We start from the raw sequence: 57,671 nt of genomic DNA on the forward strand, positions 1-57,671 counted from the left end.
GTATGCGTGTTTGTGTGGACTCACAATTGGCCGTGATTATAATGCAGCGATCAATATCAAAAAGGAAGCCATCCGCTTATTAGTGTTGGCATAAATAGTAATAAAATAACCTTTGGAACAAGGGAGTTAGCTCGGCTGTCCTAGGACAAATTCGTTAGCTATCAAAAGTAGCGATGAACCGAGAAGCCCTACTTGGGGTAAGCTCGTAAGAGGTACTAAGTGGTGGGTAGTTCACTTTCATGAATTTGTTTATTTGTTTGGAAAGTAGGTAGTTCAACTCCATCTGTTACATATGACCTCATTAATTTTTCATCATTTTTGAGTAAAGCATGTTTGAATTCACTTATTACATCTGTTTGAGATTTCGCCATTATAATTGTGGTGGATTGAAAATATAGTAAGAAAAATACGCAAAAAATCTTTATGAATGTATTGGTCAATTTTATCACCTTGTAACTATGTTTCCTTAACATTGAAATATATATGTATAGGAGGGGAGAAGATGAGTTTACTGCTTGATGTAATAATGGCTATAATTACATTCTATCCTCGAAATGATATGAAATTAAAACATCATATTGCAAAGTTAAGTGAATTCGAGTGGTTTCGAAGGCTACACGAAGATACAAAGTATACAAGTTTAATTTGGAGTAATAGAAAAATTAAAAAGTTAATTTTGTCTACGACTAATATGGAAGCATTAATAAATTCCGAGAAAAAACAAATAGAATTTGTCCAACTAGTGCACGATGAATATAAAAAAAGAAGATAAGAATTTTTTTATTTTTCATATTTGGCGAAACAAATGGTACAATGAAAGCTAATGTGAAAAATAAGGAAAAGAAGTGGTCTATTTGAAAAACTTTTTAGAATTAGGAATTAGTGAAACTTTTAATCATACATTACGTGAAAATGGAATTACAGAAGCAACACCAATTCAAGAGCAGGCAATTCCTGTTATTATGTCAGGTAAAGATATTATTGGGCAGGCGAAAACAGGAACGGGTAAAACGTTAGCATTCGTGTTACCGATTTTAGAAAAAATCGATCCAGCGTCTAGTGATGTTCAGGCTTTAATTGTTGCACCAACAAGGGAACTAGCACTGCAAATTACAACTGAAATTAAAAAAATGCTTGTTCAAAGAGAAGATATCAATGTACTAGCGATTTATGGCGGGCAAGATGTAGCACAACAATTGAGAAAATTAAAAGGCAATACACATATTGTTGTTGCGACACCAGGACGATTATTAGATCATATACGTCGTGAAACGATTGATTTAAGTAATCTTTCAACGATTGTACTAGATGAAGCGGATCAAATGCTTTATTTCGGTTTCTTATACGATATTGAAGATATTTTAGATGAGACACCAGGTAGTAAACAAACGATGTTATTCTCAGCAACGATGCCAAAAGATATTAAAAAATTGGCGAAACGTTATATGGATGAGCCGCAAATGATTCGAGTAGAAAGTGAAGAAGTAACGGTAAATACAATTGAGCAGCGTGTCATTGAGACGACAGATCGTGCAAAGCCAGATGCACTTCGTTTTGTTATGGATCGTGATCAGCCATTTTTAGCAGTTATTTTCTGTCGTACAAAGGTTAGAGCAAGTAAGCTTTATGATAATTTAAAAGGACTAGGTTATAATTGTGCTGAACTTCATGGTGATATACCTCAAGCGAAACGTGAAAGAGTCATGAAGAGTTTCCGCGAAGCTAAAATTCAGTACTTAATTGCGACTGATGTAGCAGCTCGTGGACTTGATGTAGATGGTGTAACGCATGTATTTAACTTTGATATTCCTGAAGATGTAGAAAGTTATATTCACCGCATTGGCCGAACAGGACGTGCAGGTGGATCAGGTATAGCAATTACGTTCGTTGCAGCGAAAGATGAAAAACATTTAGAAGAAATTGAAAAAACGCTCGGTGCACCATTGCAAAGAGAAATAATCGAACAACCGAAGATAAGACGTGTAGATGAAAATGGAAAACCGGTACCAAAGCCGGCTCCAAAGAAATCAGATCAATATCGTCAAAGAGATAGCCGCGAAGGTTCGAGAAGTGGTTCAAAAGGTGGCTCAAGAAATAGTTCGAGAAATGATAACAACCGATCATTTAACAAGCCAAGTAATAAAAAAGGTAGTACAAAACAAGGTCAGCAAAGACGTGGCCGTTAAATAGTTATTATTCAAAAAGAGTCGCAAATCGTTGCGGCTCTTTTTTGTTTTTATACAACGATGTCGATATAAGTACAAAGGTGATGAAAAGGTGCAATTCTTAAAATTTCATTTACCGTATTAAAAAAATAGAAAATTTATAAAGGAAATAGAAAGTAGGGTGTTGTATATGTACGATAATAGGAAACTTTTTACTAACTAAACATATAATTTAAATAGACCGACAGTCGGTCTGGATGGGAAGGAGAACATGAATGCGAGTTGTAAAGGAGTATGAGGAGCGTAGAAAGGAAATTTTAGAAACTGCTGAACGTTTATTTATTACGAAAGGTTATACGAAAACAACAGTAAATGACATTTTAAAAGAGATAGGAATAGCGAAGGGGACGTTTTATCACTATTTTAAGTCGAAAGAAGAAGTAATGGATGAAATCATTATGAGGATCATTAAAGAAGATGTTGCTAAAGCGAAAGTAATCGTTTCTAATCCAAATATCCCCGTTTTAGAAAAGTTATTTCGAGTCTTGATGGAGCAATCACCAAAATCAGGAGATGTCAAAGATAAAATGATTGAACAATTTCATCAGCCGAATAATGCGGAAATGCATCAAAAAAGTATAGTGCAATCCATTATTCATTTATCTCCTGTTTTAGCAGAGATTTTAGAACAAGGAATCGATGAAGGCGTATTTTCTACACCATACCCACAAGAAACGATTGAATTATTACTCTCTTCAGCACAAGTTATATTTGATGAGGGGTTATTCGAGTGGAAACCAGAAGAAATGATGAGGAGAGTGAAAGCTTATATTAAAATGATGGAAGTATCTGTTGGGGCGAAAGAAGGATCCTTTGATTATATGGTTGAGGTTTTAATTAAACAGAAATAATCATTTTCTGTTTGATTACTACAGACCGACAGTCGGTCTAAATTAAAAGAAGGGTGTGATGAGGATGCCAGCAAGTATAAGATCTTCTATGAAAGATTTTCACTTAATGGTGAGTGGGCAAATTATTACTATTTTAGGATCAACACTTTTACGTTTTGCTCTGTCGTTATATGTGCTAGATATAACAGGGCGTGCAGATATATTCGCAGGATTATATGCGGTTACGAGTATTCCATTTTTGTTCGCTCCACTTGGCGGAGCGATAGCTGATCGTTTCAATCGCCGTAATTTAATGGTCATTTTTGATTTTATAAACACTGCGATTGTATTAAGCTTTATAGTTTTATTATTTACTGGATCGGTATCTATTATATTGATTGGGACAATTATGTTTTTACTAGCAGTCATTAGTGCAATGTACTCACCAGTTGTAATGGCGAGTATTCCGCAATTAGTTCCAGAGAAAAAGTTAGAACAAGCGAACGGTATCGTAAATGGTGTGCAAGCATTATCTAACATAGTTGCTCCTGTATTAGGAGGAATATTGTACGGCATAATTGGTTTGAAAATGCTCGTAATAATAAGCTGTCTTGCTTTCTTTTTATCTGCGATTTTAGAAATGTTTATTACAATACCTTTTATAAAAAGAGCACAAGAAAGCCATATCATACCGACAATTGTAAAGGATATGAAAGAGGGCTTTATATACGTTTTAAAACAACCATTTATTTTGAAATCTATGCTTTTAGCTGCATTACTAAATTTAATACTGACACCGCTATTTGTTGTTGGTGCTCCAATTATTATACGAGTAACAATGAAAAGTAGCGACATGTTATACGGAATTGGAATGGGATTGATCGATTTTGCTACTATTTTAGGTGCATTATCAATAGGTTTTTTTGCGAAAAAGATACAGATGAAAACATTGTATTACTGGATGCTTTTAATAGCTTTATTAGTAATACCAATGTCACTATCAGTTACGCCATTTATTCTTAATTTAGGATACTATCCACCATTTATCCTCTTTATACTTTCTTCTATTCTAATTGCAATGATCATGACAATTGTATCCATCTATGTAATTACTGTAGTCCAAAAGAAAACACCAAATGAAAATTTAGGAAAAGTAATGGCAATTATAACAGCGGTATCTCAATGTATGGCGCCAATTGGGCAAGTTATTTATGGTTTTATGTTTGAAGAATTCAATATGAAAATTTATTTACCTATTTTAGCAATTAGTTTCATAATGATAATAATGGCAATCGTGACGAAGAAAATATTATGGAATGAAGGGAACTAGCTTCATATGATTAGGAGAATGTTAAAAAGAGATTTCTCTCAAAATAAAATGATAATTACCATTTTATTTATGTTTATCTTGTTATCAAGTCTATTAATGGCTAGTGCTTCAAGTAACGTTATAAATTTATTGAACTCGATTGATCAATTGTTTAAAGTATCAAACGCACCACACTTCGTACAAATGCATGCCGGAGAAATAAATCAAAAGTCAATCGATTCATTTGTAGCGAAAACTCCTTTTGTAAAAGAACAGCAAACGGCTGAGATGATTCAAATTGGCGGGTCTAACATTTTTATAAAAAAGAAAAATGAAGCGGAACTTAATAGTGTAATGGACATTAGTTTCGTTAAACAAAATAGTAATTTTGACTTTTTATTAGATTTAAATAATGAAGTGATCAATGTAAAGAAAGGGGAAATAGGTGTACCAATTTATTATATGCAAAAATATAAATTGCGTATTGGAGATAAAATATGGGTTGTTAAAAATAATAATGAACTAGAATTGACTATTTCGTCATTTGTTCGTGATGTTCAAATGAACCCATCAATCGTTAGTTCAAAACGATTTGTAATAAGCGATGAAGACTTTGAAAGAATAAAGGAGCATTTTGGAGAAAGCGAATATCTTATTGAATTCCAGCTAACAGATGTAAATAAAATAAATGAATTTGAAACACTATACCAATCATCAAACTTACCTCAAAAAGGTCCCTCTATTACGTATTCACTCTTTAAAACTCTCAATTCATTAACAGATGGAATAATAGCTGCAGTGCTTATTATAATAAGTGCATTATTAATGTTAATCGCAAGTTTATGTATTAGATTTACGATTATGACTTCTATGGAAGAAGATTATCGGGAAATAGGTGTAGTGAAGGCTATCGGCATAACAAGTAAAGAGATTCAAAAGCTATATGTAACAAAATATGTTGTTATTGCTGCTAGCGGATGTATATGTGGATATATTCTTTCGTTATTTGTTACAAAAATTTTCACCGCTAATATATCACTTTATATGGGAATAGCAAGTACAAGTATTTTACATTTTGTTGTACCATTAATAGTCATAATTGTGTTATTTCTAACTATTATCCTGTTTTGTCGTATCATTTTGCGGAATTTCAGGAGAATTACAGCAATAGATGCTTTAAGATCAAGAGATAATCTAGGGAAGAAGAAGGGAAAAAGGACTTTTTCTCTCTCTCAAACTAGAATTACAAATGTAAATATATTTATTGGTATGCAAGATGTAGTAAAACGATTTAAGTTATATCGCGTGTTAAGTATCGTTTTAATCATTGCTGTGTTCATGATTGTTGTACCTGTTAACTTTTTGTATACGATTCAGTCACCGAAGTTTGTAAATTATATGGGAACAGGAAAAAGTGATATTCGAATAGATTTACAGCAATCTGAAAATATAGAGAAACGATTTAAGGAAGTAATTTCATATATACGAAACGATGAAGAAGTTGAAAAGTATGCAGCATTTGTAACGAGTACATTTAAAGTGGTGAATACTGATGGGACACATGAAAACTTACATGTAGAAGTAGGAGACTTCTCTAAATTCCCATTAGACTATATTCAAGGTATGGCACCAAAAAATGAAGATGAAATTGCTCTTTCTTATATGAACGCAAATGAATTAAAAAAGAATGTAGGGGATGAAATCGTTTTATTTGTAGAAGGAAAAGAAAGAGTACAAACTATTAGTGGGATATATCAAGATGTAACAAATGGCGGGAAAACAGCTAAAGCGAGCTTCTCTTATAATAGTGAAAATATATTATGGTATGTAGTAAATGTAGATATAAAGCCTACTATGAATTTACAAGAAAAAGTGAAGGAGTATAAACATAATTTTAGTTCTGCAAAAATAACAGATACAGATGATTATTTAACGCAAACTTTAGGAGAGACAATTAAACAATTAAGATTCGTGACTCAAGTGGCAATGTTAATTGCCATATTGATATCAGTTTTAATTTCTGCTATGTTTTTTAAAATGTTATTAGCTAAAGATTCTTCGCAAATATTAATTATGAAAAATATCGGCTTTTCTTACAAAGATATTCGAATACAGTATATAACCCGTTCTATTGTCATTGTATTAATAGGTATTGTAACAGGGACATTACTAGCTGCTACGTTTGGGGAAATGTTAGTAAGTTGGTTAGGCTCATTTATGGGAGCAGCTCATATAATGTTTGTTGTAAATCCTATCGTTTCTTATGTAATATGTCCAGCTATTTTATTTATATCTGTTACTGCCACAACACTTTTCAGTAGTTTTACTATGAAACAAACAGACGATTTAAAACGAAATCGGGAGTAGGGTGTAATGTGAAGAAAATTTTAGAAGTAAAGCAATTAAACAAGACATATTCATTAGATGGAAATGCAAATTATCATGTGCTAAAAAATATAGATTTAGAGATTTATGAAGGTGAATTTGTATCGGTCATGGGCCCTTCTGGTTCTGGGAAATCAACGTTACTATATAATATTAGTGGAATGGATCAAATGTCATCAGGAAGTGTGAAAATTGATAGTAAAGAAATATCATGTATGAAAGAAGAAGAGCTAGCCAAATTGCGCCTTACTGAAATAGGATTTATTTTTCAACAGAGCAACCTTCTTAGAAACTTGAATCTATTTGATAATATCATCTTGTCAGCATATGTAGCGAAATGTGAGAGTAAGGAAACAGTAAATCAACGTGCTCTGGAGCTAATGAGGAAAATGGGGATAAGGGATATAGCGTCTCATTATATAACCGAAGCATCTGGAGGGCAATTACAAAGGGTTTCTATTTGTAGAGCGCTTATCAATAAACCAAATGTTATTTTTGCTGATGAGCCAACTGGTGCTCTAAATTTAAAATCAACAGAAGAGGTAATGCAAATATTATTAAACATTAACCGTGATGAAACGACCATTATGTTAGTGACTCATGATGTAAAAGTAGCAGCGAAAACAGAAAGAGTTCTTTTTATGACGGACGGAGAAATTGTTAGTGAAATACAGTTAGGTAAGCTTAGGAACGATGATTTAAAAGTACGAGAAGAGAAGTTGTTAAAATGGTTAGCTATACTTGGATTTTAAAGAAAAAAACTCCTATTGAATGTAGGAGTTTTTTTCTTTGTCTGAAAGTTCTAAAAGATATATAATGATTTTCTGACTATTAAAATTTGGAGGGGTACAAATGAAAAGTGAAACGTTGCACACGCAAGAAGATATTATTAAAATGCTTGATTCATTATTAAGACCAGCAGAACCATTTTGGAATGAATTTTATGAGAATAGAGAAAAGGATGTTCCGTTTTTTGAAAATGTTCCAGATGAAAATCTAGTTTCATATATAGAAACAGGATGGATTTCCAAAGGGAAAGTACTGGAGCTTGGATGTGGTCCAGGGAGAAATGCAATTTATCCCGCTTTAATGGGCAGTAAGACCCCCATCTCAAAATTCAGCGAAAGCAAAGAATTTAGGTGGGGGATCAACTGCCCATAAAAGTCCGATTGGTTCAACTAATAATCAGTGGGGGATGAAGAAAACCCCCACTGATTAAAGTTTCACTTTATTTGGCGAATGAAGGATTTGAAGTAACGGCAGTGGATTTATCTATAGAAGGCATTAATTGGGCGAAAGAGAGAACATTAGCAAAAGGAGTAGAAATTGATTTTATTTGCGATTCGATTTTTAATTTAGAGGTTCAAAATGATTTTGATTTTGTGTACGATTCGGGTTGTTTACATCATATTCCACCACATAAAAGAATAAGTTATGTGAATTTAATTAAAAACTCATTGAAACCGGGTGGGTATTTTGGATTAACATGTTTTGCAGCAGGCGATTTAGATGAGCGAAATGGATCAGAAATAACAGATTGGGACGTATATAGAGGGTGGAGTTTACAAGGTGGTCTTGCATATTCAGAAGAAAAACTTAGAGAGGTATTTAAAGAATTTGAAGTAATTGAAATTCGAAAGATGAGGCAAATCAAACAACCAAATACTATGTTTGGAGAATCATTTCTTTGGACAGCGTTATTTAAGAAGGAATAAGAAAGTAGATAATTGACAAACGTATCGTTTTTATAGACAATATATTCATAAGAATATACGTTCGGTTGTGTTGGCCGATGTATGTTTTGTATAAATACATAACAAGGGGCGGTCTCTATATGAATAATACAAATCAAAAAATCACTACATTTTTAATGTTCGAGGGTAAAGCTGAGGAAGCGATGAATTTTTACACGTCGCTATTCGATCAATCAGAAATTGTAAATATCTCTCGCTACGATGAAAATGGACCTGGTAAAGAGGGAACAGTAATTCATGCAACTTTTACGCTAAATGGCCAAGAGTTTATGTGTATTGATAGTTATGTAAATCATAATTTTACGTTCACTCCAGCTATGTCTCTTTATGTAACTTGTGAGACAGAAGAAGAAATTGAAACGGTCTTTCATAAACTAGCGCAGGATGGAGCTATTCTTATGCCTTTAGGTTCTTATCCATTTAGTAAAAAATTTGGTTGGTTAAATGATAAGTATGGTGTGTCTTGGCAGTTAACGCTTGCGGAATAAATTGTAATTTATTTGTTTAATGGGTGTAGTTCAGAGGTTGAAAATTTAAATTACAAATAAAAAGGTGTTCCAACCGTCAACAGGTTTGGAATGCCTTTTTATTTGTAATGGATTAATTTAAACGGATTTATATTTTTTCTATTTAGAATATTTTATTTTTCTTACTACTTTTTATCTGTTAATATAAATATAGAAAAGTATATATAAATTATTGGTTAGGTTAATAGAAAAAGGGAAGCACAAATAGTAAATGATCTTACACTTAAAATGTAACAAGATAGCTAGGGGGAAAAGTTATAATGGATACAACTCAACAAAACAGTAATGCATGGGATAAAAAAGTTGAAGAAGGTTCTAGATATACGCAACCAGTGAGTAGCGAGGTTATTGAAAAAAGCAAATTAGGTGAATGGGAAATCACAGTTACCACAGAAAAATCTGTTCCTAGAGATTGGTTTCCAAAGTCATTAGAGGGATTAAAAATACTGTGCTTAGCATCAGGTGGAGGGCAACAAGCACCAGTACTAGCTGCTGCTGGAGCAGATGTAACAGTTACGGATATATCAAAAAAGCAGTTGGAACAAGATAAAAAGGTAGCGGAACGGGATGGTTTAACTTTAAATACAGTGCAAGGAGATATGTCAGACCTTAGTGATTTTGAAGATGAATATTTTGATATTGTCGTAAATCCTGTTTCTAATTTGTTTGTAAAAGATGTTCATCTAGTATGGAATGAGGTATCAAGGGTACTAAAGGATAGAGGTATTCTTATTTCAGGATTTACAAATCCATTACTATGGATTTTTGATGACAATCAAGAGCAACAAGGTATACTTGATGTTAAACATTCAATACCATCATCAACACTAGATTATTTACCAGAGGATGAAGTTCAAGATTATGTAAATTCTAATCAAACAATAGAATATGCACATACTCTTGAAGACCAAATTCAAGGTCAAATTGAAGCTGGTTTAGTTATAACTGGTTTTTATGAGGATGATTTTGGTGGAACTAGAATATTAGATAATCATATTAAAACTTTTATCGCTACAAAAGCTATAAAGATAAAGATGGATTAAAAACTTTTTCCAGTTAAACTGGGGTTAATTGAAGAATGGCCTTAAAAATAGGGGAAGTTTAATGTATGTCAAAAAGGATGGCACTTGCCATCCTTTTTCTTGTGTATTTTGAGTATATAAACAAGTTTGATATCTTTTAGTTGAACTTGTTATTATTTATGGTTACTCTTTTCTTTTTAAGAATTTTGCTTGCCGAATCTTTCACCGAGTTTAGCTAACAATTCAGGCTGATCTCCTTGACTCATTATAACTTCAATAAAGATAAGTTGATTCTTATTTAAAGTTATATTCGTTAAGACTTCTGCTAACTCTATTTCATTTTCCACTTTACAAGGTAGACTTTTTTCTTCTGATCCGAATACGTTTGCGAGTTTTGTGTAATCCCACATTTGTATGTCATTATACGGTTCCTTTTGGCCGTGAATTGCACGTTCAACGGTGTATCCATTGTTATTAATTAAAAATATAATCGGTTTTAAATTTTGACGAAGTATAGTCGATAACTCTTGAACAGTTACTTGGAAAGAACCATCACCAATAATTAAAATGTTACGCCGCGATAAATCAGCGAGCTGTGTACCGAGTAGAGCAGGTAATGTATAACCAATTGATCCCCATAATGGTTGAGTTACATATGTAGTGTTATTTGGTAAAGGGATAGTGGCACTACCGAAGAAAGGGGTTCCCTGCTCTGCAATTAAAACATCGTTTTCTTGTAAGAAATGGTATATTTGTTGCCAAAAACGTTTTTGTGTAACCATTTGTGCTTTTGGATTAAACTCTTCAGTAATCGATAGTGATTCGGAAATAAAGGACTTAATTTCAAGTGTTTCCTCTATGCGATGTTCGATTAAATCAGTTAATTGTTCTAAAACATCTTTCATTACAACTGGTCCATATGTTTTATCTATAATTTTTACAGTATAGGGATGGATTTCTATTACTTGCTCTTTCGTAAAGCCTTGTGTAAAGCCGCCAGTAATAGTATCAGTTAATTTCACGCCAATACTAATAATACAGTCAGATTCATCAATTCTTTTTCGTAAGTATGGAGAACTAACATCACCAGTATAAACGCCTATAAATTGAGGGTGTTTTTCAGGGAAGACTCCTTTCCCCATACTTAACGTTGCGATAGGAAATCCAGTTTTTTCTACGAATTGATGCAAATATTCTTCCGCATGAAAACGAGCCACTTCAAAATCAGCTAAAATAACAGGTTTTTTGGCACTGCTTATTTTTGAAGTTGCATGTAGAAGCATTTTATCTAGCGCATCTTTATTACTTACAACTGGTTTATGTAAAATTGGTTCCGTAGGTTTATTGATTGGTTTATTATACACATCAATCGGTAATTGAATATGAACAGGCCGTTTCTCAATCCAACATGCACGTAACACACGGTCAATTTCTTCAACAGCATGCTCAGGTGTTAATTTTGCTTGTGCCACCGTGATTTCTCGATACATATTGGAAAAATGATCGAACTTTCCATCACCTAACGTATGATGAACGAGTGCTCCATTTTCCATTAATTTAGTTGTTGGCGTACCAGTTATTTTTATAACTGGTACGTTTTCTGCGTATGACCCAGCAACGCCGTTAAGTGCGCTTAATTCTCCAACACCGAAAGTGGTAATAAGGGCGGCGATTCCTTTTATACGGGCGTATCCATCTGCAGCATATGCCGCATTCAATTCATTACAATTACCAATCCACTTTAGCTTTTCATGTGCTAGTACATCATCTAAAAAAGCCAAATTATAATCACCAGGGACACCAAAAATATGTTCAATTCCTAATTCGCTTAGTCGATCTAATAAATATGTACTTACAGTATATTGCGTTTTCAAGTGAATCATCTCCTAATTTTGCAATGAATATTTCAATAGAGTAAGTTCCAATGCGTTCATTAAAATATTGATTACCGGATTGTGGTATAATTTACATACAGGGGGAAAGTAGATGACACAACATAAAGAAGAACAGATGAATGAAGCATTAGCATTATTTTACTTTGCATATAAAACATTTACTGAAAAGCCAGATGAAATTATAAAAGAGTATGGCATACAACGAGTACATCACCGAATTTTATTTTTTATCGCACGATTTCCAGGGATAAGTGTAAATGAGTTATTATCAATGCTAGAAATAAGTAAACAAGCTCTTCACGGACCATTACGACAACTTGTGGAAAAGGGTTTAATTGAGAGTAATGAAGCTATACATGATCGCCGTGTGAAACAGTTATCTTTAACAGAAATAGGTGTAGATTTAGAGAAAAAACTGAGCGATGTTCAAAGAGAACAAATGAGTGCTATTTTTTCAAAATTTGGTGAATCGTGTGAAGAAAATTGGCATCAAGTTATGAATGAAATGGCAAATAGTCGATCAGGTTTTGATGCTTGGATATCAAAACGAGAAGTTGTAATCGATCAAAAATAATAAGAAATATATCTGTTTTTATAGTTTGAAAAAGAACAAATTTTATCCATACATTTGGCAACTATGGTTTGATCATAGAGTGAATGGATAAAAAGATACATTACTAGATACTTTATACGTGTACGCAATGGAACAATAAAATTCACATTTCCGAGAGGGGAATTATTATGATAAAACTTGTACTTATTCGTCACGGACAAAGTTTATGGAATCTTGAAAATCGATTTACAGGATGGACAGATGTAGATTTATCAGAAAATGGGTTAAGTGAAGCGAGAGAAGCAGGAGCAATATTAAAGAAAAATGGATATACTTTTGACGTTGCTTATACATCGGTATTAAAACGAGCAATTCGGACGCTGTGGATAGTTCTACATGAGATGGATCTTACTTGGGTGCCTATACATAAATCGTGGAAATTAAACGAAAGACATTACGGAGCACTACAAGGATTGAATAAAGATGAAACTGCGAAAAAATATGGTGAGGAGCAAGTTCATATTTGGAGAAGAAGTATTGATGTAAGACCACCTGCTCTTACTGAGGATGATCCTAGATATGAAATGAATGATCCAAGATATAAAGCACTTAAAAAAGGTGAGTTTCCATTAACAGAATGTTTAGTGGATACGGAGAAAAGAGTACTTGATTATTGGCATTCAGAAATTGCGCCGTCATTAACAAATGGAGAGAAGGTAATTATTTCATCGCACGGTAATACGATTCGTTCGCTAGTGAAATTCTTAGATAACCTTTCAAGTGATGGTGTTGTTTCATTAAATATTCCAACGAGCATTCCGCTTGTGTATGAATTAGACGAAGATTTACGTCCAATTCGTCATTATTACTTAAGTATGGATGGAGAAGTACCTGAAGGTGGAATTCCGAAACATATTTCTTTTTAACATGAAAATTTGAAACGCATGCTTGTCTACATATACAATGTAGATTCATGATAAAAGACGTGGTACCTTCTAATGTATATGCGATATTGCTAAATTTAGAAGCTTGTCCACGTCTTTTGTCATAAAGAGAGCTGCTTGTGCATGTAATGATATCGTGAGTAGTTTTTGAATGGAGGGTGATGTCATTGGTGATCTCTAACATTCGAATCGGCTTATTTATTTTAGCAATCGTTTTTCTCGTTCTTGTTTTCTTTTACTGGAGAAATGAAGAGTTGTATGAGGAGAAAAAGCAACGTATTAGAAAGACTTGGTATGGGTTGTTTATAATATCAGTCACCGTGTATTTCATGATAAAAGGAATTGATTTAACCCTCTGGAAAAATCTTTTAATGTTCACTGCAATGGTTATTTTCGTTGATATTGCATTTATTTTAACACCTAATATTTCAGAAATATGGGGAGCGAAATTTAGCGATATCGGCAAAACTGTTCAATCGATAAAACGGTCATTAATTGCTTCTAAAGCAAGAGGAGAAATATATACAACAATAATTCAAAATGTCAATCCAACAGTGTTCGGTACGATGGAATGGCATACGGAAGAAGAATATACAAAAAGCTTAAACGTATTTTTAGATTCGTATGGAGAAAAGATTGGGGCGAAAATTGTTGTATTTGAAGCGGCAAAGGAATTAAATACAAACTTTCGCGGTATCCGCTCTCAATTTAGTATTATCGTTCCGTTAGAACACATTGAGCAATTGAATGAGCAAAAAGCGTTACAAGTAGAAAATGTAGGAATTATACCAGCAAAAATTGTAAGTGATGTTTTCATCGTTATTGATGGGAAGAAAAATAATCTGCAAGATCGAGATTTTGAAAATGTATATAATTTAACAATACATCATAGTTATTTTAGTAAATAAGGACAGGATTTTTTTCTGTCCTTTTCACTTATACATAAAGGTAAAGCAAATTTAGACAAACTTGTATAAAATCGGACAATCATTCCTACACTAGCACGTAGAGGTGATTGTAGTGATAAAAGATTATGACAATGATTTTTTTAAAGAAGATAATGAAGATACAACAGATTTCTCGTTAATAAAAGGAGATACATTACAGCAAGTAGAAGAATTAGAAGAAGAATTAAAAAGAAAATGATACGTGTACACGCTGTCTACATTTGCGATATAATATAAATAGAAGATTGTATCTTTTTGAATAGGGGGAGAAGAGATGGCTGAAATAAATGTACAAAAGTCTTCATTTTTTAAAGAAAAAAAAGAAGAACCAAATACAGATTTCTCTCTTGTGAAAGGTGCATTAACGGAAAATATAAATCGTTTAGAGAACTTAATGAATAATAGTACTTCAAAATATATGAGGGCAAAAAAAAAGAAAGAAAATGCATAGTGCATTTTCTTTCTTTTTTATATGATTAAATATTTCACGAGTGGATTTTAAAGTATGAAATAGAAAAGGAAACTAATGAATCATGGTATAATGATAAAAGACTTACATATTATTTTGTCATTTTGAGAGGAGCTTAAAAATGTATTCTACTTTAGAACAATTAACAAAGCACCCTGTATTTTATCATTTTGCAGAAATTTCAAAGATTCCTAGAGGATCGGGTAATGAAAAGGAAATTAGTGATTATTTAGTTGGTTTTGCAAAAGAGCGTAACTTAAAAGTGATTCAAGATGAAGCGTTAAATGTCATTATTAAAAAAGAAGCAACTGTTGGTTATGAAAATGTACCAGCAATAATCATTCAAGGCCATATGGATATGGTATGTGAAAAAAATCAAGCAACTGTACATGATTTTGAAAAAGATCCAATTGAATTACGAATCATTGGAGACATGTTATATGCAAATCAAACGACTTTAGGTGCTGATAATGGTATTGCAGTTGCGTATGCAATGGCTTTATTAGATTCAAAAGACATTCCGCATCCAGCACTTGAAGTAGTTATTACTACTGAAGAAGAAACAACAATGGGTGGGGCTTTTGCTGTTGATGCAAATCACTTTGAGGGTAAGGTTTTTATTAATATTGATTCTGAAGAAGATCATAAATTACTTGTAAGTAGCGCAGGTGGTGCGAAAGCTGTTGAAACAATTCCAGTAATTTGGGAAGAGGCGTCAGCGAATACAGATGCATACCGTCTATATGTTGGTGGTTTAAAAGGCGGACATTCTGGTATGGAAATTGATAAACAGCGTGGTAACGCGAACAAAGTATTAGGACGAGTATTACGAGATTTATCAGCACATGTTCAATTTGAGATTAGTGAAGTTCACGGCGGATTAAAAACGAACGCAATTCCGCGTGAAAGTGTAGCTACAATTGTATTACGTACAGAAGATGTCGAGAAAGTAGAAGAAAAACTAGTATCTTGGACTAGAGTATTACAAGAAGAAATGCGTGCTGTTGATCCAGATGTTCACGTTACACTTACAAAAGTGGATGAGAAAGTAGAAAAAGTATTTGCTAAAGAGACACAAAAGCAACTTATTTCATCATTATTCTTAATTCCAAACGGCATTCAAAGTATGAGCTTGGATATTAAAGGTCTAGTAGAAAGTTCAACAAATTTAGGTGTTATTGAAACGTTGCAAGATGAAATTAAATTACGTAACGAAGTGAGAAGTTCTGTGAGTAGTTTAAAACAACATGTTGCAGATGAAATTAAATGTATTGCCGAGTTACTTGGTGCAACATTTGAAATAGAGTCAGAGTATCCAGAATGGCCATACAATCCGAATTCACAAATTCGTAATTTGTTTGAAAAAGTGCATCAAGAAAAATACAATAAAGAGATTGAAATCTTTGCAGTGCATGCAGGTATTGAATGTAGTGCATTCGTTCAAAAAATGCCTGAATTAGATGCAATATCATTCGGTCCAGATATATTTAATGTTCACACTCCAGATGAGCATATTAGTATTTCTTCTGTTGTGAATAACTGGGGATTCTTCGTTGATGTAATGAAGGGTACGAAAGAATTAGCTAAATAATATTCATAAAATGAAGAGTAGCCTATAAAATTTTATAGGCTACTTTTTTGTATAGCGTTGTATTAGAAATTCATTTTTACGTTAGTATTTAATTTTCACTTTTATTTCTAGAGGAGATTGTACCAAAGGCTGCTCCAGAAATTGCTCCGATTAAAGTCATAAAGATTGCACCCCATGCTGCAAATGACATTATTACACCTCCAAATAATAAATTATTGTTTCTTAGCCTTTTGAATAGAAATGATAATTGCAACAACTATTAAGAAAATAAGAGGAGACCAAGAATAGAAAGACATGTAATATTCTCCTTTCAATATTATTTTTAAATATTTTTATAAATAAATTATCGCATTTTTAAAGAGTGAACATATAAAATATGCAATATTGCATATTGAATTGTGGTACTAAAAGAGGTGGAAACAATTATTGAATAAAAATTATAATTTATAAAGAAAGTAAGGATTTTTTAAATCTTAAAAAGGGAGAAAAATCAAAAAAACTTCTCTATCTTATATAAGATAGAGAAGTTTTTTGATTTTGTTTGCTGGTGAGATAAATATATATTATTTTGAGATTTTAAAGCTGCCCCCATAATAATAATTTTCTCCAAGCTTCATAACAGCTACATATGTTCCAGGATTATAAGCCTTAGTAATAGGGGTTACAAATCTACCATAATCATGTTTTAAACCTGAGTCATAAATGGTTTTATATCTATGCAAGTTTATGTCATCATTTTCATTTCCGCTCAATTGATATATTTTTACAATACCAGTATCTTTACCACCAGTATATATAGTAACATCGAATGTATCTCCATGCTTTAAGTCACCAACTGCTAACTCTTCTAAAAAATCTGCATTATGATGTAATAAAAAATAGTTTTGCCAACGCCAATTATCTAAAAATAGTGATTCTTTTTGTGTAAGTTGTGATTCAGCAGACACGGGTGGGAGTGTACCAATTGTATTCGAAAATAAAAATCCTCCAACAGTTAATGCACCAATAATTGTTGATTGCTTTAAAAGTTTCATGTTCTAAACCTCCTATTTACTTAAAGACTCAGAAATCGCTTTTGTGAAAAACTAGCTGTGAAATCTAATGGATGATAATATATTCTATAATCATATTAACATTTATTGATTTATCAGACAAATCAATAAATAATAAAACGATATCGAGGGAGTTAAGGCTAATATAAGAAAAAAGTTAGCTGTATAGCTAAGAAATCTGGATTATATATAATTGGGATTTGTTATTTGAAAACTCGATTGTTTTAATGTTGAAATTTCAATTCATACTTTAAGTTTCAGAACATAATTTTACAATTTGACTTATGTAATTTATCACGTTATGATTTTTTTATTATAAAAGAAAGGCTTGAATATAATGATTCGTCGTTTGAGAAAGCTAAAAAATGTAGCAGTTGTATTAAGCTTCTAAGTGAATTACAAAGATCTACAATACTTAGAAGCGAGGAATAAAGTAATGAAACATCCATTATATAATCATTGGTCAGAAACGAAGTATTTAAAAGATATAGTAACAAATCCACTCATTGAGGTAGGAGAGTACTCCTATTATTCAGGTTACTATGGTCATCAAAATTTTGAAGATGGCTGTGTAAGGTATTTGTGGGGGGATGCTAAGTCCCGAGCGCTTTTCAACCCAATTGAACAGATGGGATGGCATCTTGATAAACTCATTATTGGGAATTATGTTTGTATTGCCAGTGGAGTAGTCATTTTAATGGGTGGTAATCATAATCATCACTCAGAATGGATTACAGTCTATCCATTCGCTGAGCAAATTGAACATTCATATGAACCGAAGGGTGATACAGTCATTAAAAGTGATGCGTGGATTGGAATGAATGCTATAATAATGCCTGGCGTTACAATCGGTGAAGGTGCAATCGTTGCAGCAGGATCTGTCGTAAGTAGAGATGTTCCGCCGTATACAATAGTTGGTGGAAATCCTGCTAAGGAAATAAAGAAGCGGTTCACTGATTCAGAAATGAATATGCTAATGGAGATGCGTTGGTTTGATTGGGATAGAGAATTAGTTGAGAAGGCAATGCCTATATTATCTAGCTCATCTATTAGACTATTATATGATTTTTATAAAAAGAAAGTAAAAAATAGATAAGTCTGTGAAAAAACTACATTCTATATAGGATGTAGTTTTTTATTATAAAAAATTAATAGTCTAGACTAAGGAAAATTCATCTTAGGTATGAGTATAGCAAATAGCTGAATTAAATAATTAAAATCCTTGATAGCTAATAAACGAATGTTTGGCTACCAGTGTGTCTCGATATTTAATCGGGATACACTGGTTTTATTTTTGTAAATGTGGAACAAATGTATTATTTAGGTTGTCTGTTAATTGTAATCCTAAAAAATATAAAAGTATGAATCATTGAAAAAAATACAAAGGTATTAAAAATAGGGGCGTGTGTGGGGATACAAAGTATCAGTGTCCTAATAGTGTGGGATAAGAGGGTTTATATGACAGCGATACTAACGTCTTATATGTAATTTGATAAAACTGTCTATTTTTTATAGGGATTATGCAGTAATAACGTTTTTTTGAGTACAAAGATATTGGAGGTAACAGAAGTGAAAGATATGTTGTGCAAGAGATTTATTGCAATAGTAACAGTGCTTACACTATTTTGTAGCATAGTTGTTACATCTGGAAGAGCAACAGCGGAAACAGTTTCTGCTATAGACGTAGAAGCAGGATCGGCAATTTTAGTAGAAGCAAATTCCGGGAAAATTTTATATGAAAAAAACGCAGATGAATCATTAGCAATTGCTAGTATGACAAAAATGATGAGTGAATATTTAGTTCATGAATCGGTGGAGAAAGGAAAACTTAAATGGGATCAAAAAGTTAAAATCTCTGAATATGCATATAAGATTTCGCAAGATCGCTCATTATCAAACGTTCCATTAGAAAATGGTGGCTCTTATACAGTAAAAGAGTTATATGAGGCAATGGCAATTTACTCTGCAAACGGTGCAACAATTGCTTTAGCTGAAGAGATTGCTGGAAAAGAAGTTAATTTCGTAAAAATGATGAACGATAAGTCAGAAGAGTTTGGAATGAAAAATTATAAATTGGTAAACTCAACAGGTTTAACAAACTATGATTTAAAAGGACATCATCCAGAAGGGACAACTCCAGATGAGAAAAATAAAATGTCTGCAAGAGATTGTGCGATTTTAGCACAACGTCTTATTCAAGATTTTCCGAAAATATTAGATACAGCAAAAATCCCTAAAAAAACATTCCAACAAGGTGGTAAATATCCAATTGATATGACGAACTTTAACTGGATGTTAAAAGGTTTAAGTAAGCAATACGAAGGTGTAGATGGGTTAAAAACAGGAACTACCCCAGAAGCTGGTGATTGTTTCACTGGTACAGTAGAAAGAAACGGCATGCGTTTAATCTCTGTAGTGATAAAAGCAAACTCCCATGCAGCACGTTTTGATGAAACGAAGAAATTATATGATTATGGATTTGCGAATTTTGAAATGAAGAAAGTTTATGGAAAAGATTCAGTAGTAAACGGGCATGAAACAGTGCGAGTAGCAAATGCAAAAGACAAAGATGTAGTCGTTCAAACGAAGCAAGCTGTTTCACTTCCAATACCAAAGAGCAACAAAGATGTATATAAAAAAGAATTTAAAGTATTGAATGAAGTACAAGAAGCACCTATTAAAAAAGGTGTAACAATTAGTAAAATGATTATCTCGCCTAAAGATAGTAAAGATCCTGGGTTCTTATTAGGTAAATCATTACAAGTAGACCTTGTAACAAAATCTGATATAGAACAAGCAAATTGGTTTACACGTTTTATGCGTAACATCGGATCTTTTTTTAGTGGTATGTGGGATAGTGCGGTTGATATAGTAAAAAGCTAATTTTATAGTTTGAAACAAAAGGTTTCAAACTATTATAGATTTTTATGTGGATGGCTTGGAATTGAAGCGGGCATTAACTTTCAAATTTGGTCCTTCGGAACTATTTGAATTGCTATCAAGCTAAAATAAATTTGTATCCATATAATCAAAAGGCGCTATTCTTTTTGTAGAAATGTACAAAAAGGATGGCGTTTATTTTGATTTTTTGATTCAAAGCACTTAGGTACAAGGATAATTTAATTTACATAGGATAAAAGAAGATTTATTATTCAATTAAATTGCAATGAAAATAGATATACGCTGTGAACTATTATATAGTGTAGATAGGAATAACAAAAAGGGGGATTACATATGTGGAAGCGATTTGTAGCGATTGGTGATAGTTTTACCGAGGGCATAGGGGATGAAGTTGAGGGAATAGCATTAAAAAGCTGGGTAGATCATTTTGTTCAACTTTGTGTAAACGATATGGAATATGCTAATTTTGCAAAGCGTGGGTTAGTAACTAAAGAAATTCGCTCACAGCAATTGGAAAAGGCATTAACGTTTAATCCAGATTTAGTTAGTCTAATTGCAGGTGCAAACGATGTTTTAAAAGGACGTTGGAATCATCAAGAATATAAGAACGATATGGAATTTATGATAGATACATTAAGTAAAACAGATGCTGATATTATTATAGCAAACCTTCCAGATTTTACAGTTCGGCTTCCATTTTCTTCTGAAAAAAAACAAATGTTAAAAGAACAATTATTAGAGGTTAACGAAGTTATACTTTCACTGAGTAGAGAGTATAAGCTTCATCATGTTGACTGTTGGAATCATCCATTAGTTAATGATAATTCGCTTTGGTCTACGGATTTAATTCATCCAAACTCAAAAGGATATGTAAAAGTTGCTGAATTAATTCATAGTAGTTTACCTGTACATGACTCTTCTAAATAAGATTTAGAGTGAATGAATCCCCAGTCGCATACAGCACAGGGGTTTTGATCCAAAATAGAAGGATATACAGCGTCTATAAATTAAACTTTAATTAATTCTTTTATATTGTATACACTTTGTTATTTTTTGTTGAAGGACCCTTAGAATAAGGGTCCTTTTTTGTATTAAATATCTACAAAAAGGATAAGAGCGAGGAACCTAAACAAAAAGATATTTTAAATAATAGTGTTAAATAGATCCGCTACTTTTGTTTGTAAGAATCTTAAAATCTTCTCCTTCGAATGTAACTTGATCATAAATCAATTTTTTTTGTAAATGTGGAACAATTTCATTACTTACACTGTCTATTAAGCGTTACAACATTTTTTATTTAATAGATCAAGAAAGGAATAAACATTTTTAACTAAGGGAGAAGATTGAATTGAAAAAATTATGGATGCTGCTTTTCTTTTGTTTTGCAGTTATATTGGTAGGATGTAATAAAAACGAATCGCCAAAACAAGCATTTGAAGAATATGTAAATTTATGGAATGATAGAAAATTTGCAAATATGTATGATCATTTATCAGAACATGCCCAAAAAGCAATTTCTAAAAAGGAATTCACAGAGAAATATCAAAAAATTTATGAAGGTATTGGCGTTAAGAATTTAAAAGTTAATACGAAAGCAGAAAATGCTAAAGATAAAGAAGTTTTTCTTTTTGAAGTTAAGATGGATACGGATGGAGGAAAAGCTTCATTTATCCATGAAGCAAAACTTGTGAAAGAAAAAGAATCTTGGAAAATAGATTGGACACCAGACTTCATTTTTCCAGCTATGAAAAAAGATTACAAAGTACGTATGCAAATAGAACAAGGAAAACGTGGAGAAATATATGATCGAAATGGGAAAGCTCTTGCAACGAATGGTAAAGCGACTGAGGTTGGAATTATTCCAGAGAAACTAGGCGAAACGGCAGTGCAAACAAAAGAAATAGTAGCACAATTACTTGATATGTCTATAGAAGAGGTCGATCAGAAGCTTACAGCGAAATGGATAAAACCAGACTCCTTTGTACCAATTGGTATTTTAAAAGAAGGAACTAGACAGAATGATTATATTGAATTAGAAGGAGTATCATCTCGCCCAGTAAATATTCGGACGTATCCATTAGGAGAAGCGGCCGCACACTTAACTGGTTATATAGGAAAGGTGAATGCAGAGGAGTTAAAATCGCTTCAAAAAAAAGGGTATCAAGCAGATGATTTAGTAGGTAAGGCAGGTTTAGAGAAAGTATTAGAGAATAAATTGCGTGGTGAAAAAGGTGGACGCGTATTTATAGAAGATGAGAATGGAAAAGAGATTAAAAATGTAGCGAAAAAAGAAGCAAAAGAAGGGGAAAACGTTACGTTAACAATTGATGCTGCAATTCAAGAAAAAATCTTTAATGAGATGAAAAATGAGGCAGGATCTAGTGCAGCTGTCAATCCTAAAACGGGTGAAACTATTGCACTTGTAAGTAGCCCTGCTTATAATCCAAATACATTAGTTAGAGGCGCGTCAAAAGCCCAACGAGAAGCATGGAATAACGACTCGAAACTACCAATGATGAATCGTTTCACACAAGCATTTGTACCAGGTTCCGTATTTAAAACGATTACTGGTGCAATTGGTTTGGAAACAAACACTATAAACCCTAAGGAAGAATTTAAAATTCAAGGATTAAAGTGGGCAAAAGATTCATCTTGGGGAAATTATTATGTAACACGTGTGAAGGAAGCTAGTCCAATTGATTTTGATAAGGCAATGAAGTACTCTGATAATATTTATTTTGCTCAACAAGCTTTGAAAATGGGAAAAGATCAGTATGTAAATGAATTTAAGAAATACGGATTTCATGAAAAATTACCAATCGAATATGAATTTCCTATTTCAATCATTGCAAGAGATGGGATAAAAAATGATATTCAACTAGCAGACACGGGATATGGACAAGGACAAGTATTAATGACACCACTTCATTTAGCATTAACGTATGCACCGATTGTGAATGAAGGGAATATTCCGTCGCCTCATCTTTTAAAAGAAGCAAAAGTAGCGGGGAATTGGAAAGAAAATGTGGTTTCTAAAAAGAATCAAGAGATATTAAAGAGCGCATTAATAAAAGTCATTAATGACCCTGATGGCGCGGGGAGAATTGCTAAGGTTGATGGTATAACTCTTGCTGGTAAAACTGGTACAGCAGAACTGAAGGAGTCGAAAGAAGCAGACGGAAAAGAACTTGGATGGTTTGCAGCTTTTGATGCAAATGCGCCCGACATGATCGTTACCATGATGATCGAAGATGTAAAAGGAAGAGGGGGGAGTAACGTACCAGCTGAAAAAATAAAACATATTTTCCAAAAATAATAATCAATTATAAAGTAAAATCTTTTACTGTATTCATTGTTTGCCTAACACAAAGGTATAAATCATGCAAAACAAAGTATAAGTAAGCTTCGAAAAAGCATTCTTCTTAATCGAGAATGCTTTTTTGTTGTGGGTGTAGAAAGTTGATACCCCATTCCCATCTTTATTTTCATTTTTGAAAGGGTGAGATTGCTGACAGTAAATAGAAGAGGTGAACAAATTGAAATGGACAAGTTTTAAACTAAAAAACCAGTTATTTAGTAAAACATAAATAGAGCATACAAATAAGTATGCTCTAAAAAAATATAGTACAAGTAGAGTGTTGCGTGAAATTCAAAAATAATAATCAGATTTTTATGAGTGTATTTTTAACATTGTATGCGTTACTTGTTTTTAGGAGCCTGTCATATAAGAGAAAATATAGCTGATTATTTTATGAAAGTAATGGCACACCTATATCTTTTTTAGAGAATTTTTTTATCAAAAAAAGATAAACAATGGAACAAATACAACTTGTATCTTGTCTATATATTGAAACCATAATAAAAGAGAGGGTAGTTTTATGTTTATTCAAATAAGTTCGAGGTGTGGAAATGGAACAGAAGTTTATTGAAAAATGTAATCATGATGAGCTTGACTATGTTATAAACGATTATTGGCAAGATGTATGGAATTATTCATTTATTATTACGAAAGATCCACACTTATCAGATGATATCACGCAAGATGTATTTATAAAGGTATTTAAAAACTGGAATTCATTTCGAAAGGAGTCATCTATTAAAACGTGGATATTAAAAATTACAAGAAATACGGCAATAAACTATTTGAAATCTTCTTATTTTAAAAGGATATCTTTAATAGGATTTTTTAGTGACGATAAGCAATCTCCATCGGCAGAACGTGAATTTTTTAAGCAAGAGGAAATGAATGAAGTGTGGGAGGTTGTATTAAAACTACCTAAAAAACACCGTGAAATAATAATTTTAGACGCAAAATATGAATTATCTTATGAAGAAATGGCTGAAACACTAGGAGTATCCATTGGAACTGTAAAATCTAGATTAAGCCGAGCAAGAAGTAAGGTTTCAAAATTAATAGGGGAGGGTAGTAGTGATGAACAATAAACAAAATCCTGACTGGTATAAACAATTAAAAAAAGGCCCAATGGAGAATCGTAACGATGAAGAAGAGTTTATTTTTAAAATAAAGCAGTCTATATATGAAAATAATGAAGCGGATCTTGTAAAACATAAAAGACCGTTTCGTAAAAAAGCTCTGCCTATTATAGTTGTTTTTGTTTGTACAATGTTATTTGTTATCGTTCAACAACCATGGCTTGATGATAATAAATCACCGGTCCAAAGTAGTACACAAATTAAGCCTAAAACTAAAGATGAATCTGCTCAAGATCCAACATTAAAACAATTTATGAATGAATTATATCAAAGTACAAATTCAAAAAATGAAAATGACTTGTATAGAGCGTTAAATGATGAAGTTCTATTTAAAGGGAAGAGTTATAAGAAGGATGAATTGAAATTTGATGAAGATATTTTTCATGAGTTGCAAGTTGCTCTTACCATGGGGGGAGAATTTACAAATGATACAAAGCAAGCATACAAAGTACCAAGTGGATTGACAGAAAGTAACGAACCAAAGCAAGCGCATTATATATATGCAACTGTTACTGGAAATAAAACGAAAATTTTAGCTGAACCAAAGCGAGAATCACAAGTTTTATACGAAGTATCTAATGAAATGGTAAAAGCTTGGATTCCAGAAAAAGTGCAGAATAATGGATATATAAAAGTATCGACAATTAGCGGTAATACTGGATATGTACAAAAAGAGTATGTTTTAACTGATATTAAATATTCTTTCATGTTCGCAAAGGATCATGAAGGTAAATGGAAAATAACGAATATAGATTCTATATGGTAAAGAGGAAGGTTCACTTTAATGAACCTTCCTCTATGTTTTTATTCTCTTATTGAAGAGTATTCCAGTACTCTAAAATTTCTGAGGTAACGAGAGCAGCAATATTTTTTTCTGAATTACTACCAGGAATAACGACAGAAACGGCAATTTGTGGATCTTCGGTAGGAGCATATGCAATGAAAAGAGAATGGTTTATCATTCTTTCTTGCTCATTCGGAGCACCTGTTATGCCTGTTTTACCTGCGACATGAAAGGGTAAGTTTTTAATTTCCTCTATATTTTGGCTCATCCCACCTTGCACGACACTCCAAAATTTCACCGGGTAACGATTTGAACTTTCTAAAATTGGTTTAAACTTTTTGGTTTCCTTACCATTTTGATCAATAATAGCACTTACAATTTGAGGTTTATATTTATCACCTTTACTTGCTAAAGTTGCTGCATATTGAGCAAGTTGAAGAGGAGTGTGTACTTCATTTCCTCCCCAAGAGGCATTTAATAAGGCGGAGATACCATTTTCAAACTTGTTTGTTGGATGAAATTCATATTGTCCGTCTTCTTCAAAAGGTAAATCAATCCCGGTTTTAGAACGAAGGCCGAATTGCTTTAAATACTCTGTCCATATATGTGCAACTTTTTCTATATTCCCATTATTTTGGTTGAATAAGGGTAGCGCTACTTTTGCTGTCATAAATGTGTTAGATGAATTAATGATGGCCTGCCTCGGTGTAATCTCACCTGTTGGCGTTCCAGGTGCATTCGTAATGTTATTTTGATTATCATATTGAAAAGTACCTTTATCTAAATAAGTATCTTCAGGTTGAAAAAGCTTTTCGTTTAATCCAATTAAAATAGTAAGTGGCTTTATAGTTGAGGCCATATTTACATAAGATTCACCATACTTTAATTTTTGAATTGCTTTATTTTGCGAAAGTGATTTGATGTTTTCTTTTTTAGATGATACTTGTTCATATAATGTATTTGGATCAAACACTGCTGAATTGGCCATAGTTAAAATTGCGCCAGTTTTCACATCGGTTACCACAACATAACCAGTATTAACATCAGTTATTTTCTTGATTTGAGATCTTAATGCTTCCTCTGTTTTTTGCTGCAACTTAGAGTCTAAAGCTAGCCGGATATCTTTTCCTTTTTGTACTTTTTGCATGTTCCATAAGAACTTTTTATTATTCATTTTAAAAATAAGAGTTTTTCCGGGTTTTCCTTTTAAATCATTTTCATATTGCAGCTCAATCCCGCTTTTTCCAACGGGTACATTAAGGTCATTTTCTACATACCCAATTACCTGTGAACTAATTTCACGTTTAGGATAATATCGAATCACTTCATCTTTTATTATTACATTATTGGGTTTGTTTTTGTTTATGAATGCAAGTTCATTCTCAGTTATATCAGAGTATAAAGGTATATCATTCATAGTTTGCTTTTTACAAGATTGTTGTAATTGAGATTTTATGTCCTCTGTAGAAATGTCATGTTGAAACTCGCTTGAAAATTGATTGGAAAAAGCTAATGTGTTTGCTGTATCTTGTTTCGATAGCTTCTCATCATTAAAAGTGCAATATAGAGACTTAACTTTCTTATTTGTAGCTAGTATTACACCATTTTTATCAAGTATTTGTCCTCTTTCGGCCGAAGAAGTTTCGATAGTAATTGAAAAGAAATGGCTTTTTAACAAAATTATTAATATCAAACCTACAATAGAAAGAATCGCTATAAATCTCCATCTTTTTATTTTTGTATGTAACATAAAACCCTCCCTTTTTAGCTTATTTCATCTTATAGTTAATTATTTTTTTTGTAAATGTGGAACAACTTTATTATTTAGGTTGTCTATTAAGTATGACAGCATGAAGAAAGGAATAATCAGTATGAAAAGTTTTTAGCAAATCTATATGTAAGTTTTATATGGGCCAGTATATAGTTTAGCATTTCTAATGCTAGCGACAAAAAATAGAGAGAAAACAGGAAAGGAGAGTTATGAATTACGTAGCTAAACGAAAAGGGATGGGTGCTAACAAGGATTTAGCAAAAAAGTCGAAACGATATTTATAATCGGTCAACGGTATATAACATATAAGGAATTAAATGGAGGATTTATGGAAAAACAAAAAGGAAAGAACAAGACGTATATATCTATACGATTAAATATAATGTTCCTTTGCATATTTTTATTATTTTCAGCTATTATTATGCAGCTAGGAAAAGTGCAAATCGTAGAGGGAGAGGCATATAAGAATCAAGTAGAAAGTAGTCAAAATGCAACAACTAGCATTCCAGTTCCACGTGGACAAATACTAGATCGAGAAGGGAAAACAGTTGTTAATAATAAATCCCTTCGTACGATTACGTATACAAGGGTAAAGGGAATTACTAGTGAAGCTATTTTAAAAACAGCAAAAGACTTGGCAAAAGTACTTGAAATGCCTGAACAAGAAATAAATAAATTAACAGATATCGATAAAAAAGATTTTTGGATGCAGTTGAATACGAAACGTGCGGAGACAATGATTACGAAAAAAGATATAGAAAAGTTTAAAGAAAAGGGAGTAGAGGGAAAAGAGTTAGATAAAAAAATAGAAGACTTAAGACGAAGTCGCGTTACAGAAGTAGAATTGGCAGAATTAACAGCACAAGATTTAAAGGTGTTAGCTATTAAAAGTAAAATGAGCGCAGGTTATCAACTGACACCACAAATTATAAAAAAAGATGTAACAGATCAAGAGTATGCACGAATCAGTGAAAATCTTGCGGAGTTTCCTGGGGTAGATGCAACGGTTGATTGGGAGCGCAATTATGTAAATGGTGATTTATTTCGTTCCGTGTTAGGTAATATTACGAGTAGCGAAGAAGGTCTGCCAAAAGAAAATTTAGATTCTTATTTAGTACGCGGATATAACCGTAATGATCGTGTAGGGAAAAGTTATATTGAACAACGATATGAAGATGTGCTACACGGCACAAAAGCAGAAGTGAAAAACATTGCAGATAAATCAGGAAATATTATAAACACAGAAATAATTTCTAAAGGAAAAAGTGGTAATAGTTTAACATTAACGATTGATATGGAATTACAAAAGAAAGTGGAAGAAAGTTTAGAGAAAAATTTGAGAGCTTTTAAGAGTTCAGAGCCACTATTGGACCGAGCTTTTGTTGTTATGACGAATCCGAATAACGGACAGATTTTATCTATGGCAGGCAAAAGGATAGTAGAAAAAGAAGGGAAAATGGAAATCGAGGATTTGGCATTAGGTAATATGACAACTTCATATGAACTAGGATCAGCTGTAAAAGGTGCTACTTTATTAACTGGATATGAGACAGGTGCAATACAACCAGGAGATCAATTTTATGACGCACCGATGAAATTTAAGGGAACACAAGCTAAGAAATCGTGGAATGTATCCGGATTTGGTAATATTAATGATTTACGAGCGCTACAAGTATCTTCGAATGTATACATGTTCCAGACAGCTTTAAAAATTGCGGGCGTTAATTACGTACCAAATGGTTCATTGGATATAAAACAAGAAGCATTTAATACGATGCGCTATTATTTTAAACAATTTGGATTAGGCGTGCCAACAGGAATTGATTTACCGAATGAAATAATTGGCCAAACTAGAAAAGTAGATAGTCAGCCTGGGTTTTTACTAGATTTTTCTATCGGTCAGTATGATACGTATACGCCGTTGCAATTAGCACAATATATTTCAACGATTGCTAATGGAGGTTATAGAATGCAACCTCAAATTGTACAAGAAATACGAGAGCAATCAATAAAAGAAGAGGTTGGCAAAGTTATTCGTTCTATAGAGCCTGTCGTATTAAATCGAATTGATATGAAGACAGAACATATTAATCGAATAAAAGAAGGCTTTAGGTGGGTATTCCAAGAAGGTGATGGAACTGGTGTGAAGTATTTCAAAAATGCTCCATACAAGCCAGCAGGGAAGACAGGGACAGCTCAAACTGTATATGGTGGAGATGATCCAATTGGTAGAAATGCGAAAGGAGAACGTATGGAATGTTACAACTTAACGTTAGTTGGATATGCTCCATATGATAATCCAGAAGTAGCCTTTTCTGTAGTAGTTCCGTGGCTTCATAACGATAAAAGTGGAATTAATTCTATAATTGGAAAAGAAGTTTTAGATGTATATTTTGATTTGAAAAAGCAACGTATGCATGGTGAAGCTACTAATACAGATAATCTGAATCAAATTCAGTAAAACTTGTACACTTCTCTAAGCGAAAGAGATTCTGTTTATATAAAGGTCTTTATAAATAAAGATAAGATTTGAAATAAGAGATAGCGACGAGCATTGTTGCTATCTCTTATTTTGTTAATGACTCTCATACTAGTTAAAAATGTTTAAAAGTTTATGGAACAAAATTGTTTCGGTGATTGTCTAGTATGTGTAAGTAAAAAATGGTTAAGAACTTGAAAGGAATGATGATTTTGAAAAACAAGAGGATGCTAAAGATAGGAATATGCGTTGGTATATTAGGTTTAAGTATTTCAAGTCTACAAGCTTTTACAGGAGGGGCATCACAAGTTGCAGCGAAAGAAAAGACAGAACCAGTTAAACATAATAATCATGCGACGTATAAAGACTTTTCTCAACTTGAGAAAAAATTCGATGCTCGATTAGGTGTGTATGCAATAGATACTGGTACAAATCAAACAATCTCTTATCGATCTAACGAAAGGTTTGCTTTTGCATCAACCTACAAGGCGTTAGCAGCAGGGGTATTACTACAGAAAAACTCTACTGAAAAATTAAATGAAGTTGTTACTTATACAAAAGAAGACTTAGTGGATTATTCACCTGTTACTGAGAAACATGTAGATACTGGAATGACACTAGGAGAAATTGCTGAGGCTGCTGTTCGTTACAGTGATAATACTGCAGGGAACATTTTATTTCATAAAATAGGCGGACCGAAAGGATATGAAAAAGCGCTTAGACAGATTGGGGATCGGGTTACTAAGTCTGATCGCCTTGAAACAGAATTAAACGAGGCTATTCCAGGAGACAATCGTGACACTAGTACGGCGAAAGCAATTGCTACGAACCTTAAGGATTTTACAGTCGGAAATGCGCTTCCAGATCAAAAGCGTAACATTCTGACAGATTGGATGAGAGGAAATGCTACAGGAGATAAACTTATTCGTGCGGGAGTACCAAAGGACTGGATAGTTGGAGATAAATCAGGAGCTGGAAGTTATGGGACACGAAATGATATCGCTATCGTTTGGCCGCCGAATAGAGCACCAATTATTATCGCAATTTTATCCAGTAAAGATGAGAAAGAGGCTACCTATGATAATCAACTCATTGCAGAGGCAGCTGAAGTTGTTATTAATGCTCTAAGGTGATAGGTTCTCAATTTTTTTAAGTAATGTAATTGAAAATAAGAATGTGGAAAGCGATTCTTTTTAATGTGAAAGAGTCGCTTTTTGTATTTTTAAATAGTACATATATAAGTGGAAAATTATTATTTCATGGACTATTTATTACGATATAGTAAATGAGAGGGAGTATTTAAGAGAAATATTTCTATATAGATATGTAATTTAAAATAGTTTTCACATGATGAAAACCTTGGAGGATAGGCTTTATATAGCTTACTTAGTTTCACAAAAAACTTAAATAATCGTACATTATGATTATGAATTACATAGAAAGAAATAATATTAACTAATGGAATATTTTCTTAGTTTTAGGTATATTATAATTGACCGAATGAGTATATCGGTCAATTAGTGCTATTTTTAAAATTGTAAATCTATACTCATCACGTTAATGGAATTGATTCCATTAACTATGGGTTTGAAAGGAATTGACTACTAATAATGACTTGGATCCTATAAACAGTTCGAGGTGAAATATCTATTAGTTTCTGTGTGCGGTCTATTAACAATAATTTCATAGTGTTTAAATGGGAAAAAGGATAACGGATTAGGAGGAAATATTTTTGTAGTAGATTTTGAAATTTAATGGTTACGTGTTAGGGGGAACGATTGAAAATTGATATTTCGATAAATATCTTTACATTAGCAGTAGATTTAAAAAGAAGTGTAAATCTTTATACTGGGTGGCAGAAAATATGAATTTAACCAATTATTTTTATAGTATTTGTTATGTTTGTGGTTTGTAAAGAAGAAATTAATAGGATAACTCATGATTAGATTTTAGTTATAACAATTTATACACATACTGTTTAGCGTATTCGTACACTTTAATTAAGTATAGGAAGTTATAGCATGAGAGAAATTACATAGTAGGTGCGACACTAAGTATAAAGAAGCTGATGTAATAATGAAATGACGAGAAAAATGTGTGAAGTGAGGAATTGTGATGGAAAGTACAAAAAAGAAAAATGTTAATACATTTAAAAAAATTTCGCAAGCGATTTTGATTATTATTGGAGCATTAATAACGGCGTATGGATTAGAGGCTGTACTAATTCCTAATAACGTCTCAGATGGTGGTGTAACAGGTATTAGTATTGTTAGCTCTCAGCTATTTGGGTTACCATTAGGTATTTTAATTGGATTAATTAATATACCATTTGTTTGGTTAGGTTATAAACAAATTGGTAGAGGATTTGCAATGTATTCAGTTATTGGTATTGTATCACTTGCAATAGGTACTGTGGTCATGCATAATGTGCCTACAATTATTGAAGGAGATACATTGTTAGTTACTGTTGTTGGTGGTGTTATTATCGGATTTGGTATGGGATTGGCTCTTCGTAATGGCGGAGCATTAGATGGAATTGATATGCTAGCGGTATTGTTGTCTAGAAGATTACCGTTTGGAACAAGTGATCTAATCTTGTTTTTAAATATGTTCGTATTTATTTTTGTGTCAACAGTATTTGGTCTTCAAGGTGGAATTTTATCTGCGATAGCTTACTTTATTGCTTCTAAAGTAATTCATATCATTGAAGTGGGATTAAGTGGATCTAAAACGTTTAAAATTGTTACAAAAGAACCTAAATTAATGATAGACGCAATATGGGAACGTCTCGGAAGAAGTGCAATCTATAGTGAAATTTATGGAGGTTCTTCGAAAGATGCTTATAAGGAAGTTAGCTGTGTTATCAGTCGTTTAGAAGAAAATAAAATGAAGGAACTTATTCAAGAAATTGATGAAAATGCCTTTGTTACTGTATATGATGTTGCGGAAGTAAAAGGCGGAAACTTTAAAAAGCAAGATATTCATTAGGAGTAATCACCGAGATAAATATTTTATACAAAGTTGATTATGGAAAGAAATTTGGTATGTATTAAGTGGTACAACTGCAAGATATAAATGTAGTTTTTTGATTGCTGAATACTTGAGTATTATTATGGGATTTTAATGAATATCATGTGATATTTGATCATTTAACGATAAATTTATGAACAAATATGTTAATGTGTTTCTAATTAATCAAGGTAAGTAGTACTAAAACTAATATTAATATATTTGTTTGAACTCAAAAAGCCGAAATTCCTTTACATAGGAATTTCGGCTTTGATGTTATATCATAAAGTTACGATTAAAATGGAACCTGGCATGTATACTTCATCATAAGTATATAAGTTCTTCAGTTCATTAATTAGAAACTTGTCCGTAACTACCAAAACTAAATTGTTACCCCTTTTAAAAAAATCTAGTGGATTGTTTAGTGACAATTGTAGTACTAATTAAGATTTTAGGAGGAAATATGAACAAAAAGATTAAAAGAATCATATTATTTATTGTTACTTTAATTGGTATGAGTATTTTTTTATATGTACAGAACAATATAATAAGTATTACTAAAGTTAATATAAAATCTACTAAAATTCCTTCTACTTTTAAGGGTTTTAAAATTCTACAAATTTCAGATTTACATAATAAAAAATTTGGCGACAATCAAGAAACTTTAATTCAAAAAGTAAAAGGTGAAAATCCGGATATTATTGTTATTACAGGTGATCTAATTGACAGTAAATCATATGATGCAGAAGTAAGTATGGAATTAATACGAGAACTTGTAAAGGAGTATCCAATGTATTTTGTCACAGGAAACCATGAAAAATGGTCAGGAAAATATAATGATTTGGAGAAAGAGTTGAAGAAACACCATGTTACTGTTTTAAGAAATGAACATATAACCATTCAAAAAGAGGAACAAAAAATAAATTTACTTGGTATTGATGATCCGGAATTTGTAATTGGAAACCGTGATGAAGGAAGTGTTGTCAAAGATGAAATTTCAAAAGTGAAATTTGAAATGCAGCCGGATACATTTAATGTATTACTATCACATAGGCCTGAATTTTTGACAGAGTATGCTGATGAACAAATAGATTTAGTGTTATCGGGGCATGCTCATGGAGGACAAGTTAGATTGCCATTTATCGGAGGATTAGTTGCTCCGAATCAAGGTATATTCCCTACATATACAGCCGGTTTATATGAAAAACAAAATACATCTATGGTAGTGAGTAGAGGCTTAGGCAATAGTGTCATTCCGCAAAGAATTTTCAATAGGCCAGAACTTGTAGTCGTACAGTTAAATTGAACTGTACGATTTTTTGTATAGAAAAAATAAATAGAGCATATGCAATTTATACAAGTTAACATTACAATTTTGTTAAAAATTTTCTACGTTACATAAAGTAACAAAATTTGACCCGGAGAGTTTGTTATAGTGTAAATAATCAAAAAACTTAAAATTTGTCGAGTGAAAATTGTGATAAGTAATTCACGTAAAAAACTTAAAGGGGTGTACACATGCATAAAGAATATGAGATTGAAGAATATACGGCGATTGAGGAACAAATACACTATTATTGTAAATGTTTATTAGTTAGTCATCCTGATCAAATTATAAAGTATTTAGAAAAAAGGTTAGAAAAATATGCAGAAACATTACAATATGCACATTTATATCCTGACACAGTTATTTTACCGTTACAGCAGTTAGTTATCGAATATTCTTTAGATGTTGCTAGAATTAGAAAGTATATGAATTTAAAAACGTAAAGTAAAATATATAATGTAAATGAAACAGAGTCGACTTTAAGAAATGATATTCTAATGTCGACTCTGTTTCATTGTTTAAGATTGAAAATACATACTAATCAATGAAGTTTGACATATAATTACGCAAGAGTAAAATAAAAGTGAGTACTCACTCATTTTTAGAAAAGGGGGAATAAAACGTGCAGCAACCTTCCATTATTTTGCGGACTGTGTCAAAAAGTTTTGGGAAAAAAGAAGTGTTACACAATCTTTCGTTGCAAGTTGAAAGAGCAGAGATATTTGGTTTAGTGGGGCCTTCAGGTTCAGGGAAAACGACTCTTATTAAATTGATTGCAGGTATTAATGAGGCAACAGAAGGTGAAGTGTTTGTTTACAATACGAACATGCCTAATTTAAATGAAATGAAAAAAATTGGTTATATGGCTCAGGCTGATGCGTTATACGAAGAACTATCAGCATATGAAAATGCAGATTTTATTGCAACAATGTATGGATTAAAGGGAAAGCATAAAAAAGAAAGAATACAAGAGGTTTTTGACCTTGTTCAATTATCACAACATATGAAAAAACAAGTACAGCATTTTTCAGGTGGGATGAAGAAGCGTTTATCATTAGCGATAGCACTCCTTCATGAACCTGAAATATTAATTTTAGATGAACCGACAGTCGGGATAGATCCGCTGCTTAGAAAAACGATCTGGGAAAAATTTTATGATCTTAAAAAGAAAGGTACTACCATTATTGTAACAACGCACATTATGGATGAAGCTGAGTTTTGTGAGCGCCTAGGGTTGATTAGAGAAGGAAAGCTAGTTGCGACTGGAACGCCTGAAGAATTGAAAAAGCGGGTATCATCAGGACGGATTGAAGATGTCTTTTTGCTGGAAGAGGTGGCCCTATCATGAGAGTTACTGGTGTAATCATTCGTATTATTCGCCAATTTTTTCGAGATAAGCGTTCGTTAGCGATGATGTTTGGAGCACCTATGTTATTACTTTGGTTATTGTCGCTAGTGTTTACACAAAAAGATTATGTTCCGCATATTGCAGTTGTTGATATGCCAGCTCAGGTAGTAAAAGTGATGGAAAATCAGGAAGCGACAATTTATGAATATAGTAAAGAAAAGGCATTGTCTGATTTGGAAAAACAAAAGATAGATGCAGTAATTCATTTAGAAAGTGGAAAAATGCATGTTGTATTAGAAGGTAGTGATTCATCAAAAAATCGTGCTGTACTTCAAGTTTTACAAAAGAGTACAGAGAAGAACGATGTATCGATTATGAAACCTGAAGTGAATTATTTACATGGTTCTAAAGATTTTACAATGTTTGATGGGCTTGGTCCTGTATTAATCGGTTTTTTTACATTTTTCTTTGTATTCATTTTATCTGGAGTGTCTTTCGTAAGAGAACGTTTAAGTGGTACTCTAGAAAGGTTATTATCAACTCCGGTACGAAGATGGGAAATAGTTGTAGGATATATTATCGGTTTTGGAATCTTTGCATTTATACAATCCTTTATAATCGTAAGTTTTTCAGTTTATATATTAGACTTATATGTAGCTGGCTCTATATGGCTAACGCTACTTATTACATGTATGCTTTCTTTAACTGCATTAACTTTAGGGACGTTTTTATCGGCATACGCAAATAATGAATTTCAAATGATCCAGTTTATACCGCTTGTTATTGTGCCACAAATTTTCTTTTCTGGTTTGTTTCCAATTGAATCTATGAATAAGTGGCTCCAAATGTTGGGGAAATTATTTCCGCTCACATATGGCGCTGACGCAATGAGACAAGTGATGATTCGAAATCAAGGGTTTACAGAAATTGCATTAGATCTTACTGTATTACTACTTTTTTCTTTGTTATTTGCAATAGGAAATGTATTTGCATTAAAGAAACATCGAAAAATATAATGATGATACAAAGGAGCATAATAAATGAAGAAGGATTGGCTAGAAGAATTAATAGCCGCAACAAATACGGATAAACGAAATGAACGTCAAATGCGTATATTAGAGGCGGCTGTTGATATGTTTGGTGAAAAAGGATATGCTGCAACTTCAACAAGTGAAATTGCAAAGCGTGCTGGTGTAGCGGAAGGAACAATCTTCCGCTACTATAAAACGAAAAAGGATTTATTGTTAGCGGTCGTCATGCCGACATTAACAAAGTTTGCTGCACCATTTTTCGTACAAGCCTTCGCAAAGGAAATATTTAAATCGGAATATGAATCGTATGAAGGGCTACTAAGAGTTGTTATTCATAATCGTTTTGAATTTGCAAAAAAGCACTTTCCAATGATAAAAATATTAATTCAAGAAGTGCCATTTCAACCGGAACTGAAAAATGAAATACAACATTTAGTAGAAACAGAGTTACTTTCACATTTTAAAAAGTTGATTGTAAAGTTTCAAGAAGAAGGGGAAATTATTGAAATGCCTCCATCTTCTGTATTACGTCTTACTTTAACAGCTGTATTAGGATTACTATTAACACGTTTTTTATTATTGCCTGAGGAAAAATGGGATGATGAATTGGAAATTGAAAATACGATTCAATTTATATTGTACGGATTAACCCCACGGAGGTAATGTGATGCGCCAATTTGCTAAGCCGAAAATTGTTGTTAGTAAATGTTTAGAATTTGATGCATGTCGTTATAATGCAGAGATGATTCCAGATGTAACAATACGAAATTTGCAGCCATTTGTTACATTTATCCCAGTTTGTCCAGAAGTAGAAATTGGTTTAGGAATTCCTCGAGAAACGATACGAATGATAGAAGAAAATGGTGTGAATAGACTAGTACAACCGTCGACGCGGGAAGATGTAACTGGAGAAATGGAGCGATTTTCAAATGTCTTTTTACAAACGATATCTGATGTAGATGGCTTTATATTAAAGAATCGTTCGCCAAGTTGTGGTACGCGTGATGTGAAAATTTATTCTGGTTTTGAAAAAGCGCCAGCAAAAGGAAAAGGATCTGGCTTATTTGGCGGAGCAGTAATAAAAAAATTTCCACATCTTCCAATTGAAGAAGAAGGTAGATTGTCGAATTTTATTATTAGAGAACATTTCTTTACAAGGTTATTTACAATCGCATATTACAAAATGATTAAATATAATAAAAATATGAAAGACCTTGTATCGTTTCAGTCGGACAATAAATATTTATTTATGGCATATAATCAGGTAAAACAAAAGGAATTAGGGCGTATTATCGCAAATCAAAAAAATGAAAAGATTGAAATTGTATTTGATAAATATGAGAAGACTCTATATGAATTATTTATGCGAACACCTCGCTATACATCGAATGTAAATGTATGTGAGCATATTTTCGGATATTTTAAAACAAAGCTGAAAAAACAAGAAAAAGATCATTTTTTAGATTTGATACAAAAATATAAAGAAAAGAAAATCCCGCTTAGTAGTCTACTGGCAATTTTAAAATCATGGGCCCTTCGATTTGATGAAAAGTATTTATTAAGACAAACATATTTCGAACCATACCCTGAAGCTTTAGTAGAGATTTCAGATTCGGGAAAAGGTAGAGATTACTAAACAATAAATTACATAATTCGACAAGAAAACTCCTATGTTGTTGTAGAACAATGTAGGAATTTTTTTGTGCATTAGTACAGAATCTGTTTTAAAATTAAGTTATGACAGAATTATAACAATTATCTAACTAATATTCTTGTCTTTAAGTAGTAACGATTGTAGTAGAAACTCGCACGCTGTCGAAACTCAATATTCGATAAGGGGTGTGTAGCGGAATGGAATTTACTCTAACTCGCGAAAAACAAATGATTAAAGAAATGGTACGTGACTTTGCTGAAAAGGAAATCGCACCGAAAGCTGTGTATTATGACAAAACTGCGGAATTTCCATATGAAACATTTCAAAAAATGGGCGAACTAGGATTATTAGGCATCCCATTCCCTGAAGAGTATGGAGGTTCAGGTGGCGATACTGTATCGTACGCGTTAGCAGTTGAAGAAATTGGTCGTGCTTGTGGTGGCACAGGATTAAGTTACGCTGCAACAATTTCATTAGGTGCTTCACCAATTTATTATTTCGGTACAGAAGAACAAAAACAGAAATATTTAATTCCAATGGCATCAGGTAAAACGTTAGGTGCTTTCGGATTAACTGAGCCGAACGCTGGATCTGATGCAGGTGGTACACAAACGAAAGCTGTATTAGATGGTGATGAATATGTAATTAGTGGTGAAAAGTGTTGGATTACAAATGCAGAGTATGCAAATACAATTATTGTAACCGCTGTCAACGGCGTTGAAGACAATGGTAGAAAACGCATTTCGGCATTTATTGTACCGACTACAAGTGAAGGATTAACGATCACAAGTCCTTACGATAAAATGGGTGTTCGTGCTTCTAATACATGTGAAATCGTACTTGATGGTGTACGTGTACCGAAAGAAAATATTCTTGGTGATGTAAATAAAGGATTTAAACAATTCTTATATACACTTGATGGAGGACGTATTTCAATCGCAGCATTAGCAGTAGGTATTGCACAATCTGCATTTGAACGTGCACTGCAATATGCGAAAGAACGTCAACAATTCGGAAAATCAATCTCTAATTTCCAAGCGATTCAATTTAAATTAGCTGATATGGCGACTGAAGTAGAGCTAGCGCGTAATTTAGTACATAAAGCAGCTTGGTTAAAAGATAACGATAAACCTTTCGGTAAAGAAGCGGCTATGGCAAAACTTTTCGCATCTGAAGCAGCAAGCCGTATTGCAAATCATGCAGTACAAATTCATGGTGGATATGGCTATATGCGTGAATATGAAGTGGAACGACATATTCGTGATGCGAAACTATTAGAAATTGGTGAAGGAACTTCTGAAATTCAACGTCTCGTAATTGCTAGACATTTAGGATGTAGATAAAAGGGAGGAATCACTATGTTTCAAAAAATATTAATTGCTAATCGCGGGGAAATCGCAGTTCGTATTATGAAAACTTGTCAAAAACTTGGCATTCGCACTGTTGCTATTTATTCTGAGGCAGATGAAAATGCCCTTCATGTAAAAATGGCAAATGAAGCTTACTTAGTAGGTGGACCGCGTGTCCAAGAAAGCTATTTAAACCTTGAAAAAATTATTGAAATAGCTAAGAAGACAAATGCTGAAGCGATCCATCCGGGATATGGATTATTATCAGAGAATCCGTCTTTTCCGGTTCGCTGTAGAGAAGAAGGGATTGTATTTATCGGTCCATCAGAAGAAATCATTACGAAGATGGGAAGTAAAATCGAATCTCGTATTGCAATGCAAGCTGCAGATGTCCCAGTAGTTCCAGGTATTACTACAAATATTGAAACTGCTGAAGAAGCAATTGAAATTGCTAAACAGATTGGTTATCCATTAATGCTGAAGGCATCCGCAGGCGGCGGAGGCATTGGAATGCAGTTGATGGAAACTGAGCAAACGCTCACCAAAGCATTTGAAAGTAACAAAACAAGAGCACAAAACTTCTTCGGTAATGGAGAAATGTATTTAGAGCGCTATATTGCAGATGCACACCATATTGAAATTCAGCTTTTAGCAGATACACATGGTAACACAGTGTATTTATGGGAGCGTGAATGTTCAGTACAACGTCGAAATCAGAAAGTAATTGAAGAAGCACCTTCACCATTTTTAGATGAAGGTACACGAAAAGCGATGGGTGAAGTCGCTGTACAAGCTGCCAAAGCTCTTGGATATACAAATGCTGGTACAGTTGAGTTTCTAGTTGATGATCAGAAAAATTTCTATTTCTTAGAGATGAATACGAGATTACAAGTAGAGCATCCAGTTACAGAAGAAATTACTGGTTTAGATCTTGTAGAACAACAACTTCTAATTGCATGTGGTGAGAAGTTATCGTTTACACAAGATGATGTAAAACGTAGTGGTCATGCCATCGAGGCACGTATTTATGCAGAAGATCCGAAAACATTCTTCCCATCACCTGGGAAAATTACAAATTTAACGCTGCCAACAAATGTTCGTATTGATCACTTTTTAGAGAATCAAGTAACGATTACACCTTTCTATGATCCAATGATTGCGAAAGTCATTGCTCATGGTGAAACTCGTGAAGAAGCAATTTCGAAATTACATGATGCTTTAGAAGAATTAAAAGTAGAAGGTATTAAAACGAACAAACCAATGCTAATTCAAGTATTGGAAGATGATGTGTTCAAAAGTGGTATTTATACTACGGGTTTTGTAACGAAACAACTTGTTAAAAAATAAGGTTTAACAATATTAAGGGGGAAAAAATGATGACGAAAGTATATGCATCGATGGCAGGAAATGTATGGAAGATTGTTGTAGGAGTAGGAGATACAGTAGAGGAAGAGCAGGATGTCGTCATTTTGGAATCTATGAAAATGGAAATTCCAATCATTTCAGAAGAAGCTGGCACAGTTATGAAAATTAATGTGCAAGAAGGCGACTTTGTAAATGAAGGAGATGTATTACTAGAAATTGAATAGGGAGATATAGGGGGAAGCGAATTGAAACTACCTAATTTTGCTGTCATTAAAGAAGTCGGGCCACGTGATGGCTTACAAAATGAAAAAAAGATTGTTGGCACAAAAGATAAAGTAAAATGGATTCAACTACTTACAGAGGCGGGATTATCGTACGTTGAAGTTTCCTCATTCGTTCACCCTAAATGGGTTCCTGCATTAGCAGATGCAAATGATGTGTTTTCTGAGCTGAAAAGGGATCCAAATGTTACATATGCAGCGCTTGTTCCAAATCAAAATGGTTTGGAACGAGCTTTTTTGCAAAATGTAGATGAGGTGAATGTTTTTTTATCAGCAAGTGAATCTCATAATAAAAGTAATATTAATAAATCAATTAAAGAAGCATTAGTTGTCATTGAAGATATAACAAAGCAGGCAACGTTCGAAGGAAAAAAGGTAAGAGGCTATGTTTCTACTGTATTTGGTTGTCCTTATGAAGGGGACATAAGCGCCATAGCAGTTGACGAATTATGTAATCAACTATTCTCATATGGCATTTATGAAGTCTCTCTTGGTGACACGATCGGTGTAGCGAATCCGTTACAAGTAGAGCGCGTATTAGAACATTTATTAAAGAAATATGATGCTTCTCAGTTTGCAATGCACTTCCATAATACGTATGGAATGGCTCTGGCAAATGTAGTTAAGTCATTAGAATATGGTATTACAACATTTGATAGTTCTTGTGGTGGTCTTGGGGGATGTCCATATGCACCAGGAGCATCAGGCAATGTTGCAACCGATGACTTAGTACATATGCTCCATAAGTTAGGTGTCCAAACGAATATTGATGAAGAGAAGTTATTGAGAGCAAGTCAATTTATTCAAAGTAAATTAAATATCCAATTACCGAGTCATGTGTATAGAGCGCTTCAACATAAAACGATAAGTAGGTGAGAAGATGCTACAATTACAAAATATTTCAGTTGATTATGTAACACCACACGTTGTAAAGATTTCATTATATCGTGAAAGACAAGCAAACTCATTATCTTTAGCGTTATTAGAAGAGTTACAAAACATATTAACTCAAATAAACGAAGAGTCAAATACTCGTGTAGTTATTCTAACAGGTGCTGGTGAAAAAGCATTTTGTGCTGGAGCTGATTTAAAAGAACGTGCCGGCATGAATGAAGAACAAGTTCGTCATGCTGTTAGTATGATTCGTTCTACTATGGAAATGGTTGAACAATTACCACAGCCAGTTATTGCTGCTATAAATGGGATCGCACTTGGTGGTGGTACAGAATTAAGTTTAGCTTGTGATTTTAGAATTGCTTCAGACACTGCAAGTCTTGGTCTCACTGAAACTACACTTGCAATTATACCTGGAGCAGGTGGTACGCAGCGTTTGCCAAGGTTAATTGGTGTTGGTAGAGCGAAAGAATTAATTTATACAGGCAGACGCATTTCGGCACAAGAAGCGGAAGAATATGGTCTAGTAGAATTCGTTGTACCAGCTCATTTACTTGAAGTGAAAGCGATTGAAATGGCAGAAAGAATTGCTAGTAATGGTCCAATTGCTGTTCGATTAGCAAAAGAAGCAATTTCAAACGGTATTCAAGTTGATTTACATACCGGATTACAAATGGAAAAACAAGCGTATGAGGGTGTAATCCATACGAAAGATAGAATAGAAGGATTACAGGCATTCAAGGAAAAACGCACACCAATGTATAAGGGGGAGTAAATATGTTAGATCAAAAACAAGAATCGAATACATTTGAAGAACGAGTTGAAACGATTAAACAAGGCGGCGCACCAAAATATCATGAACAAAATAAAGAAAAAGGAAAACTATTCGTTCGAGATCGCTTAGCTCTTTTATTTGATAATGGTGAATATGTAGAAGATGCATTATTTGCAAATTGTGAGCAAACGGGATTACCTGCTGATGGTGTTATTACGGCAACAGGTAAAATACATGGTCGCACTGCATGCGTAATGGCAAATGATTCAACAGTAAAGGCCGGATCATGGGGCGCACGTACAGTTGAAAAGATTTTACGTATTCAAGAAACGGCAGAAAAATTACGTGTTCCGTTATTTTATTTAGTTGACTCTGCTGGAGCGCGTATCACTGATCAAGTAGAAATGTTCCCAGGGCGCCGTGGTGCAGGAAGAATCTTCTACAATCAAGTGAAATTATCAGGTAAAGTTCCGCAAGTATGCTTATTATTTGGACCTTCTGCAGCTGGTGGTGCATATATTCCAGCCTTTTGTGATGTTGTTATGATGGTGGAAGGAAATGCATCTATGTATTTAGGATCTCCTCGTATGGCTGAGATGGTTATCGGTGAGAAAGTAACTTTAGAAGAGATGGGCGGAGCTCGTATGCATTGCTCAGTATCAGGATGCGGAGATGTTTTATGTAAGACCGAAGAAGATGCGATTACACAAGCAAGACAATACATTTCATATTTTCCAAACAACTACTTAGAGAAGACTCCATTGGTTACACCTCAAGAACCGAAACAATTCGAAAAAACATTAGAACAAATCATTCCAGAAAATCAAAATGCTCCTTTCAATATGAAAGATCTCATTAACAGAATTATTGATGAAGGTTCTTTCTATGAAGTAAAAAAATTATTTGCTCAAGAACTAATTACAGGCTTAGCACGTATTGATGGTAAGCCAGTTGGTATTATTGCAAATCAACCGCGTATGAAAGGCGGCGTATTATTCCACGATTCAGCTGATAAAGCAGCGAAGTTTATTAATTTATGCGATGCATATCATATTCCATTATTATTCCTTGCAGATGTACCTGGATTTATGATTGGTACAAAAGTAGAGCGTGCTGGTATTATTCGCCACGGTGCAAAAATGATTTCTGCAATGAGTGAAGCAACTGTACCGAAAATTTCTATCGTTGTTCGTAAAGCATATGGTGCTGGTTTGTATGCAATGGCAGGTCCAGCCTTCGAACCAGATTGCTGCCTTGCTTTACCGACAGCTTCTATTGCGGTAATGGGCCCAGAAGCTGCGGTCAATGCTGTATATGCAAATAAGATTGCAGCTTTACCAGAAGAAGAGCGTGATAGCTTCATTGCTGAAAAACGCGAAGAGTATAAGAAAGATATTGATATTTACCATTTGGCATCAGAGATGGTCATTGATGGTATTGTTCATCCAAACAATTTAAGAGAAGAGTTAAAAGGACGATTCGAAATGTATATGAGTAAATATCAAGTATTTACGGATCGTAAACATCCTGTTTATCCAGTTTAAAAGCCCTATTTAGGGCTTTCTTGCTCAAAAAGTCAAGGAGGGGAACACATTGAAACAAGCAGTTTGGTTTCCAACAGAAGAGTATAAAGAAAAAACGCGTTTATATGGTTGGATGAAATCATTGGGATATGAAGATTACGAAACGTTTTATAATAAGTCAATCGAAGAAACAGCTTGGTTTTGGGGAAAAGCTGAGAAAGCGGTAGGCTATCAATGGATGAAACCTTATACAGACGTGCTAGACCTAGAGAATGGTACGCCGTTTGCACAGTGGTATAATGGCGGAACATGTAACGTTGTAGAATCAGTTTTATCCCGCTGGCTTGCAGATGATGAAACAAGAAAACAACCAGCACTTCAGTACGAGGGAGAAAATGGAACCTCAAAATCATTTACATATGAAGAACTTGACAACTGGGTAAGCCGCGTTGCAAACGGTTTGAAACATGCTGGTATTGAAAAAGGCGACCGTGTAACAATTTATATGCCGATGATTCCAGAAACAGTTGTTGCGATGCTAGCTGTTATGAAAATCGGTGCAATTATTTCACCAATATTCTCAGGCTTTGCGTCTGATGCAGTCATGACACGTGTGCAAGCTGCAGGGTCAAAAATGATCATTACTGCAGATGGTTTTTCACGCCGAGGTAAAGTTGTTTCATTAAAAGACGAAGTAGATAAAGCTTGTGAACATTGTCCAACTGTTGAAAAAGTCGTTATCGTGCGTCATGCAGGAAATGACTTTACGCCGCATAATTATGATTTTTCATGGAGTACGTTAGAAAAAGAAAAGCCATTTGTACATGCAGAAGAAATGAACAGTGATGACCCATTAATGCTTATATATACTTCTGGAACAACTGGAAAACCGAAAGGAACAGTACATACACATGCTGGTTTTCCTTTGAAAGCTGCATTTGATGCAGGATTTGGAATGAACATCAAGCAAGGTGACCGTGTATTATGGGTAACTGATATGGGCTGGATGATGGGACCATTTTTACTATTCGGTTCTCTTATAAATGGGGCAACGATGGTTATGTACGAAGGTGTTCCAGATTTCCCGGAAGCAGATCGGTTATGGGAGACAGTTGATAAATATGAAATTACACATCTTGGTATATCACCAACATTAATTCGTGCGTTAATGGCAAAAGGTGATGAATATGTGAATAAACATTCACTCAAGAGTTTAGAAGTATTCGCATCAACAGGTGAACCTTGGAATCCAGATCCTTGGATGTGGCTATTTGAAACAGTTGGAAAAAGTAATGTACCAATTTGTAACTATTCAGGAGGAACTGAAATTTCTGGTGGGATTTTCGGAAACGTCCTTATTAAACCAATTGCACCGATTAGTTTTAATGCATCTTTACCAGGAATGGCAGCGGTTGTGCTCGATGATCAAGGTAATCCAATTCGTGATGAAGTTGGAGAATTGTGTTTAGAGAAGCCTTGGGTTGGTATGACGAAAAGCTTCTGGGAAGACGATGAGCGTTATGTGAACACATATTGGTCACGTTTTGAAAATAAATGGGTTCATGGTGACTGGGTGATTTATGATGGTGAGCAATATATTATTACAGGACGCTCAGATGATACGTTAAACATTGCTGGAAAACGTATTGGACCTGCTGAATATGAATCTATACTTGTGAAGCATACTGATGTCATAGAAGCTGCTGCGATTGGTGTACCTGATGATGTAAAAGGTGAAGTTTGTCATTGTTTTGTAGTACTAAGGGACAATGTAACATTCACAGGAGAGTTAAAGAAAGAATTAATGAGTTTAGTAAACTCCCATATTGGAAAAGCATTATGTCCAAAAGATATTCACGTTGTAGAAGATTTACCGAAAACACGTAATTCAAAAGTAATGCGACGCGTCATTAAAGCTGCTTACTTAGGAAAAGAATTAGGTGATTTATCATCACTTGTAAATCCTGAAGTCGTTCCGTTTATTCAGGGGTTACAGTCTAGTAAATTATAAGATATAAAGTATGTATAATATGAACTGACCTCTAATTGATAGAGGTCAGTTTTTATTTTTTTACATTGCACTGATTAGAAAAGAGTAGTTATTAATACGAGGATTATCAGTATAAACACTGGGAGTTCATACAGCAATGTATTTGTTTTTTTGTATAAGTTTAATTTAGTACAAGTGTTTGTTTTTTCCTTTATATGTTTTTGCCTCGTACACTTTAAAGCTAGTGGACATACTATATTAATAGAAATGATTAGGGGGTGAAATTTTGGGGTATCGTTATAGTAATTCTAAAAAGAAGTGTACATGTAAACAAGATGATTGTTGGGACGCTTTTGAAGAGTGTAAAAAAGAACATGAAGAACAAAATAAAAAATGCGATTGTTGCTGTGTACAAGGAATTAGAGATGAATTAAAAAAACTTGTAAACAGAGCAGCGCGTATTACGACAGTAGGAAATAATTATGAGGGAACAGTTTATTCAGTAACTTGTGATGTTGTAAAGCTTGCTAATAGTGCTGGGGTAGTTACAGTAATAATATCCGTTTGTAATATTGAAGCGATTGAACCATTGTTGACATAGGAACGTAGCATAATTAGGCTATGTTTTTGTAAAGCCATTCTTATGAATGGCTTTATTTTAATTATGTATAAAAGGAGATTATATCCCTTTTATAGAAATAAATTTGAGGTTATAAAAATAGAAAACGTAAGGAGAATGGTAGTGGTCAAACTAGAGCCCTTTAAAAAAACTGATTTTAAGCAATTAATGAATTGGATAAACACTGAACAATTTTTAATACAATGGTCGGGAAATGCATTTGCATATCCCCTAAATGAACAACAATTAGAAAATTATATAGAAAGCTCAAATACCCTTGCATTTAAAGTAATTGATGAAGATTCTAAGAAAGTAGTTGGTCATATTTCACTGGGACAAATAGACAATATAAATAAATCTGCAAGGATTGGAAAAGTGCTAGTTGGTGATATGAAAATGAGAGGACGTTCTATAGGGAAACATATGATGAAAGCAGCATTACAAATTGCATTTGAAGAATTAAAACTACATAGAGTAACCCTTGGTGTTTATGATTTTAATACGTCGGCTATCACATGTTATGAAAAAATAGGATTTGTAAAAGAAGGCTTATTGCGGGAGTCAAAAAAAGTAGGAGAAACGTATTGGAATTTATGGGAAATGAGTATGTTAGAATATGAATGGAGCGATAAAAAATGATAGGTATCTGTAATTATGTTATGTTAATTAGATGGGGTGTGGTGGGAAATTATGAATAATAAAACGAAAATCATTACAATTGCAGCTGTTTCAGGAGGAGGTAAAACTACTGTTACAGAAAAATTAACTCAAAAGCTAACAAATTCAAAAGCGCTATATTTTGATACTTATCACTTTAAAAACTGTCCTAGTGATATTTGTAAATGGATTGATGGTGGAGCAAATTATGATGAATGGGTACTTACACCATTAATTCATGATATTCAGGATCTTATACGAGATAGTAACGTAGATTATATTATTATAGATTATCCTTTTGCATACTTAAATAGTGAAATGCGACAATTCATTGATATAACTATATTTATAGACACGCCTTTAGATATTGCGATGGCTAGAAGAATCTTGCGAGATTTTAAAGAAGGTACAATAGATGAAATACATAATGATTTGAAACATTACATGACATTTGCGAGAAAAGCTTATTTAGAGGCAATTCATACTGTTAAGCCGAATTCGGATATTGTATTGGATGGATCTTTATCTGTAAGTGAAATAATGAATCAGGCTATAGAGGAACTTGGCCTAAGAGAAGTGATTGTCAATGATTAAATGCATAGAGGAATATTACGACTATCAAGCAATAATAAATTTGTAATTGCAGAACAAAGTGGTCACTATATTCAAAAAGATGAGCCATATTATGTGAAAGATGCTATTAAGTGGATTATTGGGTAGAGGAGAGATAAATATGTACACTTTATTTCAATACAATTGGCAAGTAAGGGACGACTGGTTTAAGTGGTGTGAACAACTTTCAGAGGAAGAATTACTCCGCAAGCGTATCGGGGGTGTTGGGAGTATTTTAGAAACATTATTCCATATTGTCGATGTTGAATACAGCTGGATTAGCGCACTTCAAGGAAAAGAAGATAATGAACCGAAATTTAAAGATTATCAATCCATCCAAAAAGTGAAAGCGTTATCTGATTTATATAAACAAGAATTAGAAGTTTTTTTGCAGTTGTGGTCATCTAGCCTAGAATGTAAGATATTAAAAGCTTCGTGGACAGATAAAACATATACATATGGTGAAGTTTTAAGACATGTAATTGTACACGAAATTCATCACATTGGTCAGCTATCTATATGGGCGAGAGAGTTAAATCTTCAGCCTGTTTCAGCGAGTTTAATCGGAAGAGGACTATAGATGTATAAAACGGCTTACACTTATAGTGTAAGCCGTTTTATATATATAAGAAGATTTCCTAGTTGAAATCCTCGGATTTTTTCTGGCGTATATGTAAAAACATTAAAAATGTAATAATGAAGAAAATCGATAATGTTTGTATGATTAAATTTTGAAACTGAAGCAAAACTGTCCAAGATGTAACAGCGTCTTTAAAAGCTTGGAACGCAGAGTATGAGGAAGGATCAAAACCGTACTGTAGTAACTTTTTTGTTTCAATAAAAGTACTGTTTTCATCATCAGCCTCTAAAATTACTGAAATAAGTCTAGTATCTCCTCGTTTTGCTGTACTGACAAAACTATAATTACCATTTGTTAGAAAACTAGTTTGTAAGCCGTCAACACCTTGGAGTTTAATGTTTTTATTAAGGGAATAAATCATTTTATTTGTGTTGAAAACTTTGGAATCCTTGAAGGTAAATTGGTAAGAGGTTAGCTTCGTAATATTCAATACATCGGGAAAATCTTTTACTAATTGTGTTGCTAGTTTAACAACGTCTATTGCTGTTGTAGTTGATTGTTTATTCGTATCGTTATTCATTCCAGTAGCATTTAGAAATGGGGATTGTTGTGATAACTTTAGTTGTGTTGCTTTTTCATTCATTAGAAGTGTAAAGTTATCTTCATTTCCAGCAATGTGTTCTGCAAGGGCAAGTGCAGAACGATTATTCCCTGTCAAAAACAATGCATGCAGTAAATCACGAACTGTCGTTTGATCTTTAGAAGTTACTTGTATAGGGCTCGTTTCTGCTCGGAAAACTTCGTTACTTATTTTTACTAACGCATCTAACTGTATTTTGCCTTCATTCAGTTGTTCCATTGCGATATATTCAGTCATTAATTTAGATAAAGTAGCTGATTGTATAGGAATTTCCTCATTTTTTCTATAAATAACTTCACCTGAATTAGCATCTATTAAAATAGCTGATTTAGCTTGAATAATTGGACCATTTACATAAAGATAAAAATATAAAACAATAAGCGCTGTAATAACAAAAGATAATAATAAAATTGTGAACTTTTTCAGGAATTGCATAAGCGATCCTCCTACTATGACATCAATAATACTATTGTAAAAAGGAATGCTTAATTAGGAAGAAAGAAAAGGTAAAGAATTTCTAAAGAATTATAAAGGATTATTAAATTTTGGATTTTAATGGGAAATAAAAGGTCCAATTTCTTATATGGTAAGAAATTGGACCTAAAATTAAGCTGTATTAACATTTATGTGGTTGTAGTTTTACAGTGAAAGTTGTTTTTTTATCATCACTATATACTTCAATTGATCCTTTGTGCAATTCGACAATACTTTTTGCAATTGCTAATCCGAGCCCAGATCCACCGGTGTTTGTAGAGCGAGATTTTTCAACGCGATAAAAACGTTCAAAAATATGAGGTAAATCTGTACTAGGAATAGGTTGGCCGTAATTTGTTATGTCTATAGTAATCATATTATTGCTTTCATAGGCAGCAAGGTCGATATATCCACCGTCATTTCCATAAGCGATAGCGTTTATAATAAGATTTTCAAACACACGCACTAATTTGTCTCCATCAGCTAATACCATGAGTTTTTGAGATGGGAAAGAAGGGCGACATTCTATATTAGCTTCTTGAACTTGTATGCGGAATTGAACAGTTAATTGTCCAAGTAGCTCTACAATATCAATGGGAACAGAATATAAACTTAACTCTTTATTTTGAACACGTGTATATTCAAACAAGTCATTCATTAATGCATTAAGACGGGTTACTTTATCGTAAATGACTTGTATATAATGGCGTAATTCCACTTCATCTCTATAATTATCATGATGGATTAAATTTACGTATCCAACTATAGAGGTAAGAGGAGTACGTAAATCATGCGATACATTTGTAATAAGTTCACTTTTTGCTTGTTCAGCCTGTCTCTCTTCATCAATTGAGACTTTTAATTGTTCAACAATCTGATTTACTCCGGTTGCTAACTCTTCCAGATAATTATGATTTACGATAGACACTTTATGATTGAAGTTTCCATCTGCAATATAACGAATTTCTTCTATCATTTTTTTAATACAAGTTTCATAGTAAATCTTTCTTTCATGACGATAAAAAATGTATAGGTAGGATGAGAAAATAGAAAATAAAAACAAATAAGATACAATCATCATCCATAGAGATTCCTTTATTCCTTTATATTTTTCATATCCAAAAATTCTAATGAATTCTTTTCCGAGCTCGCTTAACGTGAGTGAACTTTCAATTACACTTGTAACAAGGCGATATATAATTAATTCAGTAATAGGAGTAAGTGTAATAGCTAACATAAACCAAAAAATCAACTTCCATTTTGGGATATCTTTTAATATATCAAATGCTTCATTTCTCAATTTTATAGCCTACTCCCCAAACAGTATGGATAAACTTCTCTCCATTCATTCCTGTTTCAAGTTTATCTCGTAAATTACTAATGTGGACCATTACAGTTTTATTTGAGCCATAACCATCTTCATTCCAAACGCGTTCAAAAATTTCTTCGGAACTAAATACTCTTCCGGTATTACTCGCAAGTAAATATAAAATATCAAATTCAATAGATGTAAGTTTAATATATTCTCCATTTACTTTAACAGTATGATTATGTTTGTGTATTTCAGCAGAACGAATACGAATAATACCATCTTCATTCTTGGGGGAAGTGGCATTTTGGAAAGACGATCTTCGTAATAAAGCTTTCACTCTAGCTACTAATTCTAATGGATTAAATGGTTTAATCATATAATCATCTGCACCTGTCATAAGACCTAATATTTTATCCATATCTTCTGCTTTTGCACTAAGCATAAGAATAGGTACAGTATTATTTTCACGCACTTCTTGGCAAACTTCTAATCCGTTTCGTTTTGGCATCATTATATCCAGAACCATAAGGTCAACTTCATATGTAGAAATCATTTGTAATGCCTCATCGCCATCATATGCTTTATAAATGTTATAGCCTTCATTTCGCAAATAAACAGCAAGTAATTCAACAATTTCTTTATCATCATCAATAATTAATATATTTTTATTCATTATGTAGTTCCTTTCCTAACAAATCATTAACATTACTATAATATCAAACATTTATGTATTTTGTAGCAATGATTCCACATAAAATTTCATGTAACGTATAAAAAGGGATTAAAACATTCATAACGAATACAAAGAAGAAAGATATTTAAATAATGTATTATACTGAAAGTGAAGAATAAGGGGGGACTTGCTATGGTATATAAAGAGATTTATTCATTTACTCCAACTGGAAAAATTGAAAATGATATAAAAGCTTTTCTATTAAAATACAATAAAGAACTTACATATAAACATTCAATTCGGGTGGCAAATGAAGCTCGAAAAATTGCGATTAAGTATCATGAAAACGGAGAAAAGGCAGCGATTGCAGCATATTTACATGATATTAGTGCAATCTTTCCGAATGAAGAGCGGATTGCAGTTGCTGAACAATTTAGAATAGAGATATTACAAGAAGAACGAGAATTCCCGATGATTATTCATCAAAAACTGTCGAGAATAATTGCAAAAGAGATATTTAGAGTGGAAGATGAAGAAATTTTAAATGCAATTAATTGTCATACTACACTACGTAAACATGCAACGAAGATGGATTTAGTGTTATTTGTTGCGGATAAAATAGAATGGGATCATAATGGGACACCACCTTATTTAGTAGAAGTAAAAAAAGGATTAGAAAAATCTTTAGAACATGCTGCTTTCGTATATATTTCATATTTGTGGGATAGAAAAGAAACGTTGAAAGTTGTACACCCGTGGCTAGAAGAAGCATATTGGCAGTTAAAAGAAATTGTAGAGTAGAAAGGATATGGGGATGCAATTAAAAGAGTATATGAATCAAATATTTCCTGGAGTTACATTAGTACCACATATATACTTTCAGTGGGAAAATTATTTGCATTTTCATTTTGGGAAAGGGAAATGTCCAAATGTCGAAAGAACTGACGATTTAAATATGGAATACTTCACTCAACTGTATACATATAATAAATACTTGTTTGAAGATGTATTTTCAAAAGAAGATGAAGTGTTTTTAGTAACAAATGTTTATCGATTTAAAAAGGAAGATATGAAAAATTCGCAGAAAATAAATGTATATAATAAATTTATTAAAAAGAGGGATTTAAAGTTCCAAATAAACCAAGAAACGTTAGCCTTTCTATTTGAAGATGAAGAAGCTGATTTATATTGTACATATCAATTTTCGTTAAAATGCCTTGCGGAAGATATTAAATACCAACCACTTATTCAAGCTGCAAATCATGAAGATTTTCCGGGTCTTTATCCTCGTTTTGGATGCAAAAAAGAAATTTTTTATCCAGATGTATTTCTTGTAAATGTATCGAAAGATATTATCCTGTTTATTTACGATGATAGAGGATGTGAAGTAATTGCGAAGAATAAAGAAACAATACGAAATTTATATGAGAAATATAAAGAGTGGATTCCAGATTATGAACGAGAAAGTATAGATAAATTATTTACATGATAACAATAGGGGAAGTGAAGCGTGTAATGAAACGTATTGCAATCGTATCCGCATGGGAACCAGAACTTACGTATTTGCATCAATTTTATCCAAGTGAGCGCATTGAAAAAAGAGCAGCTTGGGAATTTCATTTTCATTATATAAATAATTTGGAAGTTATCTCCGTTATAACTGGAGTTGGCAAAGTAAGTTGTGCAAGTTGTGTACAATTATTAATTAGTGAGTTTCAGCCAGATGAGTTGTTTATGACAGGGATATGCGGAAGTTTATCAAATAAGGTGAAAAATGGTCATATTGTAGTAGCCCTTAATGCAATACAACACGATGTTACTGCTGCTGGTTCGGGGGAAGATGTTTTTAATTTATATAATGGTAGAACAGCACCTATTGAAACAACAAAGTCAATTGTAAGAAGAATAAAAAAGATGCGATCATATGAACCGATTCATTTCGGTACATTTTTATCTGGAGATCAACGTATCCGTAGTTCAGAAATGAGATATTTACTCCATACTGTATATGGAGCATTAGCGGTTGATCAAGAGGTAGCAGCATTCGCTTATGTATGCCAAATCAATAACAAGCCTTTTCTATGTTTAAAAGCTGCTTCAGATCAAGCAAATGATAAAACGAAAGAGGAACAAAAAATCTTTAAAATGTTAGCATGTGAACGAGCCTGCGAGCATTTAATTGCTTTTTTACGAGTGTATGAGATTAATGTAGTAAATAATAGATAGTTAGAGGGGTTAATATTGGAAAGTACAAATAGAATAGCTATTCTAGGCGCAAATGGAAAAGCTGGGAAATTACTTGTAAACGAAGCGTTAGAAAAGGGATATCAAGTAAAAATATTAACAAGAAATTCTAATAATATCAAAATAACAAATGAAAATTTAGAGATTATTAATGGAGATGCACGTGATTTTTCTTCAATACGGAAATTACTTAAAGGTTGTCGAGTTGTAATAAATGCGGTTGGTCAACCCAAAAATGAATCTTATATTTTTAGTACAGTAACGAAGCATATTTTAGAAGCAATGAAAGAATTTGAAATAAAAAGATATATACTGATTTCTGGAGGTTCTTTAGATGTTACAGGAGATCAAAAGGGAATTATAAATAAAATAGGAGCTACCTTGTTTAAAGTATTTTTATCAAAGATGATGCAAGATAAATATAAAGAATTGCAAATTATTCAAGGTAGTGATGTAGATTGGACAATTGTTAGATTACCATTTGTTGTGGAAGGGAATGGCATTGGAAGTATAAAAGAGAGTTTAGTAGATATGCCAGGAATCAAAATTCAAAATAGTGATATTGCACCGTTTGTTATAAAACAAATTAATAGTGAGAGATATGTAGGAAAATGCCCGTTTATTTCAAATTAAATGGTAGAACTGAAAATTAAAGAATGATGGGTAGAGTGGAACTAGTCCATTTTATGTATTTGAATGTTAAATTTAACACGAGTAAGTGAGGGATAATTTTATATGATTCAATACAAAAGATGCAGTGAAGTAAGTATCGATTTAGTGTATGAAGCTTTTAAAGATGGATTTTCAGATTACGTTATTAAAATGGAAGTTTCAATAGAAGATTTTATAAAAAGATTTTTTGGACCAGAAGGGAATTCACTAAAACATTCCTTTCTTGCTTTAGACGGTAACAAATCTGTTGGTGTAATACTTGGCGGGATAAAGGATTATGAAAAAATAAAAACAATGCGCTGTGGAACATTAGCCGTTCATCCTAATTACCGCGGTATTGGTGTGAGTCAAAAGTTATTTGAACTACATAAAGAAGAGGCGCTTCAAAATGAGTGTAAGCAACTTTTCCTTGAAGTTATTGTAGGCAATGACCGAGCGATTCATTTCTATACGAAATTAGGCTATGAAAAAGTGTATGATCTATCTTATTATAATTTAAAAGATATGACTGAAATAATAAATAAAGATTGCAAGGGAATTGAAGTGAAACAATTAGATTTTCCATCTTTTAAAATTGAAGTTCAGAAATGGTTACACTTCCATATAAATTGGCAAAATGATATGGATTATATCGAAAAAACAAATAATACATTTTACGGCGCATATGTTGATAATGATTTAAAGGGTGCTATATGTGTGAATGAACAAGGTAAAATCAGTTTTCTTTTCGTAGACAAAGACTATAGAAATCGTAATATTGGATCAAAATTATTACAAATAGCAAGAGATGAGTTGAATGTATCAAGTTTATCAATTGGGTTTCCAAACAACAATTTACTAGAAGGATTTTTAAAGAAAACTGGATTTGAAAAGAATTCTTTAGCACAATATGAAATGTATGTTTTGATATAAAAAGCGGAAGGAGTTATTCTTACGCTTTTTATTTTTGTACTATATTGATATTTTACTTTGTATAATATTCTTTTTTTATGTAGAATAGATAGGATGGGAGGGGATGAAATGAATAATGGATTAAAGTTTAAGATTTTTGAATTACATTGTTTCGTTCAAAAAACTTATTCTGATATTAAAACAGCATGTGATATTGCTATTTATCAAGAAAACACTTCTAAATATTTAATTTCATTAGGATTTTTAAATAAATCATATATGACTTATATAGAATCAAAAAGATTTTATCGTGAAAATGAAGAACTTGTAAGTGTAGAATTTGATAATTTCTTTGATACATATGATAAATTAGAAGAGGAATTAAAAAAAGTTATTTCAACTGAAGATAAGAATCCTTCATTGCTACATAGTAGATTTGATCAGTTTCAGCAGAAAGTTGAAAATATAAATGACCTAATAAAAGTAATGCAAAACGCTCGTTAATGAATGCTTTTTTCTTTTTATATAGAAATTATGCATTAAAAATATATTAGGGATATTACATATTGAACGGATGACTTTTGTTTGCTACAGAAGTCATCTTTTTATAATACAGTTTTGCGTAATGTGTCGTACTTTTTATTCTTCTATTTTTGATAGGAATACATTTAAGCAGTTTCATATTTTAGGGAATTATACGAGGGAAATAACATGAAAAATAAAAAAGAAATAGCTATAGTTGCATTAACAACAGGATTAGCCTTAACAACAGGATTAGCCTTAACAACTGTAATACCGTATGGAGTAAGTTATGCAGAGGAAAAGGATCAAATGCAAGTTGAAATTCAAGAGGATTCGTTTCGTACAGGTGAACTTACACAACCATCACAAAAGACGCCTGAGAATGTAGTGAAAGATGCACTTAAGGAAAAGACGGAGCATGCTTTGTCTCCAAAACAAGTTAGTGGAGAAAAAGAGGTAGATTACAAGGTTGTTCAAAAACGTGGGGCTTACGATGGGACTACACTTGTTCGTATGCAACAAATATATGAAGGAAAAGAAGTGTATGGATACCAATTGACTGCTCATGTAGATAAAAAGGGTATTATTAAAAGTGTTTCAGGAGAAAGTGCACAAAATTTAACACAAGAAGATTTAAAGAATCCAACTAATTTATCAAAAGAAGATGCAAAACAATTTATTTATACGAAGTACGGGAACGATATTACATTTATTTCTGAGCCAGAAGTCAAGGAAGTTATTTTTGTAAATGAAAATAATGGACAGGCTAGCAATGCATATCAAGTTACATTTACGGCTGCAACACCAAACTATGTATCTGGAACTTATTTAGTGAATGCTAATAATGGAGATATGTTGAAAAATATGGTGCAAGAGTCAGATTTAAAAATAAGTGAAGAGCATGTTAAATCTATTGAGGAGAGTAAAAAAAGTGATGTCAAATCATTAACCGGAACAGGTAAAGATGATATAGGTATAATTCGCACATTTGGTATTTCTGAACAAAGTAATGGGGAATATGCACTTGCTGATTACACAAGAGGGCAAGGAATTGAGACATATGATGTAAATTATAGAGATATTACTTTTGAAAACAGATATTATCCTGGTATATTAGCAACTAGCACTTCAACCATATTTAATGATCCAAAGGCGGTAAGTGCTCATTTCTTAGCAACAAAGGTATATGATTTTTATAAAGATAAATATAAACGTAATAGTTTTGATAATAAGGGGAAAAAAGTAGTATCAGTTGTACATGCATGGGATTCTGGAGAAACAGATGATCCTAAAAATT

At 32.9% G+C, this 57,671-nt stretch carries 53 protein-coding genes and 3 pseudogenes (1 of these 56 running past the window's edge); 49 read left to right on the forward strand and 7 right to left on the reverse strand.

What is annotated here, in order from left to right; genetic code table 11:
- Positions 1-239 precede the first annotated feature (239 nt).
- Positions 240-473: pseudogene (locus BAQ44_RS19090) on the reverse strand (hypothetical protein); the annotation flags it as partial.
- Between the two features lie 29 nt (positions 474-502).
- On the opposite strand from BAQ44_RS19090, the gene BAQ44_RS19095 reads away from it, so the two are divergent.
- The 9 genes and pseudogenes from BAQ44_RS19095 to BAQ44_RS19140 all read left to right on the forward strand — a co-directional run bounded on the left by BAQ44_RS19095 (position 503) and on the right by BAQ44_RS19140 (position 10,073).
- Positions 503-772, forward strand: coding sequence for a hypothetical protein (locus tag BAQ44_RS19095; protein ID WP_063261040.1), 270 nt, complete (start codon positions 503-505; stop codon positions 770-772).
- 73 nt (positions 773-845) lie between these two features.
- Positions 846-2,186, forward strand: coding sequence for a DEAD/DEAH box helicase (locus tag BAQ44_RS19100; protein ID WP_071722987.1), 1,341 nt, complete (start codon positions 846-848; stop codon positions 2,184-2,186).
- A gap of 254 nt (positions 2,187-2,440) precedes the next feature.
- Complete coding sequence (locus BAQ44_RS19105; protein ID WP_071722989.1) at positions 2,441-3,076, forward strand: TetR/AcrR family transcriptional regulator; 636 nt, start codon at positions 2,441-2,443, stop codon at positions 3,074-3,076.
- A 58-nt stretch (positions 3,077-3,134) separates the two neighbouring features.
- A complete protein-coding gene (locus BAQ44_RS19110) occupies positions 3,135-4,385 on the forward strand; it encodes an MFS transporter (protein WP_413551099.1) in 1,251 nt (416 codons plus the stop codon).
- A 6-nt stretch (positions 4,386-4,391) separates the two neighbouring features.
- A complete protein-coding gene (locus BAQ44_RS19115) occupies positions 4,392-6,731 on the forward strand; it encodes an ABC transporter permease (protein ID WP_071722991.1) in 2,340 nt (779 codons plus the stop codon).
- Between the two features lie 8 nt (positions 6,732-6,739).
- A complete protein-coding gene (locus BAQ44_RS19120) occupies positions 6,740-7,501 on the forward strand; it encodes an ABC transporter ATP-binding protein (RefSeq protein ID WP_071722993.1) in 762 nt (253 codons plus the stop codon).
- A gap of 100 nt (positions 7,502-7,601) precedes the next feature.
- Positions 7,602-8,464 (forward strand): annotated as a pseudogene (locus BAQ44_RS31840) (class I SAM-dependent methyltransferase).
- Between the two features lie 119 nt (positions 8,465-8,583).
- Positions 8,584-8,991: a VOC family protein gene (locus BAQ44_RS19135; protein WP_071722995.1), complete on the forward strand. Its 408-nt coding sequence runs from the start codon at positions 8,584-8,586 to the stop codon at positions 8,989-8,991.
- A 299-nt stretch (positions 8,992-9,290) separates the two neighbouring features.
- Positions 9,291-10,073, forward strand: a complete 783-nt coding sequence (locus BAQ44_RS19140; RefSeq protein WP_063261033.1) for a class I SAM-dependent methyltransferase — start codon at positions 9,291-9,293, stop codon at positions 10,071-10,073.
- A 176-nt stretch (positions 10,074-10,249) separates the two neighbouring features.
- On the opposite strand, the gene BAQ44_RS19145 is transcribed toward BAQ44_RS19140, so the two are convergent.
- Positions 10,250-11,935, reverse strand: coding sequence for an alpha-keto acid decarboxylase family protein (locus BAQ44_RS19145; protein ID WP_084669573.1), 1,686 nt, complete (start codon positions 11,933-11,935; stop codon positions 10,250-10,252).
- 103 nt (positions 11,936-12,038) lie between these two features.
- Here BAQ44_RS19145 and BAQ44_RS19150 point away from each other — a divergent pair, with 103 nt between their 5' ends.
- From BAQ44_RS19150 to pepD, 6 genes are all read left to right on the forward strand, one after another.
- Positions 12,039-12,521 carry a MarR family winged helix-turn-helix transcriptional regulator gene (locus tag BAQ44_RS19150; RefSeq protein WP_063261031.1) on the forward strand — a complete coding sequence of 161 codons (483 nt, stop codon included), beginning with the start codon at positions 12,039-12,041 and terminating at the stop codon, positions 12,519-12,521.
- Positions 12,522-12,688: 167 nt separating this feature from the next.
- Complete coding sequence (gpmA, locus tag BAQ44_RS19155; protein WP_071722999.1) at positions 12,689-13,426, forward strand: 2,3-diphosphoglycerate-dependent phosphoglycerate mutase; 738 nt, start codon at positions 12,689-12,691, stop codon at positions 13,424-13,426.
- 188 nt (positions 13,427-13,614) lie between these two features.
- On the forward strand, positions 13,615-14,352 hold the full coding sequence (locus tag BAQ44_RS19160; protein WP_116758390.1) for a type II toxin-antitoxin system SpoIISA family toxin: 738 nt from the start codon (positions 13,615-13,617) through the stop codon (positions 14,350-14,352).
- A gap of 112 nt (positions 14,353-14,464) precedes the next feature.
- The gene (locus tag BAQ44_RS19165; RefSeq protein WP_000588712.1) at positions 14,465-14,590 is read left to right on the forward strand and encodes a hypothetical protein; all 126 of its coding nucleotides are present in this window, start codon (positions 14,465-14,467) and stop codon (positions 14,588-14,590) included.
- Positions 14,591-14,665: 75 nt separating this feature from the next.
- On the forward strand, positions 14,666-14,842 hold the full coding sequence (spoIISB, locus tag BAQ44_RS31160; RefSeq protein ID WP_071723003.1) for a stage II sporulation protein SB: 177 nt from the start codon (positions 14,666-14,668) through the stop codon (positions 14,840-14,842).
- A 139-nt stretch (positions 14,843-14,981) separates the two neighbouring features.
- Positions 14,982-16,451: a beta-Ala-His dipeptidase gene (gene pepD / locus BAQ44_RS19175; RefSeq protein WP_071723005.1), complete on the forward strand. Its 1,470-nt coding sequence runs from the start codon at positions 14,982-14,984 to the stop codon at positions 16,449-16,451.
- 563 nt (positions 16,452-17,014) lie between these two features.
- Here the strand turns inward: pepD and BAQ44_RS19180 are convergent.
- Positions 17,015-17,485, reverse strand: coding sequence for a DUF5065 family protein (locus BAQ44_RS19180; RefSeq protein ID WP_063261027.1), 471 nt, complete (start codon positions 17,483-17,485; stop codon positions 17,015-17,017).
- Between the two features lie 454 nt (positions 17,486-17,939).
- On the opposite strand from BAQ44_RS19180, the gene BAQ44_RS19185 reads away from it, so the two are divergent.
- The 6 genes from BAQ44_RS19185 (at position 17,940) to BAQ44_RS19210 (ending at position 25,664) form a co-directional block, all read left to right on the forward strand.
- Positions 17,940-18,599, forward strand: a complete 660-nt coding sequence (locus BAQ44_RS19185; RefSeq protein ID WP_071723008.1) for a CatB-related O-acetyltransferase — start codon at positions 17,940-17,942, stop codon at positions 18,597-18,599.
- 473 nt (positions 18,600-19,072) lie between these two features.
- Positions 19,073-20,386 carry a D-alanyl-D-alanine carboxypeptidase family protein gene (locus tag BAQ44_RS19190; protein ID WP_071723010.1) on the forward strand — a complete coding sequence of 438 codons (1,314 nt, stop codon included), beginning with the start codon at positions 19,073-19,075 and terminating at the stop codon, positions 20,384-20,386.
- A gap of 351 nt (positions 20,387-20,737) precedes the next feature.
- Positions 20,738-21,331, forward strand: coding sequence for an SGNH/GDSL hydrolase family protein (locus BAQ44_RS19195; RefSeq protein WP_063261024.1), 594 nt, complete (start codon positions 20,738-20,740; stop codon positions 21,329-21,331).
- A 421-nt stretch (positions 21,332-21,752) separates the two neighbouring features.
- Entirely contained in the window at positions 21,753-23,720 is a 1,968-nt protein-coding gene (locus BAQ44_RS19200) for a penicillin-binding transpeptidase domain-containing protein (RefSeq protein WP_071723012.1), read from the forward strand.
- A gap of 593 nt (positions 23,721-24,313) precedes the next feature.
- Positions 24,314-24,847 carry an RNA polymerase sigma factor gene (locus tag BAQ44_RS19205; protein ID WP_061680421.1) on the forward strand — a complete coding sequence of 178 codons (534 nt, stop codon included), beginning with the start codon at positions 24,314-24,316 and terminating at the stop codon, positions 24,845-24,847.
- Positions 24,837-25,664, forward strand: coding sequence for an anti-sigma factor (locus BAQ44_RS19210; protein WP_071723014.1), 828 nt, complete (start codon positions 24,837-24,839; stop codon positions 25,662-25,664). The genes BAQ44_RS19205 and BAQ44_RS19210 overlap by 11 nt, the downstream gene beginning before the upstream one ends.
- 46 nt (positions 25,665-25,710) lie before the next feature.
- Here BAQ44_RS19210 and BAQ44_RS19215 read toward each other — a convergent pair whose 3' ends face one another.
- Positions 25,711-27,432 carry a peptidoglycan D,D-transpeptidase FtsI family protein gene (locus BAQ44_RS19215; protein ID WP_071723016.1) on the reverse strand — a complete coding sequence of 574 codons (1,722 nt, stop codon included), beginning with the start codon at positions 27,430-27,432 and terminating at the stop codon, positions 25,711-25,713.
- 349 nt (positions 27,433-27,781) lie between these two features.
- Here BAQ44_RS19215 and BAQ44_RS19220 point away from each other — a divergent pair, with 349 nt between their 5' ends.
- The 21 genes and pseudogenes from BAQ44_RS19220 (at position 27,782) to BAQ44_RS19315 (ending at position 48,946) form a co-directional block, all read left to right on the forward strand.
- Positions 27,782-29,914 carry a peptidoglycan D,D-transpeptidase FtsI family protein gene (locus BAQ44_RS19220; RefSeq protein ID WP_071723018.1) on the forward strand — a complete coding sequence of 711 codons (2,133 nt, stop codon included), beginning with the start codon at positions 27,782-27,784 and terminating at the stop codon, positions 29,912-29,914.
- Positions 29,915-30,138: 224 nt separating this feature from the next.
- Positions 30,139-31,065, forward strand: a complete 927-nt coding sequence (bla, locus tag BAQ44_RS19225) for a class A beta-lactamase Bla1 (protein ID WP_071723101.1) — start codon at positions 30,139-30,141, stop codon at positions 31,063-31,065.
- A 982-nt stretch (positions 31,066-32,047) separates the two neighbouring features.
- On the forward strand, positions 32,048-32,920 hold the full coding sequence (locus BAQ44_RS19230) for a YitT family protein (protein WP_061680416.1): 873 nt from the start codon (positions 32,048-32,050) through the stop codon (positions 32,918-32,920).
- Between the two features lie 484 nt (positions 32,921-33,404).
- Positions 33,405-34,247, forward strand: a complete 843-nt coding sequence (locus BAQ44_RS19235; protein WP_071723020.1) for a metallophosphoesterase — start codon at positions 33,405-33,407, stop codon at positions 34,245-34,247.
- A 212-nt stretch (positions 34,248-34,459) separates the two neighbouring features.
- Positions 34,460-34,711: a hypothetical protein gene (locus tag BAQ44_RS19240; RefSeq protein WP_000548621.1), complete on the forward strand. Its 252-nt coding sequence runs from the start codon at positions 34,460-34,462 to the stop codon at positions 34,709-34,711.
- A gap of 179 nt (positions 34,712-34,890) precedes the next feature.
- Positions 34,891-35,616 (forward strand): ABC transporter ATP-binding protein, encoded by a 726-nt coding sequence (locus tag BAQ44_RS19245; RefSeq protein ID WP_071723022.1) that lies wholly within the window; start codon positions 34,891-34,893, stop codon positions 35,614-35,616.
- Positions 35,613-36,632 (forward strand): ABC transporter permease, encoded by a 1,020-nt coding sequence (locus BAQ44_RS19250; RefSeq protein ID WP_071723024.1) that lies wholly within the window; start codon positions 35,613-35,615, stop codon positions 36,630-36,632. The genes BAQ44_RS19245 and BAQ44_RS19250 overlap by 4 nt, the downstream gene beginning before the upstream one ends.
- A 24-nt stretch (positions 36,633-36,656) precedes the next feature.
- The gene (locus BAQ44_RS19255) at positions 36,657-37,310 is read left to right on the forward strand and encodes a TetR/AcrR family transcriptional regulator (RefSeq protein WP_071723026.1); all 654 of its coding nucleotides are present in this window, start codon (positions 36,657-36,659) and stop codon (positions 37,308-37,310) included.
- A 4-nt stretch (positions 37,311-37,314) separates the two neighbouring features.
- Positions 37,315-38,283, forward strand: coding sequence for a YbgA family protein (locus BAQ44_RS19260; protein ID WP_071723028.1), 969 nt, complete (start codon positions 37,315-37,317; stop codon positions 38,281-38,283).
- Between the two features lie 215 nt (positions 38,284-38,498).
- Complete coding sequence (locus BAQ44_RS19265) at positions 38,499-39,644, forward strand: acyl-CoA dehydrogenase (RefSeq protein WP_061680410.1); 1,146 nt, start codon at positions 38,499-38,501, stop codon at positions 39,642-39,644.
- A gap of 15 nt (positions 39,645-39,659) precedes the next feature.
- Positions 39,660-40,997, forward strand: a complete 1,338-nt coding sequence (locus BAQ44_RS19270) for an acetyl-CoA carboxylase biotin carboxylase subunit (RefSeq protein ID WP_071723030.1) — start codon at positions 39,660-39,662, stop codon at positions 40,995-40,997.
- A 26-nt stretch (positions 40,998-41,023) separates the two neighbouring features.
- Positions 41,024-41,239 (forward strand): acetyl-CoA carboxylase biotin carboxyl carrier protein subunit, encoded by a 216-nt coding sequence (locus tag BAQ44_RS19275; protein ID WP_001987345.1) that lies wholly within the window; start codon positions 41,024-41,026, stop codon positions 41,237-41,239.
- Positions 41,240-41,260: 21 nt separating this feature from the next.
- Positions 41,261-42,172: a hydroxymethylglutaryl-CoA lyase gene (gene mvaB, locus BAQ44_RS19280; RefSeq protein WP_071723032.1), complete on the forward strand. Its 912-nt coding sequence runs from the start codon at positions 41,261-41,263 to the stop codon at positions 42,170-42,172.
- A 4-nt stretch (positions 42,173-42,176) separates the two neighbouring features.
- On the forward strand, positions 42,177-42,965 hold the full coding sequence (locus BAQ44_RS19285) for an enoyl-CoA hydratase (protein ID WP_071723034.1): 789 nt from the start codon (positions 42,177-42,179) through the stop codon (positions 42,963-42,965).
- A 2-nt stretch (positions 42,966-42,967) separates the two neighbouring features.
- On the forward strand, positions 42,968-44,509 hold the full coding sequence (locus tag BAQ44_RS19290; RefSeq protein ID WP_071723036.1) for an acyl-CoA carboxylase subunit beta: 1,542 nt from the start codon (positions 42,968-42,970) through the stop codon (positions 44,507-44,509).
- Between the two features lie 49 nt (positions 44,510-44,558).
- Positions 44,559-46,499, forward strand: a complete 1,941-nt coding sequence (locus tag BAQ44_RS19295; RefSeq protein WP_071723038.1) for an AMP-binding protein — start codon at positions 44,559-44,561, stop codon at positions 46,497-46,499.
- Positions 46,500-46,764: 265 nt separating this feature from the next.
- The gene (gene exsK, locus BAQ44_RS19300) at positions 46,765-47,079 is read left to right on the forward strand and encodes an exosporium protein ExsK (protein WP_071723040.1); all 315 of its coding nucleotides are present in this window, start codon (positions 46,765-46,767) and stop codon (positions 47,077-47,079) included.
- Positions 47,080-47,214: 135 nt separating this feature from the next.
- A complete protein-coding gene (locus BAQ44_RS19305) occupies positions 47,215-47,736 on the forward strand; it encodes a GNAT family N-acetyltransferase (RefSeq protein ID WP_084669575.1) in 522 nt (173 codons plus the stop codon).
- A 51-nt stretch (positions 47,737-47,787) separates the two neighbouring features.
- The gene (locus BAQ44_RS19310; protein WP_061680399.1) at positions 47,788-48,348 is read left to right on the forward strand and encodes a nucleoside/nucleotide kinase family protein; all 561 of its coding nucleotides are present in this window, start codon (positions 47,788-47,790) and stop codon (positions 48,346-48,348) included.
- 12 nt (positions 48,349-48,360) lie between these two features.
- Positions 48,361-48,474 (forward strand): annotated as a pseudogene (locus BAQ44_RS29845) (alpha/beta hydrolase); the annotation flags it as partial.
- 13 nt (positions 48,475-48,487) lie between these two features.
- Positions 48,488-48,946, forward strand: coding sequence for a DinB family protein (locus tag BAQ44_RS19315; protein ID WP_063261007.1), 459 nt, complete (start codon positions 48,488-48,490; stop codon positions 48,944-48,946).
- A gap of 58 nt (positions 48,947-49,004) precedes the next feature.
- Here BAQ44_RS19315 and BAQ44_RS19320 read toward each other — a convergent pair whose 3' ends face one another.
- From BAQ44_RS19320 to BAQ44_RS19330, 3 genes are all read right to left on the reverse strand, one after another.
- A complete protein-coding gene (locus BAQ44_RS19320) occupies positions 49,005-50,021 on the reverse strand; it encodes a D-alanyl-D-alanine carboxypeptidase family protein (protein WP_071723044.1) in 1,017 nt (338 codons plus the stop codon).
- Positions 50,022-50,202: 181 nt separating this feature from the next.
- Entirely contained in the window at positions 50,203-51,360 is a 1,158-nt protein-coding gene (locus BAQ44_RS19325; RefSeq protein ID WP_061680395.1) for a sensor histidine kinase, read from the reverse strand.
- A complete protein-coding gene (locus BAQ44_RS19330; protein ID WP_061680394.1) occupies positions 51,350-52,045 on the reverse strand; it encodes a response regulator transcription factor in 696 nt (231 codons plus the stop codon). Before BAQ44_RS19330 ends, BAQ44_RS19325 begins: the two co-directional genes overlap by 11 nt.
- 192 nt (positions 52,046-52,237) lie before the next feature.
- On the opposite strand from BAQ44_RS19330, the gene yqeK reads away from it, so the two are divergent.
- From yqeK to BAQ44_RS19365, 7 genes are all read left to right on the forward strand, one after another.
- Positions 52,238-52,846, forward strand: coding sequence for a bis(5'-nucleosyl)-tetraphosphatase (symmetrical) YqeK (yqeK, locus tag BAQ44_RS19335; protein WP_063261004.1), 609 nt, complete (start codon positions 52,238-52,240; stop codon positions 52,844-52,846).
- Positions 52,847-52,859: 13 nt separating this feature from the next.
- Entirely contained in the window at positions 52,860-53,534 is a 675-nt protein-coding gene (locus tag BAQ44_RS30470; RefSeq protein ID WP_071723103.1) for a DUF3885 domain-containing protein, read from the forward strand.
- Entirely contained in the window at positions 53,534-54,271 is a 738-nt protein-coding gene (locus BAQ44_RS19345; protein ID WP_081110443.1) for a phosphorylase family protein, read from the forward strand. Before BAQ44_RS30470 ends, BAQ44_RS19345 begins: the two co-directional genes overlap by 1 nt.
- 15 nt (positions 54,272-54,286) lie before the next feature.
- Positions 54,287-54,922, forward strand: coding sequence for an SDR family oxidoreductase (locus BAQ44_RS19350; protein ID WP_071723046.1), 636 nt, complete (start codon positions 54,287-54,289; stop codon positions 54,920-54,922).
- 102 nt (positions 54,923-55,024) lie between these two features.
- Positions 55,025-55,873, forward strand: a complete 849-nt coding sequence (locus tag BAQ44_RS19355) for a GNAT family N-acetyltransferase (RefSeq protein ID WP_071723049.1) — start codon at positions 55,025-55,027, stop codon at positions 55,871-55,873.
- Between the two features lie 108 nt (positions 55,874-55,981).
- Positions 55,982-56,356 carry a hypothetical protein gene (locus BAQ44_RS19360; RefSeq protein WP_061680389.1) on the forward strand — a complete coding sequence of 125 codons (375 nt, stop codon included), beginning with the start codon at positions 55,982-55,984 and terminating at the stop codon, positions 56,354-56,356.
- 207 nt (positions 56,357-56,563) lie between these two features.
- Positions 56,564-57,671, forward strand: the start of a protein-coding gene (locus BAQ44_RS19365; RefSeq protein ID WP_071723051.1) for a M4 family metallopeptidase. It continues 1,583 nt past the right edge of the window; the window shows 1,108 of its 2,691 coding nt (coding positions 1-1,108); the start codon lies at positions 56,564-56,566; its stop codon lies off the right edge, out of view.

It is taken from the genome of Bacillus mobilis (assembly GCF_001884045.1).
GTDB classification, from domain to species: Bacteria; Bacillota; Bacilli; order Bacillales; family Bacillaceae_G; genus Bacillus_A; species Bacillus_A mobilis.

Excerpts from the sequence above, each read along its gene's own strand:
- BAQ44_RS19095 (WP_063261040.1), top strand. The coding sequence starts at position 503 with ATGAGTTTACTGCTTGATGTAATAATGGCTATAATTACATTCTATCCT.
- BAQ44_RS19105 (WP_071722989.1), top strand. The coding sequence starts at position 2,441 with ATGCGAGTTGTAAAGGAGTATGAGGAGCGTAGAAAGGAAATTTTAGAA.
- BAQ44_RS19110 (WP_413551099.1), top strand. The coding sequence starts at position 3,135 with ATGAGGATGCCAGCAAGTATAAGATCTTCTATGAAAGATTTTCACTTA.
- BAQ44_RS19115 (WP_071722991.1), top strand. The coding sequence starts at position 4,392 with ATGATTAGGAGAATGTTAAAAAGAGATTTCTCTCAAAATAAAATGATA.
- BAQ44_RS19135 (WP_071722995.1), top strand. The coding sequence starts at position 8,584 with ATGAATAATACAAATCAAAAAATCACTACATTTTTAATGTTCGAGGGT.
- BAQ44_RS19140 (WP_063261033.1), top strand. The coding sequence starts at position 9,291 with ATGGATACAACTCAACAAAACAGTAATGCATGGGATAAAAAAGTTGAA.
- BAQ44_RS19145 (WP_084669573.1), bottom strand. The coding sequence starts at position 11,935 with ATGATTCACTTGAAAACGCAATATACTGTAAGTACATATTTATTAGAT.
- BAQ44_RS19150 (WP_063261031.1), top strand. The coding sequence starts at position 12,039 with ATGACACAACATAAAGAAGAACAGATGAATGAAGCATTAGCATTATTT.
- gpmA (WP_071722999.1), top strand. The coding sequence starts at position 12,689 with ATGATAAAACTTGTACTTATTCGTCACGGACAAAGTTTATGGAATCTT.
- spoIISB (WP_071723003.1), top strand. The coding sequence starts at position 14,666 with ATGGCTGAAATAAATGTACAAAAGTCTTCATTTTTTAAAGAAAAAAAA.
- pepD (WP_071723005.1), top strand. The coding sequence starts at position 14,982 with ATGTATTCTACTTTAGAACAATTAACAAAGCACCCTGTATTTTATCAT.
- BAQ44_RS19180 (WP_063261027.1), bottom strand. The coding sequence starts at position 17,485 with ATGAAACTTTTAAAGCAATCAACAATTATTGGTGCATTAACTGTTGGA.
- BAQ44_RS19185 (WP_071723008.1), top strand. The coding sequence starts at position 17,940 with ATGAAACATCCATTATATAATCATTGGTCAGAAACGAAGTATTTAAAA.
- BAQ44_RS19195 (WP_063261024.1), top strand. The coding sequence starts at position 20,738 with ATGTGGAAGCGATTTGTAGCGATTGGTGATAGTTTTACCGAGGGCATA.
- BAQ44_RS19205 (WP_061680421.1), top strand. The coding sequence starts at position 24,314 with ATGGAACAGAAGTTTATTGAAAAATGTAATCATGATGAGCTTGACTAT.
- BAQ44_RS19210 (WP_071723014.1), top strand. The coding sequence starts at position 24,837 with ATGAACAATAAACAAAATCCTGACTGGTATAAACAATTAAAAAAAGGC.
- BAQ44_RS19215 (WP_071723016.1), bottom strand. The coding sequence starts at position 27,432 with ATGTTACATACAAAAATAAAAAGATGGAGATTTATAGCGATTCTTTCT.
- BAQ44_RS19220 (WP_071723018.1), top strand. The coding sequence starts at position 27,782 with ATGGAAAAACAAAAAGGAAAGAACAAGACGTATATATCTATACGATTA.
- bla (WP_071723101.1), top strand. The coding sequence starts at position 30,139 with ATGATTTTGAAAAACAAGAGGATGCTAAAGATAGGAATATGCGTTGGT.
- BAQ44_RS19230 (WP_061680416.1), top strand. The coding sequence starts at position 32,048 with ATGGAAAGTACAAAAAAGAAAAATGTTAATACATTTAAAAAAATTTCG.
- BAQ44_RS19235 (WP_071723020.1), top strand. The coding sequence starts at position 33,405 with ATGAACAAAAAGATTAAAAGAATCATATTATTTATTGTTACTTTAATT.
- BAQ44_RS19240 (WP_000548621.1), top strand. The coding sequence starts at position 34,460 with ATGCATAAAGAATATGAGATTGAAGAATATACGGCGATTGAGGAACAA.
- BAQ44_RS19250 (WP_071723024.1), top strand. The coding sequence starts at position 35,613 with ATGAGAGTTACTGGTGTAATCATTCGTATTATTCGCCAATTTTTTCGA.
- BAQ44_RS19255 (WP_071723026.1), top strand. The coding sequence starts at position 36,657 with ATGAAGAAGGATTGGCTAGAAGAATTAATAGCCGCAACAAATACGGAT.
- BAQ44_RS19260 (WP_071723028.1), top strand. The coding sequence starts at position 37,315 with ATGCGCCAATTTGCTAAGCCGAAAATTGTTGTTAGTAAATGTTTAGAA.
- BAQ44_RS19265 (WP_061680410.1), top strand. The coding sequence starts at position 38,499 with ATGGAATTTACTCTAACTCGCGAAAAACAAATGATTAAAGAAATGGTA.
- BAQ44_RS19270 (WP_071723030.1), top strand. The coding sequence starts at position 39,660 with ATGTTTCAAAAAATATTAATTGCTAATCGCGGGGAAATCGCAGTTCGT.
- BAQ44_RS19275 (WP_001987345.1), top strand. The coding sequence starts at position 41,024 with ATGATGACGAAAGTATATGCATCGATGGCAGGAAATGTATGGAAGATT.
- BAQ44_RS19285 (WP_071723034.1), top strand. The coding sequence starts at position 42,177 with ATGCTACAATTACAAAATATTTCAGTTGATTATGTAACACCACACGTT.
- BAQ44_RS19290 (WP_071723036.1), top strand. The coding sequence starts at position 42,968 with ATGTTAGATCAAAAACAAGAATCGAATACATTTGAAGAACGAGTTGAA.
- BAQ44_RS19305 (WP_084669575.1), top strand. The coding sequence starts at position 47,215 with ATGGTAGTGGTCAAACTAGAGCCCTTTAAAAAAACTGATTTTAAGCAA.
- BAQ44_RS19310 (WP_061680399.1), top strand. The coding sequence starts at position 47,788 with ATGAATAATAAAACGAAAATCATTACAATTGCAGCTGTTTCAGGAGGA.
- BAQ44_RS19315 (WP_063261007.1), top strand. The coding sequence starts at position 48,488 with ATGTACACTTTATTTCAATACAATTGGCAAGTAAGGGACGACTGGTTT.
- BAQ44_RS19320 (WP_071723044.1), bottom strand. The coding sequence starts at position 50,021 with ATGCAATTCCTGAAAAAGTTCACAATTTTATTATTATCTTTTGTTATT.
- BAQ44_RS19330 (WP_061680394.1), bottom strand. The coding sequence starts at position 52,045 with ATGAATAAAAATATATTAATTATTGATGATGATAAAGAAATTGTTGAA.
- yqeK (WP_063261004.1), top strand. The coding sequence starts at position 52,238 with ATGGTATATAAAGAGATTTATTCATTTACTCCAACTGGAAAAATTGAA.
- BAQ44_RS30470 (WP_071723103.1), top strand. The coding sequence starts at position 52,860 with ATGCAATTAAAAGAGTATATGAATCAAATATTTCCTGGAGTTACATTA.
- BAQ44_RS19355 (WP_071723049.1), top strand. The coding sequence starts at position 55,025 with ATGATTCAATACAAAAGATGCAGTGAAGTAAGTATCGATTTAGTGTAT.
- BAQ44_RS19360 (WP_061680389.1), top strand. The coding sequence starts at position 55,982 with ATGAATAATGGATTAAAGTTTAAGATTTTTGAATTACATTGTTTCGTT.